50 protein-coding genes, 1 tRNA gene and 6 pseudogenes (1 of these 57 only partly in view) are annotated in these 56,490 nt (G+C 68.4%); 33 read left to right on the top strand and 24 right to left on the bottom strand.

Features of this window, described 5'->3' with window-relative positions; all coding sequences use genetic code 11:
• Positions 1 to 428: 428 nt before the first annotated feature.
• Positions 429 to 764: a hypothetical protein gene (locus AB0F98_RS15680; RefSeq protein WP_357734961.1), complete on the bottom strand. Its 336-nt coding sequence runs from the start codon at positions 762 to 764 to the stop codon at positions 429 to 431.
• A 211-nt stretch (positions 765 to 975) separates the two neighbouring features.
• On the opposite strand from AB0F98_RS15680, the gene AB0F98_RS15685 reads away from it, so the two are divergent.
• The gene (locus AB0F98_RS15685) at positions 976 to 1,998 is read left to right on the top strand and encodes a hypothetical protein (RefSeq protein ID WP_357734964.1); all 1,023 of its coding nucleotides are present in this window, start codon (positions 976 to 978) and stop codon (positions 1,996 to 1,998) included.
• Between the two features lie 105 nt (positions 1,999 to 2,103).
• Here the strand turns inward: AB0F98_RS15685 and AB0F98_RS15690 are convergent, their stop codons facing one another.
• Together AB0F98_RS15690 and AB0F98_RS15695 are read right to left on the bottom strand one after the other, a co-directional pair.
• Positions 2,104 to 2,571: a hypothetical protein gene (locus AB0F98_RS15690; RefSeq protein ID WP_357734967.1), complete on the bottom strand. Its 468-nt coding sequence runs from the start codon at positions 2,569 to 2,571 to the stop codon at positions 2,104 to 2,106.
• A gap of 171 nt (positions 2,572 to 2,742) precedes the next feature.
• On the bottom strand, positions 2,743 to 3,489 hold the full coding sequence (locus tag AB0F98_RS15695; RefSeq protein WP_357734970.1) for a hypothetical protein: 747 nt from the start codon (positions 3,487 to 3,489) through the stop codon (positions 2,743 to 2,745).
• 345 nt (positions 3,490 to 3,834) lie between these two features.
• Between AB0F98_RS15695 and AB0F98_RS15700 the strand changes: the two are divergent.
• Both AB0F98_RS15700 and AB0F98_RS15705 read left to right on the top strand, forming a co-directional pair.
• A pseudogene (locus AB0F98_RS15700) lies at positions 3,835 to 4,819 on the top strand (zinc-binding dehydrogenase).
• A gap of 272 nt (positions 4,820 to 5,091) precedes the next feature.
• Positions 5,092 to 6,378, top strand: coding sequence for a hypothetical protein (locus AB0F98_RS15705; protein WP_357734973.1), 1,287 nt, complete (start codon positions 5,092 to 5,094; stop codon positions 6,376 to 6,378).
• A 123-nt stretch (positions 6,379 to 6,501) separates the two neighbouring features.
• Here AB0F98_RS15705 and AB0F98_RS15710 read toward each other — a convergent pair.
• A pseudogene (locus AB0F98_RS15710) lies at positions 6,502 to 7,138 on the bottom strand (IS5 family transposase); the annotation flags it as partial.
• Between the two features lie 163 nt (positions 7,139 to 7,301).
• On the opposite strand from AB0F98_RS15710, the gene AB0F98_RS15715 reads away from it, so the two are divergent.
• Positions 7,302 to 7,949 (top strand): hypothetical protein, encoded by a 648-nt coding sequence (locus AB0F98_RS15715; protein WP_357734976.1) that lies wholly within the window; start codon positions 7,302 to 7,304, stop codon positions 7,947 to 7,949.
• 12 nt (positions 7,950 to 7,961) lie between these two features.
• Positions 7,962 to 8,636, top strand: a complete 675-nt coding sequence (locus tag AB0F98_RS15720) for a uridylate kinase (protein WP_357734979.1) — start codon at positions 7,962 to 7,964, stop codon at positions 8,634 to 8,636.
• A 228-nt stretch (positions 8,637 to 8,864) separates the two neighbouring features.
• On the opposite strand, the gene AB0F98_RS15725 is transcribed toward AB0F98_RS15720, so the two are convergent.
• Positions 8,865 to 9,731, bottom strand: a complete 867-nt coding sequence (locus AB0F98_RS15725) for an aldo/keto reductase family oxidoreductase (RefSeq protein ID WP_357734982.1) — start codon at positions 9,729 to 9,731, stop codon at positions 8,865 to 8,867.
• Between the two features lie 142 nt (positions 9,732 to 9,873).
• On the opposite strand from AB0F98_RS15725, the gene AB0F98_RS15730 reads away from it, so the two are divergent.
• A complete protein-coding gene (locus tag AB0F98_RS15730; RefSeq protein ID WP_357734985.1) occupies positions 9,874 to 10,317 on the top strand; it encodes a helix-turn-helix domain-containing protein in 444 nt (147 codons plus the stop codon).
• Between the two features lie 46 nt (positions 10,318 to 10,363).
• Here AB0F98_RS15730 and AB0F98_RS15735 read toward each other — a convergent pair whose 3' ends face one another.
• Positions 10,364 to 11,341, bottom strand: coding sequence for a hypothetical protein (locus tag AB0F98_RS15735; RefSeq protein ID WP_357734988.1), 978 nt, complete (start codon positions 11,339 to 11,341; stop codon positions 10,364 to 10,366).
• Between the two features lie 471 nt (positions 11,342 to 11,812).
• Between AB0F98_RS15735 and AB0F98_RS15740 the strand changes: the two genes are divergently transcribed.
• From AB0F98_RS15740 to AB0F98_RS15755, 4 genes are all read left to right on the top strand, one after another.
• Positions 11,813 to 12,337 (top strand): YfbM family protein, encoded by a 525-nt coding sequence (locus tag AB0F98_RS15740; RefSeq protein WP_357735692.1) that lies wholly within the window; start codon positions 11,813 to 11,815, stop codon positions 12,335 to 12,337.
• A 318-nt stretch (positions 12,338 to 12,655) separates the two neighbouring features.
• Entirely contained in the window at positions 12,656 to 13,003 is a 348-nt protein-coding gene (locus AB0F98_RS15745; RefSeq protein ID WP_357734991.1) for a hypothetical protein, read from the top strand.
• Between the two features lie 118 nt (positions 13,004 to 13,121).
• Positions 13,122 to 13,679 (top strand): AAA family ATPase, encoded by a 558-nt coding sequence (locus AB0F98_RS15750; RefSeq protein ID WP_357734993.1) that lies wholly within the window; start codon positions 13,122 to 13,124, stop codon positions 13,677 to 13,679.
• 120 nt (positions 13,680 to 13,799) lie between these two features.
• Positions 13,800 to 14,444: a GNAT family N-acetyltransferase gene (locus tag AB0F98_RS15755; protein ID WP_357734996.1), complete on the top strand. Its 645-nt coding sequence runs from the start codon at positions 13,800 to 13,802 to the stop codon at positions 14,442 to 14,444.
• A 149-nt stretch (positions 14,445 to 14,593) separates the two neighbouring features.
• On the opposite strand, the gene AB0F98_RS15760 is transcribed toward AB0F98_RS15755, so the two are convergent.
• The 3 genes and pseudogenes from AB0F98_RS15760 to AB0F98_RS15770 form a co-directional block, all read right to left on the bottom strand.
• Positions 14,594 to 15,022 carry a hypothetical protein gene (locus AB0F98_RS15760; protein WP_357735716.1) on the bottom strand — a complete coding sequence of 143 codons (429 nt, stop codon included), beginning with the start codon at positions 15,020 to 15,022 and terminating at the stop codon, positions 14,594 to 14,596.
• Positions 14,932 to 15,414: a transposase gene (locus AB0F98_RS15765; protein WP_357734999.1), complete on the bottom strand. Its 483-nt coding sequence runs from the start codon at positions 15,412 to 15,414 to the stop codon at positions 14,932 to 14,934. Before AB0F98_RS15765 ends, AB0F98_RS15760 begins: the two co-directional genes overlap by 91 nt.
• Before the next feature lie 120 nt (positions 15,415 to 15,534).
• Positions 15,535 to 15,663, bottom strand: a pseudogene (locus AB0F98_RS15770) (IS110 family transposase); the annotation flags it as partial.
• Between the two features lie 153 nt (positions 15,664 to 15,816).
• Between AB0F98_RS15770 and AB0F98_RS15775 the strand changes: the two are divergent.
• A complete protein-coding gene (locus AB0F98_RS15775; protein ID WP_357735002.1) occupies positions 15,817 to 16,296 on the top strand; it encodes a barstar family protein in 480 nt (159 codons plus the stop codon).
• A 62-nt stretch (positions 16,297 to 16,358) separates the two neighbouring features.
• Here AB0F98_RS15775 and AB0F98_RS15780 read toward each other — a convergent pair whose 3' ends face one another.
• Together AB0F98_RS15780 and AB0F98_RS15785 are read right to left on the bottom strand one after the other, a co-directional pair.
• Positions 16,359 to 17,012 (bottom strand): tyrosine-type recombinase/integrase, encoded by a 654-nt coding sequence (locus AB0F98_RS15780; protein ID WP_357735006.1) that lies wholly within the window; start codon positions 17,010 to 17,012, stop codon positions 16,359 to 16,361.
• Positions 17,013 to 17,235: 223 nt separating this feature from the next.
• Positions 17,236 to 18,312 carry a bifunctional NAD(P)H-dependent oxidoreductase/GNAT family N-acetyltransferase gene (locus tag AB0F98_RS15785; protein ID WP_357735009.1) on the bottom strand — a complete coding sequence of 359 codons (1,077 nt, stop codon included), beginning with the start codon at positions 18,310 to 18,312 and terminating at the stop codon, positions 17,236 to 17,238.
• Between the two features lie 31 nt (positions 18,313 to 18,343).
• Here AB0F98_RS15785 and AB0F98_RS15790 point away from each other — a divergent pair, with 31 nt between their 5' ends.
• Both AB0F98_RS15790 and AB0F98_RS15795 read left to right on the top strand, forming a co-directional pair.
• On the top strand, positions 18,344 to 18,826 hold the full coding sequence (locus AB0F98_RS15790) for a MarR family winged helix-turn-helix transcriptional regulator (RefSeq protein ID WP_357735013.1): 483 nt from the start codon (positions 18,344 to 18,346) through the stop codon (positions 18,824 to 18,826).
• 308 nt (positions 18,827 to 19,134) lie between these two features.
• Positions 19,135 to 19,410: pseudogene (locus AB0F98_RS15795) on the top strand (transposase); the annotation flags it as partial.
• Here AB0F98_RS15795 and AB0F98_RS15800 read toward each other — a convergent pair.
• From AB0F98_RS15800 to AB0F98_RS15810, 3 genes are all read right to left on the bottom strand, one after another.
• Positions 19,393 to 21,333, bottom strand: coding sequence for a hypothetical protein (locus tag AB0F98_RS15800; RefSeq protein WP_357735016.1), 1,941 nt, complete (start codon positions 21,331 to 21,333; stop codon positions 19,393 to 19,395). The pseudogene AB0F98_RS15795 and the gene AB0F98_RS15800 sit on opposite strands and share 18 nt — an antisense overlap.
• Before the next feature lie 590 nt (positions 21,334 to 21,923).
• Positions 21,924 to 22,094: a hypothetical protein gene (locus AB0F98_RS15805; protein WP_357735019.1), complete on the bottom strand. Its 171-nt coding sequence runs from the start codon at positions 22,092 to 22,094 to the stop codon at positions 21,924 to 21,926.
• 138 nt (positions 22,095 to 22,232) lie between these two features.
• Positions 22,233 to 25,373: a discoidin domain-containing protein gene (locus AB0F98_RS15810; protein ID WP_357735022.1), complete on the bottom strand. Its 3,141-nt coding sequence runs from the start codon at positions 25,371 to 25,373 to the stop codon at positions 22,233 to 22,235.
• Between the two features lie 152 nt (positions 25,374 to 25,525).
• Here AB0F98_RS15810 and AB0F98_RS15815 point away from each other — a divergent pair, with 152 nt between their 5' ends.
• Both AB0F98_RS15815 and AB0F98_RS15820 read left to right on the top strand, forming a co-directional pair.
• Positions 25,526 to 25,990 carry an Rrf2 family transcriptional regulator gene (locus AB0F98_RS15815; protein WP_357735025.1) on the top strand — a complete coding sequence of 155 codons (465 nt, stop codon included), beginning with the start codon at positions 25,526 to 25,528 and terminating at the stop codon, positions 25,988 to 25,990.
• Entirely contained in the window at positions 25,987 to 26,571 is a 585-nt protein-coding gene (locus tag AB0F98_RS15820) for an NIPSNAP family protein (RefSeq protein ID WP_357735028.1), read from the top strand. The genes AB0F98_RS15815 and AB0F98_RS15820 overlap by 4 nt, the downstream gene beginning before the upstream one ends.
• 63 nt (positions 26,572 to 26,634) lie before the next feature.
• Here AB0F98_RS15820 and tnpB read toward each other — a convergent pair whose 3' ends face one another.
• Together tnpB and AB0F98_RS15830 are read right to left on the bottom strand one after the other, a co-directional pair.
• Positions 26,635 to 28,032: an IS607 family element RNA-guided endonuclease TnpB gene (gene tnpB / locus AB0F98_RS15825; RefSeq protein WP_357735031.1), complete on the bottom strand. Its 1,398-nt coding sequence runs from the start codon at positions 28,030 to 28,032 to the stop codon at positions 26,635 to 26,637.
• A complete protein-coding gene (locus AB0F98_RS15830; protein WP_357735034.1) occupies positions 28,029 to 28,610 on the bottom strand; it encodes an IS607 family transposase in 582 nt (193 codons plus the stop codon). The genes tnpB and AB0F98_RS15830 overlap by 4 nt, the downstream gene beginning before the upstream one ends.
• A 308-nt stretch (positions 28,611 to 28,918) precedes the next feature.
• Here AB0F98_RS15830 and AB0F98_RS15835 point away from each other — a divergent pair, with 308 nt between their 5' ends.
• Entirely contained in the window at positions 28,919 to 29,134 is a 216-nt protein-coding gene (locus AB0F98_RS15835; protein WP_357735037.1) for a hypothetical protein, read from the top strand.
• A 122-nt stretch (positions 29,135 to 29,256) separates the two neighbouring features.
• Here the strand turns inward: AB0F98_RS15835 and AB0F98_RS15840 are convergent, their stop codons facing one another.
• Complete coding sequence (locus tag AB0F98_RS15840) at positions 29,257 to 29,700, bottom strand: hypothetical protein (RefSeq protein ID WP_357735040.1); 444 nt, start codon at positions 29,698 to 29,700, stop codon at positions 29,257 to 29,259.
• A 144-nt stretch (positions 29,701 to 29,844) separates the two neighbouring features.
• On the opposite strand from AB0F98_RS15840, the gene AB0F98_RS15845 reads away from it, so the two are divergent.
• Positions 29,845 to 30,522 carry a hypothetical protein gene (locus tag AB0F98_RS15845; RefSeq protein WP_357735043.1) on the top strand — a complete coding sequence of 226 codons (678 nt, stop codon included), beginning with the start codon at positions 29,845 to 29,847 and terminating at the stop codon, positions 30,520 to 30,522.
• Between the two features lie 322 nt (positions 30,523 to 30,844).
• Here AB0F98_RS15845 and AB0F98_RS15850 read toward each other — a convergent pair whose 3' ends face one another.
• Positions 30,845 to 31,294, bottom strand: coding sequence for a hypothetical protein (locus AB0F98_RS15850; protein ID WP_357735046.1), 450 nt, complete (start codon positions 31,292 to 31,294; stop codon positions 30,845 to 30,847).
• Between the two features lie 469 nt (positions 31,295 to 31,763).
• On the opposite strand from AB0F98_RS15850, the gene AB0F98_RS15855 reads away from it, so the two are divergent.
• The 4 genes and pseudogenes from AB0F98_RS15855 (at position 31,764) to AB0F98_RS15870 (ending at position 33,694) form a co-directional block, all read left to right on the top strand.
• A complete protein-coding gene (locus AB0F98_RS15855; RefSeq protein WP_350792083.1) occupies positions 31,764 to 31,967 on the top strand; it encodes a hypothetical protein in 204 nt (67 codons plus the stop codon).
• 59 nt (positions 31,968 to 32,026) lie between these two features.
• Positions 32,027 to 32,347: pseudogene (locus AB0F98_RS15860) on the top strand (hypothetical protein); the annotation flags it as partial.
• A gap of 292 nt (positions 32,348 to 32,639) precedes the next feature.
• A pseudogene (locus AB0F98_RS15865) lies at positions 32,640 to 33,027 on the top strand (transposase); the annotation flags it as partial.
• Between the two features lie 439 nt (positions 33,028 to 33,466).
• Positions 33,467 to 33,694, top strand: a complete 228-nt coding sequence (locus AB0F98_RS15870; RefSeq protein ID WP_357735050.1) for a winged helix-turn-helix domain-containing protein — start codon at positions 33,467 to 33,469, stop codon at positions 33,692 to 33,694.
• A gap of 734 nt (positions 33,695 to 34,428) precedes the next feature.
• Here AB0F98_RS15870 and AB0F98_RS15875 read toward each other — a convergent pair.
• A complete protein-coding gene (locus AB0F98_RS15875; RefSeq protein WP_357735053.1) occupies positions 34,429 to 34,977 on the bottom strand; it encodes a winged helix-turn-helix domain-containing protein in 549 nt (182 codons plus the stop codon).
• A 1,414-nt stretch (positions 34,978 to 36,391) separates the two neighbouring features.
• On the opposite strand from AB0F98_RS15875, the gene AB0F98_RS15880 reads away from it, so the two are divergent.
• Positions 36,392 to 40,369 carry a carboxypeptidase regulatory-like domain-containing protein gene (locus AB0F98_RS15880; protein ID WP_357735056.1) on the top strand — a complete coding sequence of 1,326 codons (3,978 nt, stop codon included), beginning with the start codon at positions 36,392 to 36,394 and terminating at the stop codon, positions 40,367 to 40,369.
• Between the two features lie 461 nt (positions 40,370 to 40,830).
• Here AB0F98_RS15880 and AB0F98_RS15885 read toward each other — a convergent pair.
• Positions 40,831 to 40,915, bottom strand: a tRNA-Arg gene (locus AB0F98_RS15885).
• A 60-nt stretch (positions 40,916 to 40,975) separates the two neighbouring features.
• On the opposite strand from AB0F98_RS15885, the gene AB0F98_RS15890 reads away from it, so the two are divergent.
• The 3 genes from AB0F98_RS15890 to AB0F98_RS15900 all read left to right on the top strand — a co-directional run bounded on the left by AB0F98_RS15890 (position 40,976) and on the right by AB0F98_RS15900 (position 43,930).
• Positions 40,976 to 41,503: a hypothetical protein gene (locus tag AB0F98_RS15890; protein WP_357735059.1), complete on the top strand. Its 528-nt coding sequence runs from the start codon at positions 40,976 to 40,978 to the stop codon at positions 41,501 to 41,503.
• A 953-nt stretch (positions 41,504 to 42,456) separates the two neighbouring features.
• Positions 42,457 to 43,128 carry a hypothetical protein gene (locus AB0F98_RS15895; protein WP_357735063.1) on the top strand — a complete coding sequence of 224 codons (672 nt, stop codon included), beginning with the start codon at positions 42,457 to 42,459 and terminating at the stop codon, positions 43,126 to 43,128.
• On the top strand, positions 43,112 to 43,930 hold the full coding sequence (locus AB0F98_RS15900) for a class F sortase (RefSeq protein WP_357735066.1): 819 nt from the start codon (positions 43,112 to 43,114) through the stop codon (positions 43,928 to 43,930). Before AB0F98_RS15895 ends, AB0F98_RS15900 begins: the two co-directional genes overlap by 17 nt.
• 483 nt (positions 43,931 to 44,413) lie before the next feature.
• Here the strand turns inward: AB0F98_RS15900 and AB0F98_RS15905 are convergent, their stop codons facing one another.
• Positions 44,414 to 45,295, bottom strand: coding sequence for a CHRD domain-containing protein (locus AB0F98_RS15905; RefSeq protein WP_357735069.1), 882 nt, complete (start codon positions 45,293 to 45,295; stop codon positions 44,414 to 44,416).
• A 352-nt stretch (positions 45,296 to 45,647) separates the two neighbouring features.
• On the opposite strand from AB0F98_RS15905, the gene AB0F98_RS15910 reads away from it, so the two are divergent.
• The 4 genes from AB0F98_RS15910 (at position 45,648) to AB0F98_RS15925 (ending at position 48,416) form a co-directional block, all read left to right on the top strand.
• Positions 45,648 to 46,106 (top strand): hypothetical protein, encoded by a 459-nt coding sequence (locus AB0F98_RS15910; RefSeq protein ID WP_357735072.1) that lies wholly within the window; start codon positions 45,648 to 45,650, stop codon positions 46,104 to 46,106.
• Positions 46,107 to 46,423: 317 nt separating this feature from the next.
• Positions 46,424 to 46,780: a YciI family protein gene (locus AB0F98_RS15915; RefSeq protein WP_357735075.1), complete on the top strand. Its 357-nt coding sequence runs from the start codon at positions 46,424 to 46,426 to the stop codon at positions 46,778 to 46,780.
• A 5-nt stretch (positions 46,781 to 46,785) separates the two neighbouring features.
• Positions 46,786 to 47,175 (top strand): YciI family protein, encoded by a 390-nt coding sequence (locus tag AB0F98_RS15920; RefSeq protein ID WP_357735078.1) that lies wholly within the window; start codon positions 46,786 to 46,788, stop codon positions 47,173 to 47,175.
• Positions 47,172 to 48,416 (top strand): DUF6596 domain-containing protein, encoded by a 1,245-nt coding sequence (locus tag AB0F98_RS15925; protein WP_357735081.1) that lies wholly within the window; start codon positions 47,172 to 47,174, stop codon positions 48,414 to 48,416. The genes AB0F98_RS15920 and AB0F98_RS15925 overlap by 4 nt, the downstream gene beginning before the upstream one ends.
• 29 nt (positions 48,417 to 48,445) lie before the next feature.
• Here the strand turns inward: AB0F98_RS15925 and AB0F98_RS15930 are convergent, their stop codons facing one another.
• Positions 48,446 to 49,129 carry an alpha/beta hydrolase gene (locus tag AB0F98_RS15930; protein WP_357735084.1) on the bottom strand — a complete coding sequence of 228 codons (684 nt, stop codon included), beginning with the start codon at positions 49,127 to 49,129 and terminating at the stop codon, positions 48,446 to 48,448.
• A 54-nt stretch (positions 49,130 to 49,183) separates the two neighbouring features.
• Between AB0F98_RS15930 and AB0F98_RS15935 the strand changes: the two genes are divergently transcribed.
• Positions 49,184 to 50,188 (top strand): WYL domain-containing protein, encoded by a 1,005-nt coding sequence (locus tag AB0F98_RS15935; RefSeq protein ID WP_357735087.1) that lies wholly within the window; start codon positions 49,184 to 49,186, stop codon positions 50,186 to 50,188.
• A 367-nt stretch (positions 50,189 to 50,555) separates the two neighbouring features.
• Positions 50,556 to 51,176: a YdeI/OmpD-associated family protein gene (locus AB0F98_RS15940; RefSeq protein WP_357735090.1), complete on the top strand. Its 621-nt coding sequence runs from the start codon at positions 50,556 to 50,558 to the stop codon at positions 51,174 to 51,176.
• A 67-nt stretch (positions 51,177 to 51,243) separates the two neighbouring features.
• Here the strand turns inward: AB0F98_RS15940 and argS are convergent, their stop codons facing one another.
• On the bottom strand, positions 51,244 to 52,962 hold the full coding sequence (gene argS / locus AB0F98_RS15945; RefSeq protein ID WP_357735695.1) for an arginine--tRNA ligase: 1,719 nt from the start codon (positions 52,960 to 52,962) through the stop codon (positions 51,244 to 51,246).
• Between the two features lie 271 nt (positions 52,963 to 53,233).
• The gene (locus tag AB0F98_RS15950; protein WP_357735093.1) at positions 53,234 to 53,977 is read right to left on the bottom strand and encodes a serine/threonine protein kinase; all 744 of its coding nucleotides are present in this window, start codon (positions 53,975 to 53,977) and stop codon (positions 53,234 to 53,236) included.
• A gap of 887 nt (positions 53,978 to 54,864) precedes the next feature.
• Between AB0F98_RS15950 and AB0F98_RS15955 the strand changes: the two genes are divergently transcribed.
• A complete protein-coding gene (locus tag AB0F98_RS15955) occupies positions 54,865 to 55,167 on the top strand; it encodes a DUF4193 domain-containing protein (RefSeq protein WP_357735096.1) in 303 nt (100 codons plus the stop codon).
• A gap of 672 nt (positions 55,168 to 55,839) precedes the next feature.
• Positions 55,840 to 56,490 carry the beginning of a DEAD/DEAH box helicase gene (locus AB0F98_RS15960; RefSeq protein ID WP_357735099.1) on the top strand. Its footprint extends 777 nt past the window's final position, so the window shows 651 of its 1,428 coding nt (coding positions 1–651); its start codon is at positions 55,840 to 55,842; the stop codon falls past the right edge of the window.

Below are 56,490 nucleotides of genomic sequence, written 5' to 3' on the forward strand. Positions count from 1 at the left end.
CACCGATGGGCTGTGCACAAGAACAAATGCGACATCCACCGGCTCACCTTGCCTGACGTCGCCTGCTGGCCGCCACCCCATCCGTCACGCCAACGGCGAACACGGCACCCGTAGATCCGCACGCTCACGCATCACCGGCCACCGCGCGCTCATCGCAGATCCGAAGGGCCGCCCGGGGGCCTCACCTGAACTTCGTCCATTGCCCTTCGGAGACCACCTCGACGGAGCCGTCGGCGACCTTGATGGCCGCCTGTTCGTCGATGGCATAGGCCGGCACGCCGAGGTCAGCGGCCCACCGCTACGCGTCAGCGACGGTGTTCTCTGGGAAAGCGTCCAGGTGCGGGAAGATCGAGAAGTCGACGACTCCCAGAGTGCGGTCGTCCGGCGCGGACGGCCACTCGACGAAGTCCTTCCGATCTGGGGCATCATCACCATGCTCCCGCACTCACGCCCACCCAGACCATGTCGGGCAGCGAAGGCAGCAGATCGACCAGCCCGGACACTCGCATCCAATGGCACAGATATGTCGCGTCGCCGCCGTCGACCAGGAGCACGTCGGCCTCCCAGATCCGGCGGACCCATCGCTCCACCCCGATGATGGGCAACGCGGTGAGTTCCAGCACGCCCAACGACTTCCAGCCCAGGTCGCACATGGGTGGCGGGCTCCGGCCTGCGGTGAATCGCCAGGCCGAGGTGGGGGTGCACATGGGGTGCCCGTACGCCGCTGCGGGAATGCAGAGGGCATTGACGTTGCCGAGCGGCATGTCCGGACACTCCGAGGGCCGCTGGGCGGTCACGCTCCGCAGCGCGCGAATCGCGACAGAAGCGGATACCGCCGACCGGTCGTAGTCATGGTTGGGTGCGCCCTGGACCGCGACTCGGTACCGATGTAGTCGTTTTGATGGGTCAGCATTCTGCACTGCCCCGGGGGAACGTGGTCTCAGGTCGGTCGATCCGGATGGGAGGATGGTGTCGATGACTGACGAGGACGTGGCGTGGTACCGGCGGCTGCTCGAAGCGAAGCCGGATCTGGTCGACTTCGTGGGGTGCTGGACGGTTATCCAGCCATTGACCAAGCCGGTCACCGTGTCGGAGGCGGCCCGCCGGCTCGGCGGGGACCCGGCCGACATCGAGCAACTTACCGGGTGGGACTTCGAGGAACCTCTCGGGACGGTGCACCTACACCAGGTGGGGCCCGCCGTGGTCATGGTCCAGACCGCGGGCTGCGAGGGCGTCCGCGATGAGGCTCTGCGGTGGTTGTCCGACGGCGCCGCGGTGCACAGCTCTTGGTGGGGCGCAGCCAACGGGCGCAGTTTCCTATGCTACGCCGCCTTCGGCAAGGTGCTGACCCGGCTCGAGAGCCTCGACGACGACCAGCCCGCCGGCGCGCAACCTACGGCCCTCGACGAGGATCGCGCCCCGCTGCGCGACGACCTGGACTACCCCGCCCAGCTGGCGTTCGTCGAGCGGCGCACCGGCATCCGGCTGGACCCTGCCTGGTTGGACCAGCCACACCCGACGGTGGCGCTGCGCACGCCAATCCCCGACGATCCACGTCCACCGGGCATGTTCGGCGAGGCGGACCCGGACCTGGCGGCCATGCTCCTGCTGGCCGACGAGTCGACGCGGCGCGCCGCGCTGCGCTGGGTGCTCGACCTGCTCGCCGATGAGCAAGACCTGCGCAGCGAGTCAGCAGTCTACGCCGTGCTCGACGCATTGCCGCACGGCTGGCCGAGCAGCGAGGACCTGTCACGCCAATTGCACGCCCTGCGGGTGCGGCTGACGCAGGACGTCAACGCCAGCCCCGGAGGGTCGCCGGAGCGCTGGCGGCGGTATTACCGCATGCGCGCCGGCGAAGCCGTCGCCGCGACAATCGCCGCCTTGCCCGGCCGGTCGTACCCAACGGACACCTTGTGGTACGCCCAACAGGCGTTTCAACAGCGGTGGCCAGCCATCCGCGCGGAATTGTGGAAGCGGGCACGGCATCAGCGCCGGTAACCGGCCGCCCGCATGACAAGCTGAATCATCGTGACCGAGAGTGGCAATCGGTAGGCGGCATGAGAGTGTGTCTGATCAAGTTTGGACCGAGAGCGGCCTCTGGGATTAGTAGTGGGCAAGGATCTGCGCCACCGGATAACCAAGAACAGCGGACACCGCCGCGAGTTCCTGCGCATCAAGCTCGTACTTGGCGCGCATCGGATTCATGGCGCTCACCTCGAATCGCGCGAAACCGACTGGCCAGTCGTAGTGAAGGGCGTCCAGCGAAACCATCGCCTCGCAGCAGGGAACCGTCGCGTCTAGCTCATTGAAGCTCACGCCGTTTTGCTCGATCAGGTCGAAGAACCACTCCACATTGATGTCGCTGCCGCAGTGCGGACATGTGACACGGGTGGTGTTCTCCCCCGCGTCGATCAGCGTGACTTGGTCGTAGAACTCATACTCGACGTGCTCGACATCGTCGCCCGGCCCCGAAAAGAGCCGGGCGACGTATGCCGTAGCTGCGGTGGCCGCCTCGGGGGCCGGTTGCCACCGCAGGTCGGTCGGAATCAAGCGGATGTACCCGTCGCTCACGGCGCTCATGATGCCTGATGCAGTTGATCAACCCGCGGTAGCTACCGACGGCGAGGTGAGCACGCACGATCAGCGGCAGATGCGTGCACTCGGTCCTGGGTAAACCGCCGACCAGCGATACGCGCCAATCCTCCCGGGTGAGCTGCGCTCAGACCGGAAGGACCTTGTTGGCTAGCCGTTGAACTGTTCCCATTCGAGGCGAGAGCGTAGGGGCCGCAGCGCTGAACTTTGCCGGCTGCCGACGCTCAGCCAGATACCACGCTCGCCGTGGTCCGCGGCCATGGCGACCAGTCCGGGAGCCACCCAATGGCGCGTCGGGTCGCCAGGTACACGCATCGGTTGCAGCGGGACGGGAACCAGATCTTTGACGAACCGGTCCAGGACCTCCGTGGTGACCGCGGCGAAGCCGGTGAACGGTGACGTGCTCGCCGCTTCGTTGAGGGCGAACTGGAGCAGGAAGCCGCTGAGGCGTTCCCGCTCGCGTAGCCGCTCCGGGCCGCCGTCGTACCAAACGACGGGATCGTCGTCGGTAGGGTCGATCAACGCCACCCAGACGCCCTGATTTTCGGCCGCGAAGACCACCAGCGGCTCGTCTTCCGCGTAATCGATCTCGTCGAGCGGCTCGATGAAGTCCTGCTGGCCGAGGATCTCCTCGCGGCCGGCGGCGATGTCGTGGAAGGCCAGCAGCGGGGCCGGAAGTTTCATGGCCGCGTGCCAGGGTGTGGCCGGTCGCACCGGCACGTCGGCGTACCACGCGGTCAGAAAGGAACGCAGTGCCCGGGTCGGGTCCTGCGCCACATCGTCTAGCCAGTCGATACCGGGTACCGTCGGCGTCGGGACGACCGACCGTCCTTCGATCATCGGATGAGTATAGAAGCCCGGGTCGAACCCAATATGTGCGCTGGCACTGGGCAACACACCGTTACAGGGGCGTCCGCCATACCGACCTCGCTAACCGTAACCGGGCTGTCCTCCTATCGGCCCAGCGGCGGGCGGATCTTGGACTGTTCGGCCGAATAGCTGCGGCCTGCCGAGTCCAGGGTTGACCACCGCCAAACCGTCGCCGCAATCGGCAGACGCACTTCGGCGGTGACGCGCACCAATCTCGGCATGTCCGGACACTCCGAGGGCTGCTGGGTGGTCACGCTCCGCGGCGCGCGGATCGCGGCAGATGCGCGCACCTGATGATCACACCCATTGGCTTCAACCATGCTTCAACTTGCACCGTAGTGCGGACGCTGTCTCACGCGGAGGGTGCCAAGCATGCGGGCAATTCAGATTCCCTCGTTCGGCGGTCCGGAGGTGCTGTCCCCTGCGGAGCTGCCCGACCCGGCACCCGGCTCCGGCCGGGTTGTCGTCGGCATGGCCGCCGCGGACGTCATTTTCCTCGACACCTTGCTAGGCAGCGGCTGGGGTTAAGACTTCTTCCCGCGGACGTTGCCGCAGGTGCCAGGTGGCGGCGGAGCGGGCTCTGCGGTGCAGATTGGCGAAGGAGTCGACCCGGCATGGATTGGCCGGGCTGTGGTCGCCCGGACCGACGGCGGTTACGCCGAACAGGTCGTCGCGGACGTCGCGGAGACCATGCCGGTGCCCGGACGGGCTGGCCATCGAGGCGGCGGCGGCGCTGGTGCACGACGGCGTGACCACGCTTAGCTTGGACCGATTGGGCGCGTGGGAGAAGGGAGAAAGGGTGCAGGTCTTGGCGGCGGCCGGCGGCGCCGGATCGCTGTTGATACATGGCCGTTGAGGCCGGCGCCCGAGTGCTGGCCGTCGCACCCAGCGACGCCAAACTGGCACTGGCTCGCGAACTGGGCGCAGAGGTTGCCGTCGACTACACGCGGTCGGATTGGATCGACCGGGTGCGTGAGGCGACCGGTGGCGGGGGCCACTCTGGTATACGACGGGGCAGGTGGCCCACTCACACGGCGGCCTTCGACGCGATGGCCGACGGCGGACGGTACGTCACCTAGGGCACCGCCGACGGTTTCGCCGCCCCGGACCCTGAGTCGGCCGCGCGCCGAGGCATACAGGTATTCACTCCGCTGCTCGACGGTCCGTCGGGCCGGGCCGGGAGACCGTGCGCGAACTGCTAGGCCTGGCACTGCAACGGGCCGCGGAAGGACGATTGCGGCCGGCGTTCGGAGCCACCTACCCGCTGCAGCGGCCCGCTGACACCCACCGCGCGCTGGCCGCACGCACGACGGTAGGCAAGTCACTGTTGCTGGTCGGCGACCGAGCGGCCAGCTGACTTAACCGTCGACGCCGACGGAACGGCGAACCGACGTCACTACGTCAGCAATGGCCTTCTACTCCGGCCACGGACTCAACGCGGTCTAGGCGTATGCCCGCCATCCGCATCCTGACACGGCTACGCACCGAGCGTGCGGTCGTCCTGCGTCAACCAATTGGGGGCGGCACCGATGTAACGGTGGCCATGATTGTGGCGCTCTCACGCAGGGATGTTGACCATCCCGAGGACCGGGCCGCTGGCCCGGTCGATCCCTTCGACGTTAGGACCTGATGTCTGTTCATCTCCGCCCCATCCGGCGGCGCCTCCTCCCCAGCAGTCTCGTGGTCGGCGCGCTTGCCGGGCTCGGTGCCGGCCTGCTACCCACCGCCCCGGCCGGCGCCGCTCCCTCCCGGGCAGACCTGGTGGTCGCCGCCTCCGTCGCTCCCGTCGAGGTGCCCGCCAGCGGTGGTTGGTCGGTCCTGAGCCTCGACGTGCGCAACTCCGGCACGAAGACGAGCCAGGACGTGACCGTGGCGTTCACGCTTCCAGCCGGAGCCTGGTTCTCCACTGACGGGTTCGTGGTTCCGCCGAGCTGGCACTGCGACCTGGAGGGCGCCGCAACCTGCACCCACGCTCCGCTGGCTGTCGGGGAAATCGCCGACCTGCTGAGCATCCCGTTTGGAATCCCGGCCGGGACCGCCGGCGACACGCTGACCGTCACCGCCACGGCGTCGGCCGGCACGGAATCGTCGATCACCAACAACACCGGCCAGGCACACGTGCGTTACGTGCCCAGCACAGTGGATCTGGAGATCGTGCCCGCTGCGACCAACCAGCAACTACTCCCGAACGAGTATGTGAATCTTTCCTCGTCGGTCCGGAACACCGGGAACTCTCCCTCGGGTGAGGTGACCGTCACCATCCCGGTGCCCACCGGGTTACAGGGCTCGGAGACGTCGAGTGAGGGGTGGGACTGCGCGTTCGGCGACGGCGTGGCCGACGGCCGGACTGGCTGGCGCTGCATCCACGGCCCGCTGCAGCCGGGCCAGACGAGTGAGGAGCTGTACTACGGCGGACTCCTCACCGCCACCACCGTCGGCGACGTCGTGACAGTGGAGGCGACCGCGGCGACGACGGCGCTGGAAACTACCACCGAGAACAACACTGCCCGGCACACCCTCACGGTCGAGCAGGGGGCCATCGTCCACGGCACCGTCTGGGTGGACGGCAACAACAACCGGGTATGGGACGCGTGCGAGGTGGGCGCCCCGGTCGGCCCCGAGGGGATCGACCGCATCAGCGTGCTGCCGGCCCCCGGCCAGTCCGGCTCCGGCGGGCTGACCACCGTCAACCCCGACGGCACCTTCACTGCCTACGTTCGTTCAGGCACCTACCGCGTGGAGTTTCACGTAAACCACCCGCACGACTTCATCGACTCGGTCGACTCGGACCTCGTCTACTACTCGAACGAGACCGGTGGCGCCAACTACGGCTACACCGACTGGGTCACCGTAGCTACGGGTGATGAGGTGACGTTGGACGCGGGCGTCCGGTCACGCTTCATTCAAACCTGCTGACACTCCTCGGCGCCGTTCCGGCGGCTCCGGGCGGTCCGGTCTCGCGGCCGGGCCGCCCGGATCGCATCGGCGGCTCACGGCACACCGTGCTCGCTGAGCACGGGTCATGCACGGTGAACTGGCAAGCCCAGAACCGTGTGGGACGCCGCGTCGGGCGATGACGGGTGTGATGCCGCGCGTTCGTAGCTCGTGGCGGTAGGTGTCGAAGTCGTAGCCGCGATCTGCGTAGATCCGGTCGGACCGTTGCCGGGGCCTGCCTCGGATGCCCTTGATCCGCGGGATCTTGTAGACCAGGGGCAGTAGTTGGGTGACGTCGTGGCGGTTGCCTGCGGTCAGGCTCGCGGCGAGGGGAATGCCGCCCGCGTGATGACGTGGTGTTTCGAGCCTGGCTTGCGGCGGTCGACCGGGCTCGGACCGGTTTTGGGCCGCCTCTGAGGGCCCGGATGTGGGAACCGTCGATCACCGCCCGGGACACGTCGAGCTGGTCGGCCGCTCTCAGCTTGCCGAGCAGTACTTCGTGCAGTCGTTGCCACACGCCCGCGTCGTTCCAGTCCCGCAACCTGCGCCAGCACGTCATGCCTGAACCGAACCCAAGCTCCTGGGGCAGGTACTCCCACGAGATCGCGGTGTAGAGCACGAACAGGACCCCGCACAACACCTTGCGGTCATCGAGAGGCTTACGGCCCGGGAACATCGTCCGACGCGGTGGTCGGGGTGGAAACAGCGGTGCGATCTCGCCCCAGAGCTCGTCCGAGACGATCCGCGGCGGCCGCTCACCCCTCCTCACGTTCAGACAGAACGACCCCTCACATCCCGAAGACACGCCCAACAGATTGCCTACGCTCTACGCCATGAGGTCGGAGGAAATGGGCCCACACGGGGAGACGCTCAGCCGGCTGGGCCGAGAGGCCAATCATCGAGACGTGGAACAGGCGTTTGTCGCGGCGGGATGGACCGCGTGCGGCGCCGGCGACTGGGCGATCGCGCTGCGCTCGCCGGACGGCACGGCGGCCGCGCGCATCAGCCCGTTCGACCCAACCGGCCCATACTCCGCTGCGCTGTACCGGAAGGCCGCGCACACCCGCCAGGTCCCAGCACTGTTCGCGCACCGCCGTCTGACCGGCGGCGGCGATGTTCAGGTTCTGGAATGGCTTCAACCCGTCCCCGAGGACGAAGCCGTCGCATTCCACCGGGCGGTCGCCGAGAAGGCCCCCGAAGTTGCCGATCTCGTTGATATCGTGCGCCGTGTCCACGAACAGGCTCGGCGGGAGCTCCCGTGGTGCGGACCGCTGGACCACAATCCGGCCAACGTCATGCACGCCACGGATGGGCGACTCGTCGTCGTCGACCTGTTCTACGCCGACGGCCCGAACCTCTACGCGACCGCGGCCACGAATCCCGACCTCGTGGTCGCGCTGATCCCGGAAGCCGAGCGCCGATTCATGACCGAGATCCCGTTGGCCGCCTCCGGGCCGTGGGAGCTGGCGGCACGGGAGTCGATGCGCGCCGGACTCGCGGCAGCCGACGCGCGCAAAGCCGCGAAATCGACACGGCGACCTTCGCGAGACTAGAACAGGCAGGACATGGACCAAGGCACCCGCGACGAGGTGCTCGGCCATTTGGCTGAGGCAGTCGGGTCCGTCGCAGTCGCACATCCAACGCGGGTTGCCATCGACGGACCGCCCGCGGCAGGCAAGACCACGCTCGCCGACGAACTGGCCGTCGTCCTACGCACACAGGGCCGCGACGTCATCCGCGCGACGATCGACGACTTCCTTTTTCCCCGGGCACAGCGTTATCCGCGCGGCGAGTACTCGGCCGAAGGCTGCTACTTCGACGCCCACGATTACGACGCGCTGAACCGGGTTCTGCTCGATCCGCTCGGCCCGGGCGGAGATCGACGCTTCCAACCCGCGGTCTACGACCACACCGCGGATACTGTGCTGTCCCCGCCGGTCACGACCGCCCCAGCCGACGCCGTGCTGATCTTCGACGGCGTCTTCCTCATGCGCCCCGAACTGATTGATCGGTGGGACCTGCGCATCTTCGTATCGACCGCGCTCGAGACGACCGTGAATCGTGCCGTGATCCGAGAGCGCCAGGTGTCATCTCGGGCCGAAGTCGAACGGCGGTGGCGCCGGCGTTACATCCCCTCCCAGCAGCTCTACTTCGCTACGGTCCGCCCTACCGATCATGTCGACATCATCGTGCACAACGACGAGCCCCAGCAGCCGGCCTGGGAAACCCCGACACACTGATCGGACTCATCTCGGCTACTTGTTTCATTCACCGGCGACCGTGGCCCGGCCAGGCTCCGGTAGAGGCGAGCTGCCATCTGGCCCGTCGGCTTCAACTAGGAGCATGATCTGGTCCTCGGGCGGCGAGTACCCTGTGCCGTCATCATCCGAAGGGGGCCGGGACATCGGGTGTAACTGATCTCCGGTGACTCGGTCGAACGTGGCAAACCCAAGCCGGCGGACGTTCCGCTAACGGCCGATCTTGTCCAGCTCGGCTCGGTCGTCGTCGGAGAGGGAAAGTCCCGCGCCCGCGATGTTCTCGCGCAGGTGTGCCGTGGACGAGGTGCCGGGGATCAGCAGGATGTTCGGTGAGCGCTGCAGCAGCCAGGCCAGGGCGACAGACATCGGTGTCGCCTCCAGCCGGGCGGCTACGGTCGACAGCGCCGAGGACTGCAGCGGGCTGAAGCCGCCGAGCGGGAAGAACGGCACGTAGGCGATGCCTTGGTCAGCGAGCGCGTCGATCAGCTCGTCGTCCTGCCGGTGCGCGAGGTTGTACATGTTCTGCACGCACACGATCGGCGCGATCGTCTGCGCCTCGGCGACCTGTTCCGGCGTCGCGTTGCTCAGTCCGAGGTGCCGGATCAGACCCTGCTGCTGGAGCTCGACGAGTGTCTCGAGCGCCTCGGCGACTGAACCGGGCTGGGGTCCCTCGGCATTGCCGAGCCGGAGGTTGACCAGGTCGAGCGCGTGGAGACCGAGGTTGTCGAGGTTCTCGTGCACAGCGCGGCGCAGGCTTTCCGGGTCACGGGCCGGGGGCCAGCCGCCCTGCTGGTCGCGGTTCGCGCCGACCTTGGTCACGATGTGCAGCGACTCGGGGTACGGGTGCAGTGCCTCCCGGATCAGCTGGTTGGTGACATGCGGCCCGTAGGCGTCGGCGGTGTCGATGTGGGTGATGCCGAGTGCGACGGCCTCGCGGAGGACGGCGAGTGCGCCGTCGTGGTCGGCCGGCGGTCCCATGACCCAGGGGCCGGCGAGCTGCATGGCGCCATAGCCGAACCGGGTGACGGTCAGGTCTCCCAGCGTCCAGGTTCCGCCGGGCAGGGAAGTGGAGGCCATGCTCATACCTCTGGCTTTCTGTGTCGCGCTGAGCGGTTCTGATGCATCGCGGATGCCTGCTCCACTATCAGGGTGTAACTTCCTCGCGGGAAGTAGGCACCTGAAGGTGCGTAACTTCCCCAGCGGTGGAAGGAGCGGTTCGATGGCAACGACGACAGCGCAGCAGAAGCGGGCACAGGCCAAGCTGGAGTACGACGCTTTCCTGGCCCAGTGCCCCAGTCGCAAGCTGCTCGACCGAATCTCGGACAAGTGGGTCACGTTGGTTGTGGCCGCGTTACGCACCGACGGCTCGCATCAGTTCGGCGCCGACTGCGCCGGTGAACCCCGGCCGATGCGGTACTCGGAGCTGTCGCGCCTGCTGGCCGGCGTCAGCCAGAAGATGCTGACTCAGACGCTGCGCTCCCTGGAACGCGACGGTCTGATCACCCGCACCGTGGTGCCGACCGTGCCCGTCACGGTCACCTACGAGCTGACCGACCTCGGCCTCTCCCTGCACCAGATGCTGCGCGGCTTGAAGGACTGGGCCGAGACGCACATGGACGACGTGCTCGCCAACCGCGCGACGTACGACAGCCACGTCGCCTGAGCCCGGCAGACACGACGTCACCCCAGCCCCGCTACCTCAAATCGAGTTACTGCATGATTGTGACCGGTGGGTGATCCTGCGAGGCGGTGCACCGGTAGACCTGGAGGGTGTAGCCACGACCAATTTCCACCTGTGTCGGGCTGCGGTCGACCGACTCCTCCTCCGTGAGGGGACGCCAGCTGCGGCTGTCGCCGTCCCATTCGTCGCTGGGGATGGTGAGAAGAGGTTCCAGCGGAGCGCCGCAGCACCGGAGCTCATCAGGGCCCGCCGGGCTCCGGAAGGTGAAGGAGGCGGACCAGCCACCGATCTTCCAACCGGGAGCGATGGACAGGTCACCTCGGTAACCCGGTTGTTTCTCGTCCGGTGACTGCAGGAGCTTTCTCTCGCGGGAAATGATGCGTTCCGCCAGCTCGTCATCGAGCTCGTGAAAAGCCGGGTACTCGATGACCTGCTCTGGGTACAGAACGCAAGGTTCCGGCACGTAACAGCCCTGACCGACGAAGGTCGGCTCGGGCGGGTCCATCAGCAGGTCCCGCACGCTTGTGGACCGCCGCCACCGTAGGTGCACCGCCGACCGCGCATCCATGATCTCGTCGAACGGGCACCACAGCACCTGAAGCATGTCGGCGCCATCGGGACAGGGCAGATCAGGGACGTCCCGGGCGTAGAGCTGCGCCAGCGGGATGAGCGGCAGCGGCTGCCTTGGCAGCAGCGCCGGGTCGTAACCGGCATCGATGCGGTCCACGACCTCCTTCTCATCGGCGGTGAGCAGATTCGTTCCCGGCGGTCTGGGCCGCCGCCACGCCGTGGCGAGGATGCGTCGACGCGTGCGGACGTCCTCCAACGTCGTCAACTCGTACGGCTCGTGCTCGTCGCTGCAGGTCGGCCAGGCCTCGCCTACCGGCCACAGCAACGGCCCACCCACCGAGCTGTCATGCACGGTCGGCTCTCCCGGGCGGGGATGAAGTCGGGTGGCGGTCCTGGACATCCCTGCCAGTTCCGGAAACAACGAGACCACATCCAACGGACGCGGTGGGGTCGTGGGCGTCATGATCTCTCCCCTCCTGATCAACGGCCTGCATCCAACCACGTGGCGCTGACAGCCGAGGAGCCGTCACAGAGGCCGCCGGTCATCCCGTCAGATCTTCTGTGACTGCTGTTCGGCGCGACGAGAGGCTCCACCTCGCCGTAGGGCGCGGGTTGCCGCTACCGGCTGCCACCCCATGGCATCAGGCGCCCATCACCCATCAGGCGCGGAACAGGCGTCCGCTGATCGGCGGGGCGGACGTTCACCGAAGGCGGCCCGGCAACGTGTGGGGACGGCGGCGGGGCCACGCTCGAATCGGAGCTGGCCAGCCTTGATCACGGTCCCAGTTGTCGTCTGCGGAGGTGAATGCTGCGGTGCACCACTCAGTCGGCAGCAGAACAGGTCGCCGCCAGGTCGCCCGCGGTCGCGGGGACTGTCGTAGTCGTTATCTAGGCTGACGCCGTGAGCATGAACGGCAACTGGCTGCGCGTTTCCCCGGACGAACTGGAACGCGCCAAGACCGACCTCGGCTGGGCCTACGAGATCGCCATGACGGCGCGCGACGACAACTCCGAACGCTGGACCGCCACCGACAAGGCATGGAACGGCCTCGATTTTCTACTCGACCGCCTCGGCTTCGAGATTCCGCTGGTGCTGGGAGCGGAGAGCTTCGTGGAGCTGCCGGACGTCGAACCCGACAGCGACGAGATGTTCGACTTCCTGGAGAACCTCGAAGACGACTGGGGCTACGGGCCACCCTCCTACCTGACACCGGCCCAGGTAGCCACCGCGGCGTCGCAACTGGCCACGCTCACCGAAGACGACCTCATCCGCGGCGTCGACCCGCAGGAGTTGAACCGGGCCGAGGTCTACCCCGGGACCTGGGAAAGACCGGGCGAGCTGGCTTGGGTGGCCCACTACCTGCCCGACGTCCGAAGCTTCTTCGCCGCAGCCGCCAAGGAGGGCGACGCAGTCATCTGCTGGCTCGACTGATCCGCACGGCTCAGCCCACCGAAGTACTGCGGGGAAGGTGGGAGCGGCGTCCGCGGCCGCCCCCGGAGTACGTACTCACACCCCCGGTTCAGGAGCGCTACCTGCCCTAAGTAATCAACCGCCGAGCGTGACGCCTTACTCACCGGGCACGGGAGGACAGCGGCATGACAGCGCATGTGATCTTGGGACAGCAGTACCGGGTGGCGCCGCGCCCGGCGGACCACATGGCACGGCCGCTTCTGCCAGCATCCGGCGGGTGCACAGGCTGATGATGCTCCTTCCCGTGATGACCGCTGCGGCTACGGTGACGCGACCGAGATGGGAGCCACCGAACAGTTCACCCAGAGCGGCGTCAGCGTGGAGCCGACGGTCAAGGCCGGCCAGGTTGTCACCGCACGGACGGTAACCGGCACGTACGAGGCACGGCGCGGAGATGTCGTCCTGATTCCACTCCCCCCGGCGGCGCTCACGGCCATACGTGCCTCACCCGGCGCCCGCGGCTACTACGACCAAGTCCGCGCCCGCGGGGTCGGCCACCGCGCCGCGCTGCGCCAGCTCGGCAACCGACTCGTCGGCGTGCTCGGCAGCTGCCTGAGGACGAAGACCAGCTACGACGAAGAGACCGCCTGGCCCACCCTCACCAAGCGCCTCGGATACGTCTGTTAGCGGCCGACCGAAATTCTCCAGTGGCCGCTGCCCGGGAGCGACCCGACCGCGCGACTACGAGCGTGAATATCCGGTGTGCGATGAGCCTTCCCGCCGGGCACGCGGCTATAACGACGTGGTGCGGAGAAGACCGAATCTTGTCGTCGTCAGCGGTCCGCCCGGCGCCGGCAAGACCACACTCGCCCATCGGCTCGCCCGGGAGATCGGCTGCCCGGCGATTTGCCGGGACGAGATCAAGGAAGGCATGGTTCATGCGTCGGCGGGCGACTTCATCGCCGCGCCGATCGACGAGCTGACCATGCGGACACTGCCGACGTTCTTTCAGGTCCTGGGACTACTTCTGGTGGCGGGCGTCACCACGGTGGCCGAGGCAGCCTTCCAGGACCGGCTCTGGCGTCCACACCTGCAACCCTTCGGCGGACTCGCCGACATCCGGGTCGTCCATTGCCAGATCACGGCCGAGACGGCATGGGACCGTATCCACCAGCGGCGGAACGAGCACCCAACGCGGCGCGCACATCCCGACGCGTATCTCATCGACCAGCACGTGCACGCGGGCCAGCACGACAGCTTTGACCGCGTCCGACTCGACGTGCCCGAGCTCGAAGTGGACACCAGCGATGGCTACCGACCAGGCCTCGATGAGATCGTTGCCTTCGTCAACGCCGGACGATAAACCACGCCGTCACGTTCAGTAGTTCTGCTAATGGCCGTCCCGAGGGAACTTCGACCGCTGTCAGGACACCCCACTACTTGACGGCCAACACACATGGGATGTCTGCGCTCTGATCCCGTCATGCATGTCGTCGTCACGGGCGCACTCGTGGAAACGGTGCGCCTGTTACTCAACGTGACGCCCAGTCGGCGGCATGACCGTGCGTTCGCCAGTGAAAGGATTGCGGTCATGGCAGCTGAAGCAACTCCGGACCGTGAGGTTGTACTCGACACGGAGCGCCTGCTGCTCAGACCTTGGCGGGTAGCCGAGGCTGTCGTCCAGCGTGAGCTCTGGGCCGAACGTGATCCACGAGTGCCGTCGCACCGCCGAATCGACGCGGACGGACACCCCACGCTCGCGGAGCTCGAGGATTCGATCCGCACCAACCAGCTGTGGTCGACCGGGTTGCTGGCGGTCGAGCGGAAGGCCGCTCACGACGTCATCGGCTACTGCGGGCTAGTCGACAGCGGGCGAGGATCGGACGGGGAACCGGAACTGGCGTTCGAGCTGCTACGCCGAGTCTGGTGCCAGGGCTACGCAACCGAGGCCGCGTTGGCGGTTCTGGACTGGGCGAGATCGTCCGGGTACGAACGTCTGTGGGCCACGGTCTGGGACTGGAACACCGCTTCTCGCCGTGTGTTGGCCAAGGTCGGGTTCACCGAGACCGAGAGGAAGGAGGTGGACCCGGTCCACGGGACCACCCTGTTCACCACAAGACGGCTCTGACACACCCGATGCTTGGCCTTGAGGGCGGCCCCGAGCACCGACGGCAGGCATCAACAGTCCCCCGCCGAGTTCGTGCGGTGTCTGTCCGACAGGCCGGCGGCCTCCGTTGGCGGGATAATCGCCAGGAATGACCGCCCGCCTGGGCCTGCTTACGGTCGCGCTGGGCGGTGGGGACGGGGCGAGGTTGCGCGACTACTTCGCAAAGGTCTGGGTGCGCGCCCGTATTCGGCCAGGGCGTGGAACGCGGCCTTCGGCGTCCACGAGCCGTCCGGCAGTACCCGCACGATCCCGCGCGCGGCCAGATCGTAGTCGTGCTCCGGGTCGCCGGTGGTCGGTAGATGCCGGTTCGCGAACGTGTATACGAACGCTGCCTCCACCCCACCGTTCTCGTAATCGTGCAGCAGGTCCACGAGGTAGCGGGCCTGGCCCTCCTCATCACGCTCCAGCTGTGCGGTCAGCTTCGCGGCGCGGCCGCGCTCGTCGTAGGTCACCGGTTCAGCCGCGCCCGCGACGTCGGCCGCGCCGCGGAATGTGCAGCAGCCGAACTCGGTCGCAGCGTACGGCTTGCCCTGTCCCACCGCGGCCGCCAGGGTTGCGGGAACGCTGCGGCGTTGGTCGCGTCGCGTTGACATCCTCTCCGCCCTAAAGGGCGGAGATTCCCTCCACGCTGCGCGTGGAACACGCGGCGTCCGGGTGGGTTACCGCTTCTCTGCGCGGTGCCGGGACGAGTCCCGGTCTTACGTGCGCTCCACGGTCGTTTTCGTTGTCCGCCTGCCCGGCGGGCCAACACGTTGATGGCGGCGTTCACGTCCCGGTCGTGGGCTGCTCCGCACCGGCAGTCCCACGCTCGGACGTTGAGCGTCATTTTCTCGTTGATGCGCCCGCAATTGGAGCACATCCGGGTGGATGGGAAGAATCTGTGCACCCGGGCGAACGTGCGGCCGTTACGTGCCGCCTTGTACTCCAGCATCGCGGTGAAGCTGGCCCACCCGGCGTCGTGCACCGATTTGGCGAGCCTGGTCCGGCCGAGACCGGCAACGCACAGGTCCTCGACGTAGATCGCTTGGATGCCCCTATGTTCGTCAAGGGGTCATGCTGGTGTGGGTTGGAGCAGTCTGTAGATCTCTCGGGCGACGTAGCGTTTTAGGCAGCGGATGATCTCGCGTTTGGTTTTGCCTTCGGTGAGACGCCGGTCTCGGTAGGCGCGGGTTCCTGGATCGGTGTGCCCACGCCTTCAGTGCGGCACATCCGGTCATCGGTCGACGCCTGCCCTCGTGCTGTGCTGCCTCCCGGGCACACTGAAGAGCATCGGAGACACGGCGTGCGCGAGGCCGCTGAGGTCGTGGACTTACGTCGACTGTGACGGGGCAGAATGACAAACAACTGGTGGAACACCTCCACGGATCAGCTCATGGTCTGCTCGCGCGGTGCCCTCGTGGAGGTGGCGGCGGTGCTACCGACAACGGGCAGGTTCGTCGTTGCCCGGCTTGACGGAACGAGGATGGCCGATGCAGACCACGTCTTCTCCGAGTTCTCCGACGCGCTGCTCTTCCCCGGCTACTTCGGCTGGAACTGGAACGCATTGTCCGACTGTCTCCGTGATCTGAACTGGTTGCCTGCAGACGGCTATCTGATCGTTATCGAGAACGCGCCCCGGTTGCTGTCGAGTGATGCCGAGGATCAGCACACGCTGTTTCGGGTCCTCTCCCGGGCCGTTCATCATTGGGCAAGCCCGCTCGGCCAGCCGGACGGCAAGGCTGTTCCGCTCAAGGTGGTGCTTCTGTGCGACCGCGACGAGGAGGCGGCGCTGTTGCTACAGGAGATCGCCAGCGCAGTCCACAACACGCGGTGAAATCGTCGTTCCTCGCAACCGCCGTCTGCCACCCGCTCGTCGGAAGATCCGTGAGCGGCTGATCACGTTCCAGAGGCCATGTAGCCAGCGAGGATGCAGTTGGGGCGCCGGTCAAGGTTCTTACGGACGCGGTCGTAGCGCGTGGTGGTTCGCGGATCGGCATGGCGGGCCGCGATCTGCACATCACGCGGGCTGACGCCGGCGTCGAGCGTGGTGATCACGAACGTGTGCCGCAACAGATGTGGGTGCATCCTTGGCATTCGGATCCCCGCCGCGTGGGCGAGGTGCTTGAGCCGGCGGGTGGCGGTATGCCGGTCCATCCGAACACCGAGGGTATTGCGCAGGATCGGTCCACTGGTGCGCTCGTCGACGGCACGGTCGATGGCTCGGGCCACCACGGGGGGCAGCGGAACGAGCACTACCTTGCCTCCCTTGCCGCGCACGCGTAGGACCCGGTACCCATGCTCCTCACCCAGGTCGGCGATGGTCGACCCGGAGGCTTCGAAGGTCCGCAGCCCGAGCCGACCCAGGAGCGCGACCAGGGCGGAATCGTTCGGGTTGGCCGACAGCCGGACGGTGGTGATCAGGGCTTCGAACTGCAGGTGCTCCAGCCCGAGGGTCGGCGACTCGGACGGCACCGTGGGCCGACGGACGTAGTCGGCCGGCGAAGGCTCCAGGGCGGCGTCGATGACGCAGACCCGATAGGACCCGATCACGATCGACAGGCGCCGCCGAGACCGTCGAGGGCTGGTAGCGGCGTACGTCCTGAAGCCAGCGCGCGTACCGCTCGACGTCCATCCGGGCCCTGGCGAGCGGATCAAGGCCTGGTCGGTGCATCAGCGGAGGAAGACTCGCAGGTCGGACTCAGCGATGAACGCCGGTCCGTCCAGAGCGGCATGAGCGCGCACCGGACTACCGCGGTTCAACGGACTGGCAGCGTCAGCGCCGCCTAATGGATAGATCCTTGATGAGGCAGGTGGTTCCGTCACGGCCGGCGAGTGGTGTCAACCGGTAGCCTTCGCTCTCATAGAGGCCGATGTTCCGCAGGCTCTTGGCGCCGGTGAACAGCAGGATGCGGGGGCAATCCGGTTGGGCGGCGGCTTCGGCTGTGCGTAGCAGCCACCGGCCCAGCCCCTGGCCTCGTAGGTCTGGGACGACGGCGAGCCGACCCACATGCCAGTCGGTATCGACGCGGCGGGCCCGCACCATGCCCAGCAGTCGGCCGTCCAGCCAGATGCCCGTGGTGTGCCAGGTCGCCAGCCAGTCACGCACCTCCTCCAGCGACTCGTGCAGGGCCGGTATCGCCATGGTGTCGTTGGCGACGGCCTCGTCCACCCAGCAACACCGTTGCAGCACAGTGACCTCGGGCGCGTCGTCGGGCGTCAGCGGTCTCGCGTAGGACCCTGGCAACGGTCCGGACATGGCCCCGGCTCGTGCGCGTTCGCGCATCGGGCGTAGGGCGTGGGCGACCCGGACCAACTCGTCCAGCAGGCCGACACCCGCGTTGTCGCGGGCCGCGTCGGGCCGTAGCCGACCGTTCTCCGTCGCGTCACCGATGCGGATCGCGACCGTGGCGCCCAACGGAACCAGGCGCAGCGTGGTGACCACCTGCTTGGTGTGCTGAACCGACCGGGTGCCCGCCGAGGTGTTGCCGTAGCTGACGAAGCCGATCGGCTTCCAGGCCCACTCGCGGCTGAGGTAGTCCAGCGCGTTCTTCAGGGTCGCCGGCATCCCGTAGTTGTACTCCGGCGTGACCGCGACGAACCCGTCCGCCGTGTCGACGATCGCGCTCCACCGACGGGTGTGCTCGTGCTGGTAGATGCCCGACGACGGGTGCTCCTCCTCGTCGAGGAACGGCAGGTTCAGATCGCCGAGAGGCACCGGCACGAGCTCGACGCCGAGTTCCGCGGCATGAGGGGCGATCGTCTCGATCAGCCACTGTCCCACTGCGGGACCGAGGGCGCCGGGGCGGGTGCTGCACATGAGCACCAGGACACGGATCGACTTCGTTAACATGGAAACGAAACCTAGATGCTAGGTTGATTACATGTCAACAAGACGGCCAGCCGCCGACAACGCGCGTTGGTTGACCCCCGATGAGGAAAGGGCGTGGCGGGCTTTTCTGCGTGTGATGGTCGCCGTTCGGAGCGGCACGGCGCGCGACCTGGCCGCGATCGGCCTCTCCGAACCCGACTACGAAGTACTCAGCACACTGTCTGAGCAGTCCGACCACATCAGCACCCTCGGGGAACAGGCCGACAAGATGGGCTGGTCGCGCAGTCGGCTGTCCCGGCACGCCACCCGGATGGAAGCGCGTGGTCTCCTGCGGCGCGAACCCGATCCGGCCGACGGCAGGGGCTGCCTCCTCGTACTCACCGCGCACGGGCTGGAGACACTCGACAACGCGGCACCGGCCCACGTCGAGTCGGTACGACACCACTTCATCGACAGGCTCGCCCCGGAAGACCTCATCGCTATCGAACAGATCGACCGGAGGCTGGACGAACCCAAACGGCACCCGTCAGCATGATCGTTGGTGGGTAAGAGCACTCATCTCGGCACGAGCGAGCGCCGACGGCCGCGGCCCGGTCGCACTCCGCCACCGCTACGCCTTCGCCGGTGAACGCGCCCTGCGACATGATGCGCACCTGATCGGTCGTGCCCGGGCAGGACAGCCCATGCCGATACGCGACGAGGTCGAGCGAGGCGGCCGCGCCGACGGCGTCGCTGCGGGATAGTCATCGCAAGCACATAACGAGATGAGCGCGCATCGCGGCATGAGGACGTGGTTTGCGCTTGGCGGAAGCAGGTCGACCGACCGCTGTTAAACGGCTGAGCCAACGCGGCATCCGGCACGTCATTCCGGAAGGCTCCGACCAGGTCGCCCGCCGGGCCGCCGAGGGCAGCGCCGGCGGACGATCACCCGCCTTCGACAAGCAGGTCTACCGCAAGCGCAACGTCGTAAAACGCTGCTTCAACCGGCTCAAACAGTGGCGCGACCTGGCCACTCGCTACGCCAAACGAGCATCCCTCTACCAGGCAAGTCTCGTCCTCATCGCCGCCATCATCTGGCTTCCACGATCGACAGGACAGGCCCTAGGTAACCGGCCGTGATCGTCTGTTTCTGGCCAGGTCGAGCGCGCGAGACCTGAACTCCGGTGTGTTCACCTGAAGCTCGACGTAGCTTCTGATCGCTTCGTGGCTATTGCTGTCGAGGCTCTGATCGACGCGCAGCCGGTCGAGCACGCCGTGCCTCCACTCCTGGGCGTCCCAACCGGGATCCTCTTCCGGCCTTGGCTTGGGTACGGTGAAGACATCGAGATCGATCGGAGCCGGAATGGTGCTGGCGATACACCGTGCCTCAGCCCGGATGTCCTCGAGCCGCATGCCCGAGTAGCTGCCTTCCACCTGGAACACGGTCTCGGCATGACCTGTGTTGCCCAGAACGTCCGTCACATCGACGGCGACCTGGAGATGATAGGTGTCACCCGGCTGCGACGAGAGGGTAAGCGATCGTCCGCCCGCGTCGACCTGGCAGCCGACGTCGAAGCTATGGACGTCTCGGACGATCCCGACGGACGTCGTGCCCGCGACCAGCGGTTTGCCGTCGATCTTCCAGGCCACCGTGGGGTTGAGGAATCCGGACAGCTGAACGACGACAGTCGCTGTCGTCTTGGTGGTCCAGGTTCCGAACTGGAGTACGTCGCCACAGTGGTTGGTCCGTTCGCTGGTTACCGTGCCATCAGTGGTCGTGGACTCTGCGGCCGATGTGACGAGATTTACGATCTTGGGAAGATCGGGGGACGGGAACGCCTGCCCGGACGGTGGCGTGCGGGGAACGTAGTTGTCCATGTGCAGGATCGCGTAGATGCGCTTCTTGTAGTCGTCGGCCCGGCAGTTGTGCCGCGTCACCGTGATGCCGTCGGCCGTGTTGGTGATGTCGAACTCGAGGTACAGGTCGTCGGCCAGCGCTGGTGCCGGCTGCTGCCGTGGGACGTTCGGATCATAGATCCAAAGCCGGACGACCTGTCCATCCTGTTGGTAGGCGTAGGCCAGAACCTGGTGGTTGGCGCCGATGTCGAGCTCGGACGTCTGCACCAGCCCGATCGGAACGAGCTGGCCCAGGTCGAGCAACTCGCGGATGCGGGGCCATTCCTCGCGGTAGGTGATCCACGACTTGCCCTTCATGGCGCCCAGACTCTGTAGGACACCCTCGTCGTCGTCCGGGTAGAGGGGCGAGGAGTAGGACAGCCAGCGATGGCCGCGGCCGGTCAGGTCGAAGCTGTCCAGCAGGCGCTGGCGGATGTGCCGGAACAGCGGGTCGTTCGGGGACTGGGGAGCGATCGAGAGGCCGGACGCGTCCGTAGCGGCGGGCGGGGGCAACTGCCGCGCGTTGAAGTAGTCCATGACCGTGTAGACCATGCCACCGCACAAACCGGTATCCGCGTGCGTGATGGGCACCAGGTCGTCCGGCATCGAGCCGATGCCCAGCGCGTCGGCGACGTCCGCCATGGCGTCGCGGAAGCTGTTCCAGAGGGATCCGAGGCTGACGACGGGCAGGTCGCCGTTCCATCGGTTGCTGAACTGGAAGCCGTTGACCGAAGGGCGAAACCCTGGGACCGCTACGCGGTGGGTCTTGCGGAAGCTGATCTCCAGGATCGCCCGGTTGCCCTTTTTCTGGCCATGGGCGTCCACATACGCGGCGTAGTAGCCTTTGGGCGCCCGGACGTGGAAGGTATTGCCGTACTGGGATTCGATCAGCGGGCTGTTGGCGAAGATGTAGAAATCGCCTATGACGGTACCGGTCTGATCGACCACGTCGTACCAGGCGCGCGCCTCTACGCCGGTCAAAGGAACAACACCCGAGACAGATTCTCCTTCAGCCTGCCAGTGCAGGCCGGCTCCGGGCGCTGTCGCGGGAAACTGAGACGGCTGCCAGCCCCCAGGCGTCCAATCGCCCGAGGTCCAGTGGTGCCTGAGTCTCAACGTGGCGTCGGACTCGTTGACGACTACCACCCTCATGAAGTTCCGAGCCATGCGAGCCCCTCAATGAGTCGATTCCACTGCGAACGACCGGTGGTGCCGGCCTGCATCGTCCAGCGAGGCGAGTTGATGCGGGGTTGAGTGGTGCGGATTTCTGGAGGGATTTCAGTCGTGGGTGGCTGTCTGCGCCAACCAGATCCCGTCCCAAGGTGGCGGTAGCAGTCAACTTAGATGGCGGCTTTGCCGAGTCGACCGGACTGTCGGTGATCCGTCTGGTACGCGAGGCGGAATGCCTGCCGGCCACGGCCGTGCTCCCGCAGGCGGCGAAGCATGCAGAAGTGCCTCCTCGCCATTCGAAGCTGCTGCCCGACGCGCGAGAGTCGGGGGCGATGCGTGATCAACCCCGACCCCGCGCGGTGCCGAGGCGGACCCGCCGGACAACACTGCTTACGCCGGATTAGTCCGCCAGTTGCCGCCAGCTCGTCGCTCGGCCAGCTACCGCCTGTTGGCCAACTGTCAGTAGCTGGTGTCCGGACGAGCGCGACGCGACTCTGTCTTCGTCCGCGACCTCGCTGGCACCGGGGCGCTCACGGTTCTCGCCGTCAGGCATGAGCGCCTCCTAGGCGAAGACCGCCGCTGCGGCGTCAGTCTGCGCCTTCAACGAGGAACGTTTGGATCAGCACCAGCAGGGCGGCCGCGGCCACGGCGAGCAGCGAGGCCCCGGCGACGTCGACACGCTTGCCGTTCCCTGGAGCCGAACGGGCCGTCGACAGGCAGGCGGGGACCGCTAGCAGGGAGAGAGCGGGTAGCGCCATCGTGATCCGCCACGAGACCGCCGTGGTGACGAGTCCCCCGGCCGCGGCCCGTAGGTGCGCGGCTGGGACCGCGGATCCGTGTATGCCCGGTGGACGGCTCCGACACGGACGGCTCCGACGTGGAGTGGAGGTGACGGATCAGGCCGGGAAGACCTCCACGTGGGTCAGCCGCGCGTCGCCGTGCCGCCAGTCGGCGACCGCGATCGCCACGTAGCGCCCGGAGGTCCGGACGGCGATGTCGGATTCCGGGCGCGGACGCGCGACGGAGGCGACCTCGACGTAGTCGAGGCCGTCGGCGGAGACCGCCACGGTGACCGGCCGGCGCCGACCGGGGGTCCAGGTCAGGTGGAGCGAGGCGAGGTCCTGGCGCGTTCCGAGGTCGATCACCATCCGGCCGGTCGGACCGGGCTCCCAGGAGGTACCCGGGTCGCCGTCGACGGCCGCCGACGGGTCGGTCATGCCGGCCGGCAGCGGCGACGTCGGGTAGGTCGTCCGGGACCGGGCGAGGTCGCTGGTCGGCGTCACCGGCGCACCGGCGAACTCGACGTCGCGGCTACGACCAGCGGGTACGGTCACCCGACGGGTGGCACCGCTGGCGGCGCACGCCACCTGTACCGACACGATGTCGCCGGCGGGTGCGGTGATCGTGAGGTGGTGGGAGTCGGTGACGTCGAACCGGGTGCCGGCGGGGACCGCCCTCGCGGGCGCTACCGGGGTCGCGGTGAACCGGGGTGGCTCGACGCGTGCGGTGGCGGCGGCGAGGTCGACCTGGTAGTCGGTGGTGCCGGATCCGGTGACCTGGCTCCCGCGGTACAGGCGCGGCGTCGTGGGCTGCGGGAGCGTGACGGTGGCCGTCGTGATGTCCTCGTCGGACAGGTTGAACACGCTGAGGTATCCGTCCGCGTCGCTGACCCGCAACGCCTCCGGCCCGCCGCTCGGCAGTGCACGGGACGCCGCCGCGGCCAGGGCCGAGTGGTTCGCATCCGCGTACCCCTCGACGATCAGCCGGGTGCTGCCGGCGGCCGGTCCGCTGGAGAGGGTGACGTTGGTGCCGGTCACCGTGATCGGGTTCTGGCCGTTGTGGACCACCAGGCCGGCACGCCCGTCGACGTCCAGCCAGGAGCCGGCGATGGTCGGGCGGTCCGGCACCACCGCCGCGTCGCTCCAGGTGACGCCGTCGAGCGAGGTCTGGATCACGTACCGGGTGCCGTAGGCGGCCTCCCAGTCCAGGCGTACGCCGCTGATGTCCGTCGGCGCGCCGAGGTCGACGGCGAGCCAACTGTCCGGGCGGGCGCGCTCCTCGCGAGCCACCGCCCAGCGGGTTCCGGTGTTGCCGTCGGTGGCGTTTCGTGCGGGGTAGGCCGGGTCGGACGACGAGGCGGTGGTGGGTCGGCCGGTGGCGAGGTCGGCGCCGCGGGCGTCGAGCACGGCGAGCGCGAACAGCGAGTAGCCGTACTGGGTGGCGGGGGCCTGGCCGAGCATCCGCACCCACCGGGCTGACCGGGGCGGGAGGCTGACCTGGTCGGTCCCGCCGTCGCCGAGGCCCGATTGTCCGGCCACGGTGACGGACCCCTGCTCGCCGGTGAAGGTGCGGGTGCCGGTGAGCCCGGGTACGCCGGGCATGTCCAGGTTGAACAGCGTGAGGACACCCTCGTCTTCCGCGATGCCGGTGGTGGCGTACACGACCGTGCCGGTGGGGAGCGTGGCGTATCCGGCGGTGCCGCCGGCGACCCGCAGGACGGTGGCGGTGGCGTCGACACCGTCGCGCGCCACCGTGTACGCGGCGGAGGTGCGGCCGAGGACGGGCGCGGACTGCCTCGGCAGCAGCGACGCGGCCCGCGTGTCGAACAGCCAGTTGTCGTGGGCGGGGGCCCACAGAAACGACACGAAGCCGGTCTTGCTGACCGCCGCGGCGAAGGCGGTCGCGGTCTGCTGGGCGGTCAGGCCGGCCTGCTCCCCGAAGTCCCTCGTGCCGGCGGCCGCGGTGAAGAACGTGGTGCTGTCGACCGGCTGGACGACACCGCCGTTGGCGGCCCGCCAGGCGTGGAAGAGATAACTGATCGCGACCTCGGCCCGCGCCTCCGGCTCGTACTTCGGTTCGCCGCTGAACTTGGTAAGTCGGTCCTCGGGCGGGTAGTTCAGGTAAGGCATGAGCCGGTCGGCCAGGTCCGCCTCGGCCCGGGCCGCGTGCCGGTCACCCTGAACCTGCGCGAGGAAGGCCAGCGGCAGGACGTCGCGGCCGTACAGGTGGTAGCGGTCCGCGACCATCGGCATGAACGGTTCGCCGGCGTCGCTGGCCATCAGTCGCATGGTCCGCCACAGCTCAGCGCCGTTGGGTTGCCGGGTGAGCGCCTCGGGGAGTGGTTGACCGGCGGTCAGGAAGTGCGCTGCGGTGCGACCCGCCGTACGCCAGAGCTCTTCCTGGTAGTGCGGCCCGAAGGAGCCGTGGTTCTCGACCAGGAAGGAGTCGTGGATGTTGTGGGCGGTGTTCCACTGCGCGACCGTCCGCCCGTCGACGACGGCGTGGCTGGCGCGGTCGGCGGGGGGAAGTCCGGTCGCGTTGATCGTCCACGTGAGGAACCGCTCGCGCCACCCGGCGGCGCGGTCGTCGTCCGCCGCCCAGGCCAGGCCGGGCGCGATCGCCTGGGCGTAGACGCCCATCTCTTCGAGCTTGGTGTCACCGATCCAGCCACCGGTCAGGCCGTTCGGCGTCCAGTCGCCACTGAGCGGGTCGTCACCCGTGCCCAGGCCGGAGGCGTACGCGGCCTGTCCGCGGGCGATGCGGTCGACGTTGGTGCGGGTCGCCTCGTCCAGGTCGGCCCAGAGCAGCCGGGCGGCCAGGATGAAGTAGAGCTCGAAGGTGCTGTCCCAGAAGAGTCGCTGGCCCCACTCGGTGCCGCCGGCGAGGCGGTTGGTGGCCGCGTACCGTCGGATGGTGGCGACGGTGCGGCTGTGCAGGGTGTCCCGGTCGACGCCAGCGGCTGCCGCGTCGTATCCGGGCGCGGTGAGCAGGACCGCGTTGCCGAGGACGACCGCGAAGCGGAAGTCCGCGAGACGGTAGGCGTTGAGCGCCGGATCCCACTGCTGCTCCGACCATCGCGTGTGGGCGAGCAGCAGTGCGTGGTAGGTGGCGGCGACCGGGTCGGTGGCCGCGACCGGCGACGTGGGCGCGAGCGGCGCGGCCTGGGCGCTGCCGGCGGGCGAGGCGATGGCGAGGCCGCTGCCGATGGCACCGGCAAGGACGAGGAGCCGCCTGCGGCTCAACGCGAAATCGGACATGGGATGGCCTCGCTCCCCCGCTGACAACGTTGTCTCAGTCCCACAGGCTCCGATGATCTTCTCCGGATGTCAAGGGGCGCGAACCCGTTACCGCGTGCTCGACGCCACGGACACCCGGGCTTGACGCGCGACGGCCGCCGAACGTAACAGTGATGGTTGCTTTTGCCACCCAGGTCGGCGAGACTGCCGGGGTGGCGGCCAACAGCAGGGTGACGATCGCGGCTCATGCCCTGGCCTGGATGGAACTGGCCAGGCGGCGCGGTCGTGAGGTGCTCACCTCCGAGGAGGTGGCCGCCAGCGTCAACACGAACGCGGTCATCGTCCGACGCAGCCTCAGTGACCTGCAGCGGGCCGGCCTGGTGCGGGCACGCCGCGGCAACGGCGCCGGCTACTCCCTCGCGCGGTCGGCGACGGAGATCACGTTGCTGGACGTCTGGCTGGCCGTCTCACCGGAGCCGCTGCTGGCCCTGCACCACGGCGAACCGAACCTGGAGTGCCCGGTCGGACGCGGAATCCGGCCGGTGCTCACCGACCTGTACGACGAGGCGACCGACACCTTCCGGGCGGCGCTCGCGCGCTCGACCGTCGCCGACATTCTGCAAAGGATCCTCGCATGATCGTCGAATTGCGCCGCTACACCCTGCGTGCGGGACGCCGCGACGAGCTGATCGACCTGTTCGACCGCGAGTTCGTGGAGAGCCAGGAGGAGTCGGGAATGGCCGTGCTGGGCCAGTTCCGCGACCTCGACCGGCCCGACCAGTTCGTATGGCTGCGCGGATTCGCCGACATGCCATCGCGCCGGACCAGCCTGGCGGCCTTCTACTCGGGGCCGGTGTGGGCGCGGCACGCAGCAGCGGCGAACGCGATGATGCTCGACTCGGACGACGTGCTCCTGCTGCGTGAACTCGTCGCGGTGCCGGTCTTCGACCGCGGCACCGACGACTCTGAGACCGTGCTGCACGCGACAATTTGGTACTGGGCCCTCCCCTTCCCCGACCCCACCCCCAACCCTGAGGAGGCCGTGGCCGTGCTGAGGACCGAGTACGCCGTGAACGACTTTCCCCGGCTGCCAGTCCGGGAGAAGGAGCACGCCCTGGTCTGGTTCACCCGATCGCCCCTACCGACGGACGTTCCTGCCGGGGTGGTGAAGACCGAGAGCTTGCGCCTGCGCCCCACCCGCCGCTCCAGCCTGCGCTGAAAGGGAGACCGGCGCGCCGACCCGGGCACCGGACGTCCCCACATCCGCCGTCACCGTTACCTTTCAGTGCCCTCTAGTGAGCACACGTTCGGTAGTCCTACCTTGCGGTGGGAAAGTCCCGGTCTGACCCGCGGTCGCGGTGCCGGGTGGACGCTTCGTCGCCACCCGCCCCGCGAGCGAGGTCTTACGGTCGGCTCCACGTCCGATCGAGCCTTGCGGCTCCGGGTCTCCGGCCACTCCGGTACCCGACTCGCGCCCTACCAGCCGCGCGAGATTCCGTGCTGCGTTCTGGTCCCGGTCCAGGACCAGCCCACAGGCGTCGCACTTGAATGTCCGGATCCGCAGAGGCAGCTTGGCTTTCACCACCCCGCAGTCGGAACAGGTCTTGCTGGACGGGAACCAGCGGTTGGCCGTGACCAGCCTGCCGCCGTTCCAGGTCGTCTTGTAGCCGAGCATGGTGCGGATGGTGCCGAACCCGCAGTCGGAGATGGCCTTGGCCAGGTTGCGGTTGCGGACCATCCCGGCCACGTTGAGGTCCTCCACCACGATCGTGCCGTAGGTGGCGGCAAGCCCGGTGGTGAGCTTGTGCAGGCCGTCGCGGCGCAGGTTCGCCACCCGGGCGTGCGCCCGGGCCAGGTCGGTGTTGGCCTTGTGCCACCGCTTCGACCCGGCCCGCCTGGTGCGCCGGTCCGGGCCGACCCGGCGTGAGGTCCGGAGGGCCAGGCGGCGCTGGTGTTTGGCGGCGCTGGCCAGGTGCCGCGGATTGTCGACGATTTCGCCGGTGGACAGCACGGCCAGGTGCTTGACCCCGACGTCCACGCCGAGCACCGCGTCCGGTCGGGCCGGGGTGCCGATCTGCCGGTCGACCTCGACGGAGAATGAGATGTACCAGCGGCCACCGTCCAGCTTGACCGTGGCGGACAGGATCCGGGCGGTGCCGGCCTCCAGGCGGCGGGCCAGCTTACGGGCCGACTCGTGCAGCTTGATCGTGCCCAGCCGGGGCAGAGTGACGTGCTTGCGGTCGGCTTCGACCCGGATGGTGCCGGTGGTGAACGTGCAGGACTGCGACTTGTTCCGCTTGCCCTTGAACCGCGGGAAATGAACCTTCGGCCCCTTACGCTTGCCGGACTTGGAGTCGCGCCAGGCGTCCAGCCCGGCGACCAGGTTGCGGATCCCGGCGGCGTACGCCTCCTTGGAGTTGTCCGCCCACCACGGCGCCACGTCGCCCTTGACGGTGTTCCACTGCTTGCGCAGCGCCGGCAGGTTCCACGGCACGGCCGGGGTGAGCTCGTCGCCGGTCAAACCGTAGGTCTTCTCCGCGGCCCGCTGGTCCATCTGTGCCTTGATCAGCCCGAGCGCCCAGTTGAACGCCTTCCGGCTGGCCCCGGCGTGTGACCACAGGGCCTGGATTTGGGCGGCGTTCGGGTCCAGCGCGAACCGGTACGCCTGGTTGACGATCACGACTCGTCTTCGGCGGTGGCGACGGCGACAGCGCGGGCGGCCCGGTTCGCCGCCGCGCGCTTGCCGTACAGCCGGGCGCACAGGCTGGTCAGGATCTCGGTGACGTCGCGGACCAAGTCGTCGTCCAGTTCGGCCGGATCCACTACCAGCAGCCGGCGGCCCTGCCCGGCCAGCGCAGCCTCGACGTACTCGGCGCCGAACCGGGCGAACCGGTCCCGGTGCTCCACCACGATCGTCGTCACAGCCGGGTCGCGTAGCAGCGCGAGGAACTTCTTCCGGCGCCCGTTCAGCGTCGACCCGACCTCGGTCACCACCCGCGACACGGCAAGGTGTTGCCCGGTGGCCCAGGTGGTGACTCGGGCGACCTGCCGGTCCAGGTCCGCCTTCTGGTCGGCCGACGACACCCGGGCGTACACCACGGTCTGACCGGTGCCCGCTGCGGACGGCGTGACCGGCTCGCCAACCATGATCAGCCGACCGAGCCGGTACGTGGGAACGGGCAACATCCCGGCCTCGTAGCGCCGCCGTGCGGTCGCGTACGAAACACCGGTGGCCGCCGCCCACTCCTTCAAGTTCATGCAGCGACTCTAGCACCCTAATGAGCACTAGAGACGACCGGCACCCATCAGTTGCTAGCCCCTGCCGTACCGGGTCGCCTGCCCTGACATCCCGCCGACGAGCACCCGGGGCGTTGAGACCGCGTAGTCGCAGTCCCTTCCCCTCCTCGGTCCAGACGAGCTTGTGGGCGTCGCGTCCGAACCGGGCGGCGAACTTGGCGCGGCCGTTGTGCGGCTGGTCGGTCACCTCGGTGACGGCCCGGTCGCCGATGGCCAGGCGTGAACCGGGCGGCAGGGCGTCGAAGCTCAGGTCGAGATCGACGTAGCTGGTGTACTTCGAGCTGGTCCGGGACGACGACCAAGAGGTCGAACACCGGTTTGGATACCCAACGATGAATCGTCGCCTGGTCATCGAGAAGGCCACGGGCGAGGGCAGGCCAGACGATGATCGAGACGACAAGGCCTGCCGCGCGGTGTTCGTGAAGATCACGCGGTTTCATCGGAGCGAGGCATGCTGGCCAAGGCGTGGCACCTACGCGGCGTGAGCCGTCCGGGGCAGGCGGGCTAATAGCCTCCTCCCGTTCGCCGGCGCCCTGCCGAAGGACGAAGGAAGGGCGCCCCAGCGGCTGGAGGATGCCCGCTGCCAGGATTGATGCCGCGAAAGCCGTCAGTCGGCGCTGCGGCTGGCCGCCGACGGCGGGGTTGCGGTCAGGTTGAAGTCACATTGCGGTGCGGCACTGGTCTCCGTCTTGACGACTTGGCCGTTGATCCGCAGCCGGCACTCGACCGACGGTTGCCCGTTGACGAAGGCGAGCCGATCGTCCACGTTCGGCTTCTTCCGGGCGGACCCGGTGACGTAGACGTAGACGTCGTCGGGCCAGGTCAGCGTCAGGTCCTTCACCCAGTTCGGCGCCGGGGTGCGTTCCTCTTGGGTTGCCACGTTGTTGTGGCCCCACTGCACCACCATGTCGAAGAGCTCGATCGGGCCGATCAACGCCACCTCGAGTGTGACCTTCTGCTGCACCGGCTTCTGCGCGTCCAGAGCCGATGTGTCAGGCGAACATCCAGCCAGCAGGACGGTCAGCGCGGTAATCGCGGCGAGGCGTCGCATGCATCCTCCTCAGGGACATCGGGGCTCGCGGCCGGCCGGTAGCCTAGCGATCCATCGCCGCCGGCGGGGTCCCTGTAGTTGTCGCATGCCGTGTTCGGGCAGGTTCGGTGTGGGACGCCGCGGCGGCAGCAACGGGGGGTGCGAATGGACGTGGACCGAACCGCAGAGGCAATCCAGCGCTACCTGCTGGACCGAAAAGAAAGAGTCCAAAAGGTATATAAACGGTCCGGGTGGCTTTCGATCTCGACGAACAGCCACACCTACGACCCGGAGCCCGCGGATTGGGCCGTGGCCGGGGAGGACTGGGTAGCCGACGCGCTCCGGGTGGCGGCAGGACGTGATCCGATCTGGACCACCCATGGTTTGCTCCTTCCGGTGCAGGGCGAACCGTTGCACCTGAACCGTCCGGAGGTGATGGCGAAGCTTGGCCGGCGGGTCGGTGTCGGGTTGAACCCGCTGGCGTACGCCGAGCTGTTCGGAGAGCTGTACTCGTGGAAGATCGACGGCCCCGTGGTGTATCCCTTCGGCGAAACACGGTGGGCTCGGCCGGGTTGGTTGGTCCGCGAAGCGGACCACTTCGCCCAAGAGACGGTCGTGCCAGACGCTCCCCCAGTGGCAGCCCCAACGTTCAAACAGAGGCCCGACGGCGAGTGGACATTGTCGTTCTACTCGCACAACCGCGTGCTACTGGAGTGGCGGACGGCGGTGAACATCTACACCTGGACGGTGACCGGCAGTCCGGACCGGGACGCCACCTGGGAGCGACAAACCATCGCCGACATGGTGCTGGAGGCGCCGCCCTGGGAGCGCCCAAGCGGATGATGCCTTTGCTGCCCGCCGTACGCAGTCGGGACGAGGCGGACCTCTACCTGGAGTTGCATCCGTGCCCGCGGTGAGGGTCGATGGAGGCCGCTTGGGAGGAGACGCCCGCCACGCAGGGAACCCGGCCCGCGTATCGGTACAGCGGCCACTGCGCGGACTGCGGTGACCGGCGCGAGTTCGTCTTCGCGCTGCCGGAGGGGCAGCGCGCCCCCGCCTCTCCCGGCCCGCATCCCACCACCCGCTTCGGTGGGCCGCAGCCCTCGGCGCTGCTCGACCCAGGCGAGTGCGATGTCGGCGCCTCGCGGACTGCTGGGAAGGGGCGTCAGTCCATGCAGCGGACTCGAACCGCAACGTGCATCCACTGGGCGCCGCCAGTGTCCCAGTCGATGACGGTCAACTCGGCGCGGTGATGATCCATAGAAACTGGATCGTCGCCCTCCCGGGCCAGACAGGTCGGATAGGTGCCATCCGAGCGAAACGTCCCCGCGGCGTCCTGCCAATTGTCGGTAAGCACGGAGTAGATCGTGTCCCCCTCGTTGGGTTTGCGGACGGCGCCGTCCGTCTCGAACGCGATCAGCCGCGTCTCCTCGTTCGACCACGTGACAGTCCCCGTCAACACCACTGCGGTCGCCGAATGCCGCTCACGCGACAACCCGATCCGATAGCCACCGAACCCGGCGATCACTGTGGCGATGACTGCAAGCGCTACCGACACCCGCGCGCGCCGAATCTTGGCTACGGCGGCAATGCGTTCTTCTCCCATGATCGACATCAAAGCAGGGTATGGCGATCCCGGCCGAACGGGTCGACGCGCTGGCCGCCGGGCTCGCCAGTGGCCTGCGATCAGTCCGGGGCTTACACGTGCACACGCCAAGTCGCCGCAGGCATGAGGCAGTCCGAACTGAGCCGCCAACGGGCCGTCACGGCACGAAGTGCCGAGCGCGGCAAACCACCGATACGGTTCACCACTCAGTCGGCAGCAGAACAAGCAGCCGGGCCTCACGAGGTGGGTTGAGGGCCCGAGAATCCCTCGGCCCCCATCCTGCGGTGATGGGTGACGGAAGAGGAGACGCAGGTGAGTGAGTCCCCAGCGGGACAGTGGGCATGGGCCGAGGACCCGAGCGGGCGACCCAACCCCGCAGGACTGTCGACGGCGGGGTTCCGGCGGCCCGTCGCGCTGGCATAGGCGAAACCGCGCCGCATCGGGCATGGCCGGCGGCCGCACGGGTAGCCCGCTGGGCATGGAGGCTTCACTGGCGCATCTGCACGGCGGGCCGCTCGACGGTGTGCAGCGCGAGCTGCCCGACGGGCCCGGCGACCTCGTGGATTTCACCCACGAGACGCGCGACGGCACCTGGTACGTGCAGTACCGCAAGGTTCGCTCGGCCGGCGACGGCTGGCACTACCAGGCCACCGGCGGGATGGAAAAACAGGACGAGGAGTGACATCGGCGGCGCGGGCCTGATCCGGGGTTTCCGTCCCCGGCACGAGGGAAGCCAGCCGCATGGCCGAAACCTTCGCGGATCAGGACCTCAAGACCCTGCGGTCGATTGCGCGCGCTGCGGGGATGCCGGACACGGACGGGATGCCGCACGACGAGCTGGTCGAGATGTTGCGGCGGGCCGGACTGGCCGAGCCGGACGGTGGGCCGGCCGACACCAACGTGGCCGAGCAGGGCGGTGCGTCGGGCAGGTACCGCGGCGAGGGCGTCGGACGCCGGGAGTCGGCCGGCGGGTCGGGCGCGCAGACGGCCGCCGCCGTCGACCAGCCGACGCAGGACCCGGCCCGGTTGTCCGGGCTGCCCCGCAGCAGTCTGGACCTGGGTGACGAGAGCACCGGCGGTCGGGCCGCCGAGGAGGCGATCGGTGCCCGGCGGGGCGAGTCGGTGGTCGACGACCGCGCCCAGGATGCGCGGGGCGTGCAGGGTGAAGACCAGGACCCGGCCGGGCTGTCGGGCCTGCCGCACAGCAGCCTGGACCTGGGTGACGAGAGCACCGGCGGTCGGGCCGCCGAGGAGGCGATCGGCGCCCGGCCCGGTGAGTCCGACACCGAGATCGACGACCGCACGCAGCGCTGATACCGCCGGGGGTGGCGGGGCGTGTATGACGCCGTCGCCCTGCGGGTGCCTGGACATCGATCGGTTGCGTACCTGCGTCGCGGCGGTGCCGTCGCCGCGCACGGCTGATGGACGTGGCCTTTGGCGGCCGAGATCACCTGCTGGTTGCGGCCGTTCGCGAACACTTCGCCGCAGCAGATCCTGTGTCACACCTGCGGTCGCGGCAAGGATCAGACGATCATGATCTCGGGCGGGCCGCTGTTCGGTGGTCGTGGCCCTGGATTCGGGCCGAAGTTCGTGGACCGTACCGTTGAACGCGGTGCGGCTGGCGCCGGGTGACGGCGCAGCCACGGTCACCGCTGGGCAGCTGCGAGACATCGTGGGACGGCTGATCAGGGCCGGGCAGTGGCGGGCCGATGACTGGGGTCCTGGTCGTGGCCGACGCCTGCTAGGACGCGCCCAGACTGGCGTGCCTCCTGCCTGGCCACCGCCTGTCGCACGTAGATCGCACGCCGCTCGTGCGGATTCGAGCTGGAGATGGTCCCCGGGCACGCACGGGCGCTAACGTGCCGTATGCCGGCATGGTTCCAGTCCCGCGGCCGACGCCAGCAGGTTATTCCTGACCCGAAGCCCACCTGCGTGGGCGTAGGCCGGAACCGTGGCGCATCGCGTCGCGGCAAGCCGGTTCTCCGGCTGCCGGACCACGGGCCGAAAGCTGGAAACCTGGCCCGGCCCCGGCCGAGAGGGCGCGTGCCCCTTGGTGCCAACCCAGGTTCACATGACCACCGCTCGCCGCCTACCCGAACATGCACTTAGTTCACTGGGTTAGCCGGAGGTTGAGTGGAGCTAGTGCCCGTGATCTCATCGGGGCGCCAACTCAGGAGTGACATGCCCCGACGAATGACCTACCGCCAAATCGCGGACGACATCGCCGCCCGCATCGCCACCGGCGAGTACCCACCCGCGTCCAAGATTCCTTCCTATAGCCAGTTGTCACAGCTCTACAGCGTTTCCGTTGCAACCGTGCAGCGTGCGCTTCTGGTGCTGCACGCCAAAAGCGTCGTGTATGGAGAGCCTGGTCGAGGCGTCTACGTCAAGGGGCATGACGACTCGTGAAGTTAGGCGAAACAGGAGACGCGGACGTTACGCCGACTGTGTGGAGCTGAACCCGTTGGATCCTCGTGGGAGCGCACCAAGTCCGGCAATACCAGTGTTCGGCTATGGAGTCGTGCAGGTAGGGAGGTTATGCGAGTCGCATTCATGTTGCGCCATTTGCACGAACGGGCATCCAGCTTGTCCGGGCGCCTAAGACGCCGCTAAGCGCGGCGTCATCGGGGCACGTTCCTCACCGCGCGCTGAAAGCCCCTCTCCGGCCGCCGCCTTGCGGACTGGCGGCGGGACGTCGCCCCCAGCGGCATCAGCCCAGGATCTGCGCTCGACGCGTCCACGATTGAACGCTTCGAGGTGGTTATCGCCGCCTTACCGGGTCGCGGACGAGATCTTCGCCGAGCGCCTCGACCTGGTCCGCCTGGGTCAGTCCATCAACGAGGGAAGCCAGAACTGCAGGAGCGCGCGCTGCGCAAGACGGGCTCGCTGGCGGCGGTCGCCGGCCCTGCATGTCAAGGGCATCGGCGAGACCACGCCACCCTGGCAGATGCCGTCTAGCTGATCTTGGCGGAGGGCATCTGCCGATGATGCCTGCAGGTCGATCTCAATCCGCCGTGTGGGTGAGCACCTCAATGGGGGTGATCGCGAGATCGACGTTGAAGTCGTGGCTTGTTTGGGGGCCGAGCAGGTAGAAGGGCTTCGGTGCGGCGAGGGGTGGGGCCGCCAGGGACCCGGAAGGCGCATCACTCCCAGATCTGGTCTCGACTCTCTCGCGCGTCTTCGGCGTTCGTCGACAGCACCGCGCCGGGGTCGACAAGACGCAGGCCGACGCCGCGCACCGCCTGGATCCGCAGCGGGCAGTTCAATTCGTCGAGCTTGCGGCGGAGTCGCTTCACCACCGACCACACGTTGTCCCGGCCGCCGAGGTGGTCGTTGCCCCAGACCGCGCGGTGCAGCGACTCGAAGGTGCAGATGCGGCCGAGTTGTGCCAGCAGAAGGTACCGAAGCAGGTCGTGCTCGAGCGGCGACAGGGGTACGGTGCGCCCGGAACAGGTTGCCACCCGCCTGTCCGAGTCGACCTTCGGGACGACATCAGCCGTTGCTATGAGGGCTGGCGGGAGCGGCTCGACGACGCGTGGATGGACTGACGGCGCTTCGGCGGGCGGGGCGCTGTCGACAAGTAGCGACAAGAGCTCCTCCGGCGACGAGACCAGCAGCACCGGAGCCTGGCTGGTCACCAGCGACGCCAGGCGCATTCTCTCCGCCGTCGAGGCGGCGATCGCGATGATCAAGGCTGCGCCGTCGGCTCGCGGTGGAGGTTCCATCCGGACATCCCCGATGGACTTTTCTCTCGGAGCGAGAGTCATCTTTCTCCTTACCTGTGGCCTCCTGCGTTCCGCCTGCGTCGCCGGCCCGATGGACCGGAGCAGACGCTGGTAGGACCGGAACGACCCTCCAAAACCCTCTGGGCGTCGCGTGGATCACGTTGGCTACCCGAAAGGACACTATGAACTATGTGAATGAAGTATCAAGTACAGCGTGTGGGTAAATCGTCACTATCAGTCGACAAGGTTGACAGTTATCGTCAGGGACGTGGCGAAGTTGGGCAGAAACTGCCCACCGGGTCCGGGTGAGGTGTAGGGGCTCATGACGCTGGTGTGGCGTTGACCAGCAGCGACCCGGCCGGCCGTCGGAACAGTGACCTCGCCGATCTGATCAGGCAACTCGCCGACGTGGACCGCCTCCTGGCGCTACACCATCGGGGTCTTAAGAAGCCGATACCCGTGACCCAGCCGGAGTCGGTGATGCCCACGGCGTGGCAGGATCCATCCTGAGTCGGTCGGAAGCAGCGACGTGAGAGCCACGAGGTGGTCGTCTGCCGCCCACAACACCGCCCGGTCGCCGGGGTCGAGAACACTCTCCTTGATCGGCGGTCAGCCGAGCGGCGAACCGTCAAAGGAGTAATTGAAGTCGTAGGGCTTCCTGCCACCGACTCGGCTGAGGGCGGCGGCGTGCCGGACCTCCTGGTGGTCGACGTACGACACGACCCGGCCGACCGCGGGTCGACCTTGTGCCCGGGGGCGGGCTTGGCGCGGCAAGGCCGGCAACTCCGCCCTCGTAGGCCGCGACCGGGCCGAGTGCCATCTGCACCACGTAGGTCTCCGTCGACTGCAGGCCGGCACTCGCGGTGCTGGCCCCCGGCACGATGGTGAGTCCCATGGGCACTACGCCCAGCGCAACCGGCGCCGTCGTCCGCTGCTGCCAGGTACCAGCGGTTCGGTCGTTCGGGCCACGTGGCCCTTCCCTGCCGGCGGTCCGCTTCGGAGCATCCCACGGCCGGAGCCGACACGTGTTGTGCGTGCAGCCTCATGACTTACTCATCGGTCGCCCCTGTCGGCGTCATGCGATGTCGGAGAACCCGCCATCTCGCGGGGTCGGCGCGAGGACCCGGATACACCGCACGGTTATGACGCGCTGATCATCAGTTAGCCACGAGTTGACCGGAGTGCTCCCGAGTTGCCCATGCCGCCGTGTAGACCCACCTGCGCCGCGTCATCCATGTTGGTCTATAGCCCACGACCGTGGGGACCGTGCGCGTCCTGTCTCTGCGGCGCGCTAGTACATGGAGGTTACGTGCACACACGAACCAGGCATGCGAGACGCGCGTCAGCCGCAACCGCGGCTTTCGCGATTCTCACGACGGTGATGGCGAGCGCAGGACACGCCGCGTTCGCCGCGCCAGCGACCACAGCACCGCCAGCCAACCCGGCCGACAAGCTCACCTCGGCCGTGGAGAAGACGCTCACCGCGCACGACTCCGCGGACTTCTGGGTAAAGCTGTCGGCGAAGGCCAACCTCGACACGGCGCCGAACAACGCCGACTGGGGCAAGCGCGGCCAGTACGTCTACGACGCGCTCACCAGCACGGCCAAGACGTCCCAGGCCGACGTGATCCAGCAGCTCGAGGCGAACAACGCCGACTACGAGAGCTTCTGGATCAGCAACCGCATCCTCGTCGAGGACGGCACGCTGGAGCTCGCCAAGGAGCTCGCCGCGCAGCCCGAGGTCAGCCAGATCACCGAGACCACGAAGTTCGACCTCGTCGAACCGGTCAAGCGCGAGAAGGCGCCGGCGAACGCCCCGGCCGCGGTCGAGTGGGGCCTCGACTTCATCAACGCCCCTGAGGTCTGGGCCCAGGGCTTCACGGGCGAGGGCATCGTCGTGTCGAGCGTCGACACCGGCGTCCAGTTCGACCACCCGGCGCTCGCCGACGGTTACCGCGGTCGGCAGCCCGACGGGACAATCGTCAACGACTACAACTCGTTCGACTCCTCCGGGCGGTGCGGCTCCGGCAACCCGTGCGACGTGAACGGGCACGGCACGCACACCATGGGCACCATGATGGGCGACGACGGTCAGGGCAACCAGATCGGTGTCGCGCCCGACGCGCAGTGGATCGAGGCCAACGGCTGCGACACCTGCTCGGACGCCGACCTGCTCGAGTCCGGTCAGTGGATCACCGCGCCGACCCGCACGGACGGCACCGAGCCCGACCCGGCGAAGCGGCCGCACGTCGTCAACAACTCGTGGGGCGCGGTCGCCGCCGGGGCCATCGACGACTGGTACCAGGACATCACCGACGCGTGGGCTGCCGCCGGCATCTTCAGCGCCTGGTCGGCGGGCAACAGCGGTCCCGGTTGCCAGACGACCTCCTCGCCGGGCGCGAACACCACGAACTACTCGGCGGGCGCGGTCGACTCGTCGGGCCGCATCGCGTCCTTCTCCTCGCGCGGTCCCGGTGAGGGCGGCGGGATCAAGCCGAACATCTCGGCCCCGGGGGTGGCGGTTCGCTCCTCGGTCCCCGGTGATGGGTACGCGGTCTACAACGGCACCTCGATGGCCGCCCCGCACCTCGCGGGCGCCGTCGCCGTACTGTGGAGCGCCGCACCGGCACTGATCGGCGACATTCCGGGCACCTGGGAACTGCTGAACCAGACCGCCCACAACGTCGACGACACCTCGTGCGGCGGCACCGCCGAAAACAACAACGTCTACGGTGAGGGCACGCTCGACCTGGCCGCGCTGATCGACGCCGCGCCGATCGGTGACATGGGCACCGTTGCCGGCACCGTCACCGAGACCGACGGCGACCCGATCAGCGGGGCGCGCGTGACGGTCGACGGCGAGCGCGACCGTACCGTCACCACCGGCACGGACGGCACGTACTCCGCCCGCGTCGCCGTGGGCGACTACCAGGTCTCGGCCTCGGCGTTCGGCTACCTGCCGTCTGCCCCGACCGGCGCCACGGTCACCGTCGACGCGACCACCACGGTGGACATCGACCTCGAGGCCGCGCCACGCCACACCGTGTCCGGCACCGTCACGGACGTCGCCACGGGCAACCCGTTCGTCGGCACCACGGTGAGCATCTCCGCACCGATCGACCCGGTCACCACCGACGCCAACGGCGCGTTCGCGTTCGCCGACGTGCCCGAGGGCACCTACACCGTCTCGATCGAGGGCGGCACCTGCACGAGCGCGTTCTCGGCGGAGGTCGTCGTCGACGGCGACGAGACGGTCACCGCCGAGATCGCCCGTCGGTACGACGACTTCGGGTACTTCTGCACGGTCGGCAGCGACGGGGCCGCCACGGGTGACACCCGGGTGAACCTGACCGGTGACGACGCGGCGACCACGGTCCCGCTGCCGTTCTCGTTCCCGTACTACGAGGGCGACTACACGACGGCGTACGTGACCACCAACGGCCACGTGAACTTCGCCGGGCTCTCGAGCGCGTACAGCAACACTGCGATCCCGAACAGTGTCGCACCCAACGCCGCGATCTACCCGCTGTGGGACGACCTCTACTTCGACGACTCGTCGGGTCTCTACACCGCGGCCACCCAGGTCGACGGCGTGGACGCGTTCATCCTCGAGTTCCGGAACGTCACGTTCTACGCCAACCGCGCCGAGCGGACGAACTTCTCCGTGACCCTCCTGGAGAACGGCGAGATCGAGCTCGGCTATGGGGCCAACTCGGGCGGAGCGGCGGCCGGCAGCTCGGCCACGGTGGGTATCGAGAACGAGAACGGCACCATCGCCCATCAGTTCTCCTACAACACCCCGACGATCAACCCCGGAATGTCGATCCACTACGACTCCGCGCCACGAGGCACGGTGGCCGGCACGGTGACCGACCGGAACACGGGTACGCCGATCTCCGGCGCGACCGTGGCGGTCTCCTCCGAGGCCCAGAGCAAGACCGTGACCACTGGAGCGGACGGCACATACTCGACGTCGGTCCTCACCGGTGGCTACTCGGTCAAGATCACGGCGCCGAAGTACGAGGCTGCCACCGGTTCGGTCATGGTTACCGAGGACAGCACCGTGAGGTTCGACGCCGCGCTGGCCGCGGGCATGGTGACCATCGCTTCGGACGGCGACACGCACGCCGACCTGCCGATGGGCGGTTCGCACACCGAGGAACTCACGATCACCAACGAGGGCACCGCCCCGGCGTCGGTCGAGCTCGAAGCCCGCAGCGGCGAGTTCGCGCCACTCGCCACGGGTGCTCTCACGGCGGTGAAGGGTAAGGCGACCGTCCCGGCGTCGGTGGCCCCGAAGGGGAAGCTGTCAGCGGCCGGCTCGTCGATGTCACGGTCGAGCGTCAAGGGCGAGACGGTGACGCCGCAGGCGGCGCCGATCCCGGCCGACGAGATCACCATCACGCACTCCGCGTCGCAGGCGATCATCACCGGCAACTCGGCATCGTGCAACAACGGCCTCACCACCCGGAACAACTCGTACCTGCGGACATTCACGCTGGCCGACTTCGGGCTCAACAGCCTGGACGTATCGAGCGTGTCGTTCGGGGTGGAGGTGAACCAGGGCAGCCAGCCGCTCACGGTCAACCTCTACGCGCTCGAGGGCGAGCTGCGGTACGCCAACATGACGCTCATCGGCTCGGCCGACGCCACGGTCCCGGCCGGTAACGGCACTCTGGTGACGGTCCCGGTCGAGGGCGCGGTTCCGTCCGGTGGCACCTTGGTGGTCGAGGTGGCCGTCCCTGCGGATGGCTACTTCTTCATCGGCTCGAACAACGCCGGCCAGACGGCTCCGTCGTACATCGCCTCGGTGGACTGCGGCATTTCCGAACCGGCCGAAACATCGTCGATCGGCTTCCCGGACATGCACATCGTGATGAACGTGACGGGTAGCACGGGCGGCGCTCCGGCGGACTGGGTGTCCTTCGACAACCCGTCCGTCACGCTCGAGCCGGGCGAGTCGGTCACGGTGGAGGCAACCATGTCGGCCGACGTCGACCAGCCGGGCGCGTACTCCGCAGCGATCGGTGCCAGCACCAACACGCCGTACAACGTGGGTGAGGTGCCGGTGTCGATGAACGTCACCGCCCCGAAGTCGTGGGGCAAGATCACCGGTACCGTCACCGAGGCCGGCGGCCAGCCACTCGGTGGGGTCATCGTCCAGGTGAACGGCGGCAAGGGGTACCACACGACGCTGGTCACCGAGGAGGACGGCACGTACGAGTACTGGATCGACTCGAAGGTGAGCCCGCTCACGCTGATCGTCGCGGCCGAGGGCTACGTGCCTGAAACGGCGAAGGTCACGCTCAAGGCTGGGAATACCGTCACGGCGAATTTCTCGCTCGACCCGCTCCAGTAGCGCGTACACGGGGCGCGCCATAGCGCGCGTCCCTACGGCGGCGACCCGGTCACCATCCAGGTGGCCGGGTCGTCGGGCATCGAACGGACCTGAGCGGCCTGCTCCCCCGGCATCAGGGTCAGAGAGACCCCCGACTCGGTGGCCCCCGTCGACGTGACGATGACCGTGACGCCGCCCGGGCTTGCAGCACTGGATCCTGACCCCGGACGGGCGGATCAGCGAGTTCGGGTATGCGTTCCACCACCCGGCGGCTATGTCGTCAGACGCGTTAGCCCAGGTCACCTCACTACTCCGGTCCGGTGGTGACGCTTAACAACCGCGCTGCTGCCGCGGATCGCCTCGTGAGGCAGTCGTAGGCCGAACTCGGCTTCCTGTTCGACGCGTAGGCCTAGGGGCAGCCGTGGGGGCCAACACGATCAATGCCCGTCTCCCGTGACAGGAAACCGGCCCTTGACCTGCTACGCGCCCGAAGGGACTCGAACCCCTGACCTTCTGACCCGCAATCAAAAGCTCACCGGCTGCTGAGTACCAAGCTCTCGAGCCCGCACATCGACCATGAGCGGATAACGGCTGGCGCGGGTGCAGTCTGTGGGCCATGGTTTGGGCGTGATCGTCATCCAGCGGGTGCGCGTGCGATGGAGCGCGGCTGGGCGTGGCGCGCCACATGCCGAAGCCCGCCGAGGACTCAACCGCCCGTTGATACTTCCCGCGCCGCTGCCAGCAGGCGATGTTGTGGTCCATGACGTCCTGGCTGATGAGGCCGCCAGCTACGCACAATGCGTCGACGTCCTGACCGGCGGCGTGAGCATCGCCCGCAGCCTCACTCTGTGGCTCACCTTCGACGGCGCGGCGGTGATCGTCGAGCGCCTGCCCGGCGAGGCAGCCTTTCCCCGAACGGGAGTGTCGGCCCGGTTGTTCACCCTCACGCACGGGCAGGTCGGCCGGTACAGAGCCAACTTCCGGTTCCGTTTCACCGACTGCGCGTGCGACCCCAGCTGGTACTACGAGGACTGGGTGGTCCATGTCAGCAACGGCGATGTTGCGCACGACCGGTTTCGGAGCGGCAAGCCGGACCGCGATGTCGACAACCGTGTCCATCTCTACGGCGGCCCCGCGCGCCGAGGTAACCGCTAGCCGCCGCCCATCACTCACGGCCGATCACCCCTTGCCTTCAGCGCGAGCAGTCCGCTGCCGCCCCGCGCACGATTGGCGGCAGAGGTGGACGTTCGTTGGGAGCCGGTGCTCCCAGTCTCGTCCGTTTCGAGCGTGTTTGGTAAGCCCGCAGTGGGTGGTGCAGGGGCGCTGAGGGGTCACTCTTGATTCGGAAGATGGCCGCGTTCCGGGGGCCGTTCATCGACCGGTCGCGTGGTCTGCTCGGCCAGCGCGACGATGATTCCCCCGTGGCCGCGGAGCCAGCAGAGAGGGTCTTGTTCTCGTACTGCAGAAGCTCGCAGACAAGTTGTCGTACCGCACCCCTGACCCCAAAGGCGTCCGAGGCAGCGTTCCTTCGCAGGACGTGAGCCTCTGGAGTGAGCAGTTCGGTGCCGAGAGGGCGCGCCGATCATGTTGATCGTGGGGCTCGATGTCGCAGGGCATCCTGCGGCCGGACGAGTTCGTCGGCTGCCTGAGCACCGGAGGCCGGCGGGCGATCCGGTACGAGCACCGTGACGCCGGCATGCCGGGCACCGTCGGCTTCGCGGCGGAGCGTTCACCTGGGACGACATCGAACCGACGTGTACCGCGTGCTGGACGCCCATCGTGTGTAAACCGCGTACCTGGTCGGCCACTCGGCGGGCGGGTTACCCGGGCAGCCCGTCGCCGTGGAGCGGCTGGAGGCGCGGTTCACTGACCGTCATCGGTTCGGGCCACCAAGACCCCGTACATGGCAGCGCCACCGTCGGCACCGAGCCGCTACCAGACTCAGACGGACATAACGGCTGTTACCGCACGTTGGACGCGAATTAACTTCTTGTGGCATGACCAAGGCCGGATGTTACGGAATCCGGAAGTTCCTCTCGTTACGCATGAATCCGCCTAACGTTCGACATGGCTCATCGCACTGAGCCCGACCAGAAGGAGTGAGGAACATGTCGACGAGATTCTTGACCAAGCTCGCCGGCGGGGTGGTGCTGGGCAGTGCTGCTCTGCTGCTCGCCGCGCCCGCCACCGCGCTCGCCGCGGGCGACGAAGAAGCCAAGGAGCCCAAGGCCTCGAACCAGGGGCAGGAGTCGAGGAAGAAGTCACACGAGGAGCCCAAGACGTTCGACCTGAAGGACAAGGAGGGTAACGGCGTCACCTGCGCGACCACCGAGCAGATCAACGAGCAGAACATCGTCAACATCATCAAGGACAACACCATCAAGAACAGCGTCGTCACCTTCAACCTGCGGGCGCAGCAGGCGGCGTCGAACTCCATCGGGCCCCTGCCCAACACCGTCGTCGTCTGCATCCGGGACATCGATGTGGACGTGGACGTGAAGACCAACCTGCTCAGCGACCTCCTCGCGATGGTCGAGGCGAATCTCGACGAGGCCGGTTCGCCGGTCGGCAGCGCCCCGGCGGCTGCCGGCGCCTACGCGGGTCCGGACGGCGCCTGGATTTTGCCGAAGACGGCCGCCGTCGCGGCCGGTGACGGTGGCTCGCTCTCCGACACCAACACCGGTGCTCTGACGGCGATCGGTGCCAGCATGATGGGCGTGGGTGCGCTCGGCGGCATCGCGCTGCTACGTCGGCGGTCCGCCAATGGCACTGTCGCCTAAGGCGGCCAGGATCGCCAGCGGCCGCCACGGATTCCCGTGGCGCGCCGCTGGCATCTTCCTGGTCGTCCTTGTCACGCTCGGCGGAGCAGGATTGATCGGGATCGCGGCCATGGCTCCCGATCCCGTCCGGCCGCCACAGCCCGACCTCGCCGCCGCACCGCCGTCCCTGGCGTCACCGTCGGAGGCCGATCCCACCACACCGACTCCGACTCCGACTCCGACTCCGACAGCGACTCGGAAGGCGACGCCGAGCAAAGCCAAAGCGTCGCCGACCACCGGGGTGACTCAAGGCGAGGCGCGCAGTGTTCGCGGCCTGCCGACATTGGCCGGGATGCCGCGTTCGCAACCCACCCGCATCAAGATCCCGCGGATCGGCGTAGACGCGCCGACGACTCCGCTCGGGCTGGACAAGAACCAGCAGATCGCGGTCCCGCCGTTGAACCAGCCCAAGACGGCCGGGTGGTACAAGCTGGGACCAAGCCCCGGCGAGGTCGGGACCGCGGTGGTGGTGGGCCACGTCGACTCACGCGCCACCGGTCGGGCAGTCTTCTTCCGTTTGGGCGAGCTGAAGCCGAAGGACACCATCGAAGTGCTCCGCGCAGACGGCAAGAAGGCCCGTTTCATCGTCGACGGCGTGGCCCGCTACCCGAAGAAGCAGCTCCCGCTGAAATTGGTCTACGGCCACACCGGCAAGGCACAGCTGCGCGTGATCACCTGCGGTGGTGACTATGACAAGGCAGCGCGGTCGTACAAGGACAACATCGTGGTGTTCGCGACTCTAGCCTCCGCCCCTGCCGGCTGAGGCGTTGGTCGGCGAGACCCAGGCCGGGTGGCCGGCGGTGACTCCGCCACCGAATACCAACGCTCGGCGGTACCGGTTGGACCGATGTCAGGCTTCGCCGGACGGGGACCAGGTGCGGCGCCCTACCGGCCGAACGACCTGTCTCCGTCCGGCGAGGCTGGTAGCCCTCGTGGTGCTCGGCGAGCAGGTGAGCGACTGCGGGCTGCGTCCATGGAAGTGATGTACGACTTGCCCTCATGGGCGTGTTGCAAGGATGAGAGACGGCCACGGCGCGATCCTCCGAGACGGCTAAGTCGAACGAAGTGATGCGCGATGGCCGCATATAAACGTGAGCCCTGTTGAGCTGCTGTGCGACCGCAGATCGCGGGCGCGTCGCCTGAGGTTTACAGGCGCCGTCTTGCGGACTGTTGGGCGGCTTCAATAAGCGGACGGGCCCGCGGTGGTCTCCGCGGGCCCGCCCGGCCCTGATGCCGGCAGTGCCGGTTAGCGTCGGTTGAAGAGCTGGCCGCGTACGGCCCCGCCGGGGAATTCGACGGTGTGCAGGTTGGCGTAGTAGTCCGACGGGTGCTCGGCGATGTCCTTGACGAGCGCGGAGTCGACACCGGTGGCGGTACCGGAGATGGCCACGATCGTGGAGGGGACGGCCGTGCCGAACAGCGGGACGACCACCGGGCCGTTGGCGCCGAACCGCCCCTTGTGGATATGGCCGAGAGTCGGCTTGAGGCCCACCCAGGCGAACGAGTAATCGACCTGGGTGTTGCGGGCCTTGACGAAGGCGACCGCTCGTCCAGTCGGATCAGCGACGGCGGGCCCGTCGGCGACCGGGACCTCCTGGTCGCCGGAGAGGAACGCCTTCTCCATTCCCCCGTTCTTCAGCAGACCGAGCAGGTCGGTGGGCCGAGCGAGCTTGCTCAGCTGGCCGCGTACGGCGCCGGCGGGGAACTCCTCGGTGTGCAGGTTGAGGTAGAAGTTGCTCGGGTCGGCGCGGATCGCGTCGGCGGTGGCCCGATCATCGACGGTCACCACACCGGAGGCCGCGGTCGCCGTGTCCGGCATCGGCGTGGCGAACAGCGATAGTTTGATCGGACCGTTGACCTCGGCGCTCCCCTCGTGGATGTGACCCACCGTCGGGGCGCTGATGCCCGTCCAGGAGAAGGCGAATGTGACCCGGTCGCCCTGCACCCGGACGAGGCCGGTGGCGCTGCCGTCGCGGTCGCCGAGGATCCGCCCCGCTAATGCCGGCTGGCCCGGTGCCTGCACGAGGTTCAGGCCGTTCATCTCGGCCGCGAAGTAGCTCGGCTTGAGTTTGGCCCGTTCGATCGCGGCTGACTTGTCCGGCGTGGCGTTCGGCGCACCGTGCGTCATGTCGGCCATGTCATGGTCCGGCGGTGATGTCGCGGTGCTCGCGTGCGTGGCAGCGGACGGCGTGGCCGCCGTCACCGGGCTGCCCGCAGCCGCGACGAGAGTCAAACCAAGCGCCAGGCTCGACACAGCGAGAAGCGGAGCTCGCATGGAGCGTGTCCTTTCGGGGAGTGGGTGCCGTGCGGGTCTGCGTGGCACGACTCATCGCGGACACGAGTCGGGGAGGCTTCTGGTTCATGATCAATTCTGACGCGACGGATTGAACCGCAGGAAGCGATGACCCGTGTAAACGGCGACTCCATACGTCAACGGCTCGAAGGAGACTCCCATGCGCACTCCGATGATCATCCTCGGAGTGGCTCTGATCGCCACCACCGCCGCATGCGGCAGCACATCCGGTCCCGCCGGCCAGAGCGCACCGACCACCGCGGCAGGCCAGAGCGCCGGGGAGCAGAATGCGGTGCGCGTCCAGGTGGAGGAGTCGAGCCTCGGGCCCATCCTCACCGACCAGAACGGCCGGACCCTGTACGCGTTCCTCAACGACAAGGGCGGCACCAGCAGCTGCACCGACGAATGCGTCGCCACCTGGCCGGCTCTGATCAGTCGTGACCCCGCTACGACCGGGACGGGCGCTAGCCGAGAACTGCTTTCGCAAACCGACCGGGCGGAAGGAACCAACCAGGCCACGTACGGCGACTGGCCCCTCTACTACTACGTCGGTGACATCGGCCCTGGCGATGTCGACGGACAGGGTGTCGATGACGTGTGGTTCGTCGTCGGCGCCGATGGGAAGCTCATCAAGAAGACGCCGTAGCTGCATGTCGTCCTCGGGTTCGGCGCACCTGGACCGCTTGTCGCTGCCCGTGGACGACCGCTCCTTGGGTGGTTGGCGACGACGCAGCACGGTGATAAGTCGCGGACGCCCCGATCAGCGGGTCCTCGTGGGCGCCGGGACGGTCCACGGCAACCGGTCCCCATACGCCCGGGGTGCCACGAGCCGTCACGCTCAATTTCCGGGATGGTGTCGTATCAAGGCCTAGCCGTTCGTGGAACCAGTGTGCGGCGGCCGGCTGGGCCGCCGGACACGAGGAGTCGGGAAGGCCCTCGTCCCGGGACTGAGAGGAGACGACCATGACGGAGTACCTGATCACCTTCAATGATGAGTGGGTGCCCGCCCATACGGCGGAGGAGATACGCGAGAAGGGCACGGCCGGCCGGGCCGTGATCGAGGAGATGCGGACCCAGGGTGTCCTGATTTTCAGCAACGGCGGACTCGACCGGTCCACCGCGGTGTGCAGTGTCGAGGCCGTAGACGGCAAACCCGTGTTCACCGACGGCCCGTACGTCGAGACCAAAGAGCACCTCGGCGGCTTCGCTGTCGTGGACGTGCCCGACGACGAGGCCGCGCGGTACTGGGCCGGCAGGCTCGCGACCGCGCTTGACTGGCCGCAGGAGGTGCACCGGTTCCGAGGTCCCGGGGAAAAGTGAGCGAGGTGCCCAGGTACCTGCTGTCCGTCTACGGACCGGCCGAGCGCACCGAGGTCGACGCCTCCCCCTCCGAGGAGGCCACGCTGCGGACGTTCGCCGCCACCCACGCTTTCACCGAGAGGCTCCGGAGGGACAGCCACGTCGTCTTCGCCGACGGCCTGGAGCCCCCCGCGACGGCCACCACCGTCGACGGGCAGGGCGAGAAGCCGGCCTTCACCGACGGGCCCTACCTGGAGACGAAGGAGCACCTCGACAGGTTCTGGGTCATCGAGGCGGCCGACCTCGACGTGGCGTTGGCACTCGCCGCCGAGGGGTCGAAGAAAGCGTGCCGCGGCACGGTCGAGGTGCGTCCCTTCCGAACCGGGGAACCCGTCCGAACGCCGCCGGCGCCGTGACCGGTCCCAGCGTCGAGCAGGCGATCACCCGTGTCCACCACGAGGAGTGGGCGCGGGTGGTCGCCGGCCTCGCGCGCCGTTTCGGTGACCTCGACGTCGCCGAGGAGGCGACGGCCGAAGCGTTCCTAGCGGCTGCGGAGCGGTGGCCGGGCGATGGCGTACCGCCCAATCCCGGGGGTTGGCTCGCCATCACCGCGTCCCGCAAGGCGATCGACCGGATCCGTCGCGAGTCACAGCGCGACGCCAAACACCAGGAGGCGCGGCTCGTGTACGACGACAGCCTTCCTGAGCCGACCGGCCCGGTCGAGGACGACCGGCTCAGGCTGATCTTCACCTGCTGCCACCCGGCGCTCGCCGTGGAGGCGCGGGTGGCGCTCACCCTCCGCCTGCTCGGCGGCCTCACCGTCCCCGAGATCGCCCGCGCCTTTCTGGTGCAGGAGACCACGATGGCGCGGCGGATCACGCGCGCCAAGGCAAAGATCAAAGCGGCGCACATTCCGTACCGGGTACCGTCGGCTGACGACATCCGCGAGCGGCTCGCCGGCGTGCTCGCGGTCGTCTACCTCGTCTTCAACGAGGGCTATCTCGCCGGCGAGGGGGACGACCCGGTGCGCGTCGACCTCACCGACGAGGCAATCCGCCTCGGTCGTCTGCTCCGAACTCTCCTCCCGGAGCACGGCGAGGTAGTCGGCCTGCTTGCCCTGATGCTCCTCACCGACGCCCGACGGCCGGCGCGGGTGTCCCGCACCGGGGAGCTGGTGACTCTCGACGAGCAGGACCGCGGCGCATGGGACCGTACCCTCATCGCGGAGGGCAAGGCCCTGGTCCGCGAGCGGATCGAGGCGGTAGCGGCCGGCGGTGACCCGCCCGGGCGCTACCAGCTGCAGGCCGCGATCAACATGGTCCACACGGATGCCCCGTCCGCCCGGGACACCGACTGGTCCACCATCGTCGCTCTCTACGGGCGCCTGGTGCTGCTCGATCCCTCGCCGATCGTGCGGCTCAACCGGGCGGTCGCGATCGCCGAAGTCGACGGCCCCGGGGTCGGGCTCGCCGAGATCGACCGGCTGGCCGAGGCCCTCGACGGCTACCACGCTTTCCACGCCGCGCGCGCCGACCTGTTACGGCGGCTCGGGCTCGGCGGCGAGTCGCGGGCGGCGTACGACCGGGCCATTGGTCTCGCCGGCAATCCCGCGGAGCGGGCCTACCTCACCCGCCGCCGCGACCAGCTCGCCGCATGACCGGCACGCCGAATCAGCCCCGCGCCGGGCTACACCGCAGCCAGGATCCGCGCGAGCTCTGCCGGCTGCGTCAGCATCGGCCAGTGCCCGGAATCGATGTCGACCAGGTCGACGTGCTTGGCCCGGGCGAGGTCCGGGATGTCGCCCGCAGCGATCCAGGCCCGCGCCTGCTCCGGCGTGAACTCGGGGCAGACGATCACGACAGGTATGTCGAACCGCCACTCATCCGTCAGTCGTACGACGCCCCTGGCCACGCCCACCGGGACCGGGATCGCGGCAGCCTCGAACGCTCGCCGCGCCTGCTCGTCCAGGTCGGCCGCGTCGGCGCCTTCGAACGGGTCCCAGCCGGGGAACGGCATGACGCCGTCGGTGATCTCGAAGAAGTCCGCGTACGGCTGCCCGTCGTCCGAGGGGAACCCGCCGATCAGCACCACCTTCTCGATCCGACCGGGCCGCGCGTCGGCTGCCATCCAGGCCAGGGTGCAGGCGGCGGAGTGCCCCACCACCACCGACCTGCCGCGGCCCGCGTCCACGGCGGCAAGCACCGCGGTCATCTGGTCGGCCAAGGCCGCTGAAGAATTCCCGTCGCCCTGACCGGGCAGGGTCACCGGCACCGGGTGGTGGCCTCTGTCCCTCAGCTCCGACGCGACACCGGTCCACGCCGATGCGTCGAGCCACAGGCCACCCAGAAGCACGATCTGTTCTGCGGTCATCGCATCAACCTAGAGGCAATTCCGGACGATATCCTTCCGGGTATTCTCGCCGCCGTGCCAACCGGTCCGAGTCCCACCGCCCGGGCGCTGCGCGCGCTCGAGATCCTGTATGAACGTCCCGGCACGACTGCGGACCAACTCGCCTCGCTCCTGGGCGTGACGGAACGGGCCGCGCGGCGCTACGTCGGTATCCTTCGCGAGGCCGGCATCCCGGTCGAGTCGACCCGCGGGCCGTACGGGGGCTACCGACTGGGCCGCGGCACCCGGCTGCCGCCCGTCGTCTTCACTCAGGAACAGGCCCTCGGTCTGGTCATGGCCGTGCTCGACGGGCAGCCGAACGCCATCGACGCCGACGACCCGGTCGGCTCGGCGCTCAGCAGGGTGATCCGGGCACTTCCGGAAAGCGTTGGACGGCAGGCAGCGGCGCTACGGGCCTACGCCGCGGCCACCCCCGACCGGCATTCGGCCCGCCCGAATCCCACCATCACCAGTGCCCTTGTCACCGCCGTCGCCGATCGGCGCCGCATCGAGGTCACCTACCGAGGCGGGAGCGGCGAGGAGCGGGACACTGAGGTCGACCCGTGGGCCGTCGTGGTGCGGTACGGACGCTGGTACCTGCTGTGCCATTCGCGCCGCGCGGACGCGATCCGCACGTACCGGGTCGACCGGATCCGGTCCGTACGGCAGACTCCGCACACCTTCACACCACCCGAGGACCTGGATCCGGTGGCCGCGCTCGAGGAGAACCTGGGCGCGGGATGGACGTACCCCACCCGGGTGGTGTTCCACGCGCCGTGGGAGCAGGTGGCCCCCTGGATCCGGCCGCCGATGGGCCGCCTCCAGCCGGACGGCGACCGGTGCGTACTGGTCGGCAGCACCGGAAACCCCGCGATGTACGCGCAGGAGTGGCTCGCCCCGGTCCCGTTCGACTTCTCCGCGGAAGAAGGCCCCGAACTGCGTGCCGCCGTGGCGGCGGTCGCGGCCCGCTTCGGCGCGGCTGTCTCGCGTTCGGCCGTGGACCACGGCGGGGAAGAACGGTTCATCGGGCACGGCGATTGACCGGAACCGGGACTCGAAGTCTTCGAAGAACGACGTCCCGGCCGCCAGAAGAGTTGTCCGACCGGGGCTGTGCGATTACCGATCCAGTCACGGGTTGGGTGTTTCGTCCACTAGATCGGCTTCCGGCCCGGGTCATCCGTACTGCCGATCGGCGGCCGGCGGCGCCGCCTCCTGGCCGGGTCGCGGCGACTCTCAAGCCTCGAACGAGCGCAACAGGAGTGACATCCGGTCGCGGAATCCGGCGGCGATGCCCGGGGTGTGCCCCGCGCAACGCTGTCACAGGCGAGCACGAGTCCTGATCGGACGATCACGCCACCCGATCCGACGCCTGGCACCGGTCCCCGGGCAGCAGGACTAGCATGCCGTCATGGCGAGCACCGAACTGGATGAGCTGATCGTCGCGGACGCCGAGGCGCTGCGCGCATGGTTGTCAGCCAATCACGCCACATCGCCCGGCGTCTGGCTCGCCCTCACCAGGAAAGGCGGCACAGCCACCACGCTGACCTGGCAGCAGGCCGTCGACGAGGCCCTCTGCTTCGGCTGGATCGACGGGCAGACCCGCAAACGGGATCAGGAAACCTCCTGGATCCGGTTCACCCCGCGCACACCCCGCAGTTCCTGGTCGCAACGCAACGTGGCCCACGTGGCGCGGCTGGAGTCGGAAGGGCGAATGCTGCCGCCAGGGCGGGCCGCGATAGAAGCCGCGAAAGCCGACGGGCGGTGGGCGGCGGCCTACGCCCCGCCGTCGGAAGCCGAGGTGCCCGCCGACCTGCTCGCCGCCATCGCCGCCGAACCCGCCGCCCAGGCCATGTTCGACGTACTCACCAAGACCAACCGTTTCGCCCTCATCTACCGCCTCAATGCCGTCAAACGGGCGCAGACCCGGGAGCGGAAGATCGGCGAGTTCGTCGCCATGCTGGCCCGCCACGAGACGATCTACCCGCAGAAGGCCAAGCCGGCGCACCCGCCGAAACCGGCGTCCGCCTGATCGACCGCGCATCGCCCGCCAGGCAGCGTGAACGGCGGCCGACGGACGAGTCGCCGGATCACCCTCATCACATCCGTTCCGGGGTCCGGATGCCGAGCAGGTAGAGACCTTGCCGGAGCACCCGGCCGGTCAGGTCGCACAGCACCAGCCTGCTCTCCCGGACCGGTCCGTCAGCCCGCAGCACCGGGCACCGCTCGTAGAACGTGCTGAACGTCGCGGCCAGCCGGTACAGGTACCCGGTGAGGTGGTGGAACTCCAGGTTCACCGCCACCTCGTCGACCGCCCTGCCGAAGCCGATCAGCTCGAAGGCGAGTGCCCGCTCGCCCGGCTCGGCCAGCGAGATTCCCGCTCCCGGCTGCGCCGCCACCCCTGCCCGCCGGAAGATCGACTGAATCCGCGAGTACGCGTACTGGAGATAGGGCGCGGTGTTGCCGTCCAGCGAAAGCATCCGCTCCCAGTCGAGCACGTAGTCCCGGTGCCGATCACTGGACAGGTCCGCGTACTTCACCGCGCCGATGCCGACCGCCCGGCCCACCTCGACCACCTCAGCCTCGTCCAGCTCCGGGTTCCGTTCCCTGGTCAACGCGGTGGCCCGAGCAATCGCCTCCGCCAGCAACCCGACCAGCTTCACCGACTCGCCGGCCCGGCTGCGCAGCATCCGCCCGTCCGATCCGAGGATCGAGCCGAACCCGACGTGCTCGGCCCGGGCCGGCGGAGCCAGCCATCCCGCCTGCGCGGCGGCGGCGTACACCATCTCGAAGTGCCGCCGCTGCGGCAGCCCGACCACGTAGAGCAGCCGGGTCGCCCCCAGCGTGCCGGTCCGGTGCCGGATCGCCGCCAGGTCGGTCGCCGGGTAGCCGTACCCACCGTCGGACTTGCGCACGATCAGCGGCAGCGGCGCGCCGTCCCGCCCGACGGCGCCGGGCGGGAACACGCAGGCCGCGCCTTCGCTCTCTCGCAGCAGTCCGAGCCGATCCAGGTCCTCGACCACCGGGCCGAGCAGCGCGTTATAGCTGCTCTCACCGTGGAAGTCCCGCTCGGTGAGGGTCACGTCGAGCAGGTCGTACACGGTCAGGAAGTAGCGCTCGGACTGTTCCACCAGCAGCCGCCACAGCCGCAGCGTCGCCTCGTCACCACCCTGCAATGCCACCACCCGCTGTCGGGACCGTTCCCGGAACACCTCGCCGGCGTCGAACTTGGCCCGAGCCGCCTTGTAGAACGAGTCCAGGTCACCCATCGACAGATCCTGCGCCGCCTCGGCCTCGCCCAGGTCGACCAGGTGCTCGATCAGCATGCCGAACGGCGTACCCCAGTCGCCCAGATGGTTGGCCCGCAGCACCCGGTGCCCCAGCCACTCCAGCAGCCGGGCCGCCGCGTCGCCGATCACCGTCGATCGCAGGTGCCCGACGTGCATCTCCTTCGCCACATTCGGCGCCGAGTAGTCGACAACCACGGTCTCCGGCGAGGCCGCCACCGGCACTCCCAGCCGCGGGCTGGCGGCCAGCGTGCGGACCAGCCCGGCCAAGGCCTCGTCGGCGACGGTCAGGTTGAGAAAGCCCGGCCCGGAGATCTCCACCACACTGCACAGGTCGGCCAGCTCGGCGTACCGCAGCACCTCGGCGGCGATGGCACGCGGTGGCCGGCCGAGCCGCCGGGCCAGTGCCAGCGCCGCGTCGGACTGGAAATCAGCCCGCTGGGAGCGCCGCACAACGGGATCCACCGGCTCGTCCGCCACCCTCGCGAACGCCGGTGCCAGCCGTTCGGTAAGAAGTTTCTCCAAATCCATGGGTACGCCGTTCTCGCTCGAATCCGCAGCGCGGATCACCAGGTGAGGATGCGGGCGGACCGAGGACGGTCGACGACGACCGGCGGCTCGATCCGCCGGTCGCAGAGAAGGTCGCTCAGCGCAGGCGGTCGTCGGACCGCCGGCGTCGCAGCGCGCCGAACAGGACGTCGAGGGACGCCGCCGGGAACGCGCACGAGCTGATCATGCCAACACCCTAACGGGGCTGTCCGGCGGCGGCGCAAGCCTTTTTCCGAGCCGACGAATGCTCGTCTCAGGTCGTGCACGTGGCTCGCCACTCGGCCAGCAGCTTCACCACGTCGGGGTGTCGATCTTCTGGTGTCGGCCGGGTGGCGTGGTTCGCGAGCCGCCTCTGGGCCTGGGAGCCTCGCCAGCCATGTGGGGAGTCGAGCAGGTGCGTGATGGTGCGACCGAGCGTGTAGACCGTGGTCCGCTGGTCGATAACCGCACCCCGGACGAACTCTTCCGGGGCCATGTAACGGCGGGATCCGGGCAGGCGCTCGGCGTCGAGGGTGAAGGGGCCGGGCCGGTACTCGTCCAGGTCGATCAGCCACATGCGTCGGCTGTCGAAGTTGTAGAGGAAGCAGCCGTCATAGAGGTCGACCGCGACGTAACCGGCCGCGGTGACGGCCACGTGCGCGTCGAGGATGGTGGTGACAGCTGCCTCGACCTCGGGGAGGGGCAGCTGCTGGAACCGGGTAAGTGTGGCCCGGTTCGAGCCGTGCTTGGTGGCCTGGTTGAGAACCGCGCCGTCGTGCCAGGGGTAGACCAGCACGAGTCCGTCGGGGCGCTTGAGGACCCGTGCGGGGCGGATGATCGCTGGGTGTTGAACCGCGGTGTGAAACTGCGCGGCTCGGACAAGTGACGGGCGGGCCTGCACGGTGGTGGCCCTCTTGACGAACCAGCGACGCCCAGCGTCCTCGACGCCGTAGGACAGGCAGCCCGAGTCCTGGTCGGTGAAGACCGTGAACGCGGACGCGAGCGGCAGGCCGGCCATACGAGCGAACCTACGCCCTCAGATGGCCGCTCCGGTTCATCGAGGGTCACGAACCGCCTCGGCAGATCTCCCGGGTCGCATCTTGTGACGGTGCGTAACCGGCGATGGCATCGACGTGGTCGAGGAGGCGGCGGGCCGCGGTGATACCCGGACGCAGGATCCCGGCGGCGGCCGAGGCGACGCGCCCTTTGAGAAGTCTGCGCAGAGCCCCGCCCCCGGGTCGGCACCGTGGATCACTGCGCCCTGGTCGACCTGCCGATTCCCGGGTCTCGCTCCACCGGAGGTGAGCTCCGCGTTTGGAGCTCCTCGTCCTGACCTTGGTGCGGCCTTCATAGCTGTAGGCGCCTCCTCGGCTAAGATCGCGGCGTCACGCAGTTCGCCGAACTTCCGGCGGGTACTGCGTCCGCCTGTTGGCAACGGTCCGCAGGGAAGCCCCACGAATCCAGGGAGATTCCGATGCCGGAGCCTGAGCCCGTTCAAGACGCCCACGCCGAGGAAGCCGACCCGGCGACCACCACCGAACCCGAGACGGAGACCGACGAGCCCGCCGCTTATGCGAACCGGGCTGCCCGCCGAGGGAAGGGCAAGGTCGCCTCGCCGCAACCGCACGGGAAGGGTCAGCGCCTCAGCGGCCGGGGTTCGGTCCAGGGCCCACGCCAGTGGGGCAACCGCCGAAGCGGCTGATCCGTCGTCGGCACCCAGCTCCGGGTGTCCGCGGCGGTGGCAGCGGGCGGCACGCCCCCGCACCTCGGCCGTCTCACGCTGCCTTCGGCGCCCCTCCCATCCATCAGCGAGCGCTACCGTTGCACCGCTCAGTTGAGCGCCACGACGTGGGCTGCGGTCTACCGCCGCGACGCCCATAGATCAAAGCCGGAAAGGCCACCACCATGAGCAAGCCCATCGATTACGACGCACCTCGCCGACCTGCGGTTGAGGTCGAAGACGACAGTCTGGAGGAACTCAAGGCGCGAAGCTCGGCACCGCAGTCAGCAACAGTCGACCTCGACGAGGCCGACGCTGCCGAGAACTTCGAGCTGCCCGGCGCGGACCTGTCCGGGGAGGAACTGACGGTGGCGGTCGTGCCGATGCAGACGGACGAGTTCCGATGCACGCGCTGCTACCTGGTGCACCACCGCAGCCAGCTCGCCGCGCAGCCCGACGGCCGGCAGATCTGCCGGGAGTGCTCCTGACGTTCACCCGTCACGCCGAGGTTCCCCGGCACTCCGGACGACCACCCAGCCGTGCGCCGGCGGGGATCTCCGCGTCCACCGCCGCCGCCCGATCGTTCGTTCAGTCGTGAAACCCGCTGACTCACCCGCTCGAAAGCAGCCACCTGCGACGTGCCGAACCGGAACGCTCGCCGACTCCCACCGACCGGGCTGCGGCACGTCGTGACGCCTAACGCGTCGACGGCTTCCGGTCGGCGTCACCCTCGACACGGAACGGGGTGCGCAGGCGCGTCATCGCGGCCGAACTCACGTCGACGGCAGGTATGTGGTCGAAAGTCGCATTCGCTCCCGGTGCTTCACGGAACAAATTCGAGTCATGCACGGTTTCTTGAGTCAAGAGCTGCTCCAGGTTTCCGCGCCAACGCGCGTCCCACCCGCTCGCACATGCAAGCCGGGTGCCGAAAATGAGCGGGCCGGCTCCGGCCACTCGCCGGGGCGTCGGTTCCGTTTCGCGGGCCCGTGCAAACCCTAACTCAAAAGAGCCGTCGTGTGCGGCTCGGCCGGGGTGCGGGTAGATTGATCAACGAGTCCGTCGGTTTCCGACCACGGCCCGCATCTGATGTCGACCACCACGCGCCGCGACCAAACGGTCAGCACCGTGCAGGGCGACCCCTTCCACGTTCGGAGACACCCATGGCGGCACGCCGCCCCCAGAAGACACCCCTGGAAACACCCACCTCCTTCGCCGACCTCGGCGTGCCCGGTCGCCTGGTCGCCGCGCTCGAGCAGGCGGGAATCAGCACGCCATTCCCGATCCAGGCCGCCACGCTCCCGGACTCACTCGCCGGACGCGACGTGCTGGGCCGAGGCAGGACCGGATCGGGCAAGACGTACGCCTTCTCGCTTCCGGTCCTCGCCCGGCTCTCGGCCACCGCTGCTCCGCGGCTGCCCGGCCGCCCGCGCGCGCTCATCCTGGCGCCCACCCGCGAGCTGGCGACCCAGATCGAAGCGACGATCGCACCGCTGGCCACCGCGCTGTCACTACGAACCCTGACGATCTTCGGTGGGGTGAGCGCACGGCCGCAGGTCAGCGCGCTGCGTGCCGGGGTCGATATCCTCATCGCCTGTCCCGGCCGCCTCGCCGACCACGTTTCGAGCGGCCACGCGATCCTGGACGCCGTCGAGGTCACCGTGCTCGACGAAGCGGACCACATGGCCGACCTGGGCTTCCTGCCGGTCGTACGGCGGCTCCTCGACAAGACACCGCCCCGCTCGCAGCGGCTGCTGTTCTCGGCGACGCTCGACGCGGGCGTCGACGTCCTCGTGCGGCGGTATCTCTCCAAT

This window comes from Micromonospora sp. NPDC023737, assembly GCF_040639715.1.
GTDB lineage: Bacteria > Actinomycetota > Actinomycetes > Mycobacteriales > Micromonosporaceae > Micromonospora.

Coding starts and splice junctions, on each gene's coding strand:
- AB0F98_RS15680 (WP_357734961.1), bottom strand. CDS start 764: ATGCCGCTCGGCAACGTCAATGCCCTCTGCATTCCCGCAGCGGCGTAC.
- AB0F98_RS15685 (WP_357734964.1), top strand. CDS start 976: ATGACTGACGAGGACGTGGCGTGGTACCGGCGGCTGCTCGAAGCGAAG.
- AB0F98_RS15705 (WP_357734973.1), top strand. CDS start 5,092: ATGTCTGTTCATCTCCGCCCCATCCGGCGGCGCCTCCTCCCCAGCAGT.
- AB0F98_RS15720 (WP_357734979.1), top strand. CDS start 7,962: ATGGACCAAGGCACCCGCGACGAGGTGCTCGGCCATTTGGCTGAGGCA.
- AB0F98_RS15725 (WP_357734982.1), bottom strand. CDS start 9,731: ATGGCCTCCACTTCCCTGCCCGGCGGAACCTGGACGCTGGGAGACCTG.
- AB0F98_RS15730 (WP_357734985.1), top strand. CDS start 9,874: ATGGCAACGACGACAGCGCAGCAGAAGCGGGCACAGGCCAAGCTGGAG.
- AB0F98_RS15740 (WP_357735692.1), top strand. CDS start 11,813: ATGAACGGCAACTGGCTGCGCGTTTCCCCGGACGAACTGGAACGCGCC.
- AB0F98_RS15745 (WP_357734991.1), top strand. CDS start 12,656: ATGGGAGCCACCGAACAGTTCACCCAGAGCGGCGTCAGCGTGGAGCCG.
- AB0F98_RS15755 (WP_357734996.1), top strand. CDS start 13,800: ATGCATGTCGTCGTCACGGGCGCACTCGTGGAAACGGTGCGCCTGTTA.
- AB0F98_RS15765 (WP_357734999.1), bottom strand. CDS start 15,414: ATGCTGGAGTACAAGGCGGCACGTAACGGCCGCACGTTCGCCCGGGTG.
- AB0F98_RS15775 (WP_357735002.1), top strand. CDS start 15,817: ATGACAAACAACTGGTGGAACACCTCCACGGATCAGCTCATGGTCTGC.
- AB0F98_RS15785 (WP_357735009.1), bottom strand. CDS start 18,312: ATGTTAACGAAGTCGATCCGTGTCCTGGTGCTCATGTGCAGCACCCGC.
- AB0F98_RS15790 (WP_357735013.1), top strand. CDS start 18,344: ATGTCAACAAGACGGCCAGCCGCCGACAACGCGCGTTGGTTGACCCCC.
- AB0F98_RS15800 (WP_357735016.1), bottom strand. CDS start 21,333: ATGGCTCGGAACTTCATGAGGGTGGTAGTCGTCAACGAGTCCGACGCC.
- AB0F98_RS15805 (WP_357735019.1), bottom strand. CDS start 22,094: ATGGCGCTACCCGCTCTCTCCCTGCTAGCGGTCCCCGCCTGCCTGTCG.
- AB0F98_RS15810 (WP_357735022.1), bottom strand. CDS start 25,373: ATGTCCGATTTCGCGTTGAGCCGCAGGCGGCTCCTCGTCCTTGCCGGT.
- AB0F98_RS15815 (WP_357735025.1), top strand. CDS start 25,526: ATGGTTGCTTTTGCCACCCAGGTCGGCGAGACTGCCGGGGTGGCGGCC.
- AB0F98_RS15820 (WP_357735028.1), top strand. CDS start 25,987: ATGATCGTCGAATTGCGCCGCTACACCCTGCGTGCGGGACGCCGCGAC.
- AB0F98_RS15830 (WP_357735034.1), bottom strand. CDS start 28,610: ATGAACTTGAAGGAGTGGGCGGCGGCCACCGGTGTTTCGTACGCGACC.
- AB0F98_RS15840 (WP_357735040.1), bottom strand. CDS start 29,700: ATGCGACGCCTCGCCGCGATTACCGCGCTGACCGTCCTGCTGGCTGGA.
- AB0F98_RS15845 (WP_357735043.1), top strand. CDS start 29,845: ATGGACGTGGACCGAACCGCAGAGGCAATCCAGCGCTACCTGCTGGAC.
- AB0F98_RS15850 (WP_357735046.1), bottom strand. CDS start 31,294: ATGTCGATCATGGGAGAAGAACGCATTGCCGCCGTAGCCAAGATTCGG.
- AB0F98_RS15855 (WP_350792083.1), top strand. CDS start 31,764: ATGGAGGCTTCACTGGCGCATCTGCACGGCGGGCCGCTCGACGGTGTG.
- AB0F98_RS15870 (WP_357735050.1), top strand. CDS start 33,467: ATGCCCCGACGAATGACCTACCGCCAAATCGCGGACGACATCGCCGCC.
- AB0F98_RS15880 (WP_357735056.1), top strand. CDS start 36,392: ATGGCGAGCGCAGGACACGCCGCGTTCGCCGCGCCAGCGACCACAGCA.
- AB0F98_RS15895 (WP_357735063.1), top strand. CDS start 42,457: ATGTCGACGAGATTCTTGACCAAGCTCGCCGGCGGGGTGGTGCTGGGC.
- AB0F98_RS15900 (WP_357735066.1), top strand. CDS start 43,112: ATGGCACTGTCGCCTAAGGCGGCCAGGATCGCCAGCGGCCGCCACGGA.
- AB0F98_RS15905 (WP_357735069.1), bottom strand. CDS start 45,295: ATGACGCACGGTGCGCCGAACGCCACGCCGGACAAGTCAGCCGCGATC.
- AB0F98_RS15915 (WP_357735075.1), top strand. CDS start 46,424: ATGACGGAGTACCTGATCACCTTCAATGATGAGTGGGTGCCCGCCCAT.
- AB0F98_RS15930 (WP_357735084.1), bottom strand. CDS start 49,129: ATGACCGCAGAACAGATCGTGCTTCTGGGTGGCCTGTGGCTCGACGCA.
- AB0F98_RS15940 (WP_357735090.1), top strand. CDS start 50,556: ATGGCGAGCACCGAACTGGATGAGCTGATCGTCGCGGACGCCGAGGCG.
- argS (WP_357735695.1), bottom strand. CDS start 52,962: ATGGATTTGGAGAAACTTCTTACCGAACGGCTGGCACCGGCGTTCGCG.
- AB0F98_RS15950 (WP_357735093.1), bottom strand. CDS start 53,977: ATGGCCGGCCTGCCGCTCGCGTCCGCGTTCACGGTCTTCACCGACCAG.
- AB0F98_RS15955 (WP_357735096.1), top strand. CDS start 54,865: ATGAGCAAGCCCATCGATTACGACGCACCTCGCCGACCTGCGGTTGAG.